This window comes from Pseudoalteromonas lipolytica, from assembly GCF_001306915.1.
Lineage (GTDB): Bacteria > Pseudomonadota > Gammaproteobacteria > Enterobacterales > Alteromonadaceae > Pseudoalteromonas > Pseudoalteromonas simplex.
Window position 1 is genome coordinate 230,310 of record NZ_LJTC01000004.1, and the last position, 57,671, is coordinate 287,980.

Sequence of the window (57,671 nt, forward strand, 5' to 3'; positions counted from 1 at the left end):
AGAGTGGGCAACCTGTGTTGCTATTGGCCCAGGGCTTGGTCAAGACACTTGGTCGGAAACAACCTTTGAAGCAGTAATGCAGTATTGCTTTACTAATAACAAGCCACTGGTTATTGATGCAGATGCACTTAATCTAATGGCTCAGCATGCTTCGTCATTCCCATTAGCTAATACAGTTATCACACCACACCCTGGTGAGGCTGCAAGGTTACTTAATTGTCGCGCTCGCGATATTGAAGAAAATCGCTTTCATGCGGTAAAGCAGCTCGCACGTAGCTATACCACTACTTGTGTACTCAAAGGTGCTGGTAGTTTAATTGCTGATAATAACCAAACATGGGTTTGTACCGACGGTAACCCTGCACTTGCGGTTGGCGGCAGTGGCGATGTATTAACAGGTATCATAGCGGCATTGATCGCACAGGGGCTTACTCCTCAGCAAGCCGCTTGCTTAGGCGTAACCTTACATGCAAAAGCCGGTGACATTGCCGCAGAACGTGAAGGCGAAAGAGGCATGTTACCGAGTGACTTGTTTGCGATAGTGAGGGAGTTGGTTAACTGAGCCGTCAGCCGTCAGCCGTCAGCCGTCAGCCGTCAGCCGTCAGTTTCTGTGATAGCTGACAGCTTAAAACTGATAGCTAAAAGAAAACCCAGCCGAAGCTGGGTTTTTTAAGCGAGGTGCTTGGGGATGATTACATCATGCCGCCCATACCACCCATGCCGCCCATGCCGCCCATATCTGGAGCAGCTGGCTCATCTTTCGGGATTTCAGCAACCATTGCTTCAGTTGTGATCATAAGACCCGCGATTGAAGCTGCGTACTGTAGTGCAGAACGCGTTACTTTAGTTGGGTCTAAGATACCCATTTCGATCATGTCGTTGTACTCGCCTGATGCTGCGTTGTAACCGTAGTTACCTTCACCGCCTTTTACTGAGTTAACAACAACAGATGCTTCGTCACCTGCGTTAGTTACGATTTGACGAAGTGGTGCTTCCATCGCACGTAGTGCAACTTTGATACCGTGGCTTTGGTCTTCGTTGTCGCCAGCAAGTTCAACAAGTTTGCTTGCTACGCGAACTAGTGCAACACCACCACCTGGTACAACACCTTCTTCAACCGCTGCGCGAGTTGCGTGTAGAGCATCTTCAACGCGGTCTTTTTTCTCTTTCATTTCGATTTCAGTTGCTGCGCCAACTTTGATTACTGCAACACCGCCAGCTAGTTTAGCCATACGCTCTTGTAGTTTCTCTTTATCGTAGTCAGACGTCGCTTCTTCGATTTGTGCTTTGATTTGTGCAACACGACCATTGATGCCGTCTTCTTCGCCTGCACCGTCGATGATTGTTGTATCATCTTTAGTGATCACAACGCGCTTCGCTGTACCTAGGTCTTCGATTGTCGCTTTCTCTAGCTCTAAACCGATTTCTTCAGAAATAACAGTACCACCTGTTAATACTGCGATGTCTTGTAGCATTGCTTTACGACGGTCGCCAAAACCAGGTGCTTTAACAGCAGATACTTTAACGATACCGCGCATGTTGTTTACAACAAGTGTTGCAAGTGCTTCACCTTCAAGGTCTTCAGCAATGATAAGTAGTGGCTTGCTAGCTTTAGCAACAGCTTCTAATGTAGGTAGTAGCTCACGGATGTTAGATACTTTTTTGTCTACAAGTAGAATGAATGGGTTGTCTAGCTCTACAGCGCCTTTTTCAGCGTTGTTGATGAAATATGGAGAAAGGTAACCGCGGTCAAACTGCATACCTTCAACTACGTCTAGTTCGTTTTCTAACGACTGACCTTCTTCAACAGTGATAACGCCTGAATCACGGCCTACTTTTTCCATTGCTTCTGCAATAATGTCACCGATTTCTTTATCAGAGTTAGCAGAAATAGTACCTACTTGTGCAATTGCTTTAGTGTCTGCACATGGAACAGACAGTGCTTTAAGCTCTTCAACTGCTGCAGTAACTGCTTTGTCGATACCACGCTTAAGGTCCATTGGGTTCATACCCGCTGCAACTGCTTTTAAGCCTTCGTTTACGATAGCTTGCGCTAATACTGTTGCAGTTGTTGTACCGTCACCTGCAGCGTCATTCGCTTTAGACGCTACTTCTTTAACCATTTGAGCGCCCATGTTTTCGAACTTGTCTTCAAGCTCGATTTCTTTTGCAACAGATACACCATCTTTAGTGATCACTGGAGCGCCGAATGATTTGTCTAATACAACGTTACGGCCTTTAGGACCTAAAGTTACTTTTACTGCGTTTGCTAAAATGTTTACGCCAGTTAGCATTTTGCCACGTGCGTCACCTGCAAAAAGTACTTCTTTTGCTGCCATGATTAAATTCCTCTTAAATTCTGTAAACGGGTTGCTAAACGAAAAGTAGGATTAGCCTACAATGCCTAGAATGTTATCTTCACGCATGATCAGGTACTCTTGACCTTCGATCTTTTCAGCTTTTTCAACATAAGAGCCGAACAGCACAGTGTCACCGGCTTTAACTTCTAATGCTCTTACTTCACCGTTGTCTAAAACACGGCCATTACCAACAGCGATAACTTCTCCGCGAGTTGATTTTTCAGCTGCAGAGCCAGTTAATACAATACCGCCAGCAGACTTAGTTTCTTCTTCTAGACGCTTAACGATGACGCGATCATGTAAAGGACGAATGTTCATTTATTTAGTTCTCCTAACAGTTTCTGAACAGTACAGAAAAAATCTTGTGTTATTGCAGGGGAGTGCTAAGCCACCCGTTGCGTTTCATTGCATTCATTAATGGGGGTGGCTTAAAAAAATCCAAGTAAAAAAATTAAAAAATTTTAATCTTTTCGCTCAAATTCACCATCAATAGTTGTAGGTTGATGGTTTGGTTCTTCATGAGTGGTTGTTTTACTATGATATTGGAAGTGTGCAGAGCCTTGATTTGCCTGCGAACTCATGCGCACGGTCGCTTGACTAGCAAGGCCTGCAGCTAGTTTGTTGCGGATTGCTGGCGTAAGTAGTAAAAAGCCAAAAAAGTCAGTCATGATGCCTGGTGTCATTAATAAAACACCGGCGATAATCACACATAATCCAGTAAATAATTCTTTTGCAGGCATTTGCCCTTGTGCCATTTGTAATTGCACGTTTTGAATCGCGCCCATACCTTGCTGCTTCACTAATTTCGCACCGACAATCGCGGTCACAATTACAAGCGCTATGGTGGCAAAGCCGCCGATCACTTCACTCACTTGGATGAGTAACGCGATCTCCACAATCGGCACTAAAATAAATAACAAAAACAAAAATCTAAACATAACGCTCTCTAAAAAATGTCATTCTCTTTCGAGTCAGTGAAATATAAATTGGGGTGAGCAGGTCATTTTTCAAGACGGAACCTAGGATCACCTTGCTCGCTACACATTATAGTTACTATCGGCTACTATGGTGCGACTCACGTAATCAAATAAAGGTTCCTTATGACTACGCATTTTCGACTTATTTTTACGACTTGTGCAAATGAGGCTGAAGCCCGTCAGTTGGCACAACATCTAGTTAAAGAAAAGCTGGCTGCTTGTGTGAACATTTTGCCTACTATTGAATCTATTTACATGTGGGAAGGCGAGGTAACTCAAGCTATTGAGAGTAAGTTACTGATCAAAACTAAGTCAGAAAAAATGAATGAGGTGATCCAAACTATCAAGAAATTGCATAGTTATGAGGTGCCTGAAATTCAGGTCGTTGATGTGGCTACGGGCAATTTAGCCTATTTTAATTGGATGGATGAGGTACTTAATTAATGCGATCGTTCCTTTTATTACTTTGTGCATTGTGGCTTATGCCAGCAAGTGCAAGTAATAACAATTTACTTGGAAATCTACTACAACCTGCGGAGCAAACATTTCTCCCGGTTGATCAGGCGTTTGTTTTCGATTTTGACCAGCAAGGCAAAACCTTATTTATTGGCTGGGATATTGCGCCTGATTATTACCTTTACAAAAAGAAAGTCGAAATTATTGCCAAAGGCGCTGATATTGAAGTTCCTGATCTTGGCAAGGGCGTGATTATTGAAGATGAGTTTTTTGGTAAGACTGAGGTATTCTTTGATTCGTTAAGTGTGGTTTCTAAGCTCAGTAACGTCACAGAAGATGCGGTTGTTAAAGTGCGTTTTCAAGGCTGTGCCGAGGCGGGGTTATGTTATCCGCCAGAAGTTAGAACCATTCCTTTATCTGTGATTGCAGGTGAGCAAGTATCACAGGCTGCAGATGCGGGGAACGCATTAGCGGCATTAACACAAGCAGCCGATACTAATGAAGCGTCATCAGCCCCTTCTCAAGAAGTTTCAAAACCAGCTGGTGAGCAGTCATATACCGATAAGCTGGCATCGCAAGGTTTACTAACGAACCTAGTAATCTTCTTTTTAGTGGGTGTTGGTCTTGCCTTTACACCATGCGTATTCCCAATGTTTCCGATTTTGTCGAGCCTTATTGCGGGTCAGCAGAATTTGTCGACTAAAAAAGCGTTCTCGCTGTCTTTTGTGTATGTACAAGGTATGGCCGTTACTTACGCAGCACTGGGCTTAGTGGTTGCATCATTAGGTGGGCAAGTACAAGGGTATTTACAGCATCCTACTGTACTAATTAGCTTTAGTATCTTATTTGTATTGCTGGCAATGTCGATGTTTGGCTGGTACGAAATCAAGTTACCTAGCGGCATGATGAATAAACTCACTCAGGTTAGTAACCAGCAAAAAGGCGGCAACTATGTTGGCGTATTTATGATGGGTGTACTGTCTGGTTTGATTGCTTCACCGTGTACAACAGCACCTTTATCTGCTGCTTTACTTTATGTGGCGCAAAGTGGTGACTATCTAGTTGGTGGTTTAACACTTTATGTGCTCAGTTTAGGCATGGGCTTACCATTATTATTGCTGGGGACTTCTGGTGGTAAATTACTACCAAAAGCCGGTGGTTGGATGGAGCAAGTGAAAACCCTATTTGGTTTCATTATGCTAGTTGTACCACTCATTCTGCTTGAGCGTATTGTTGATATTGAAATCATTTGGTTAATGGCGGGTTTATTAGCACTTGCTACAGCGCTTTATTTACACCATTGGCAAAGTGGCCAATCACAGGGCAAGCTAAAAACAGCATTGTGGTTTACTGCTACCTTATTGGTTGTAACTGGGGCGAGTTTAACGAAAAGTTATTTCTGGCCAAGTAAAGCGGTGGTTGGAGAAGCTGCTGTACAAACACATGGTTTTAGACAAGTTGCTAATCTAAGTGAATTAAAAGAAGAAATTGCACAGGCAAGTAGCGAAGGGCGCTTAGTAATGGTCGACTTATATGCCGACTGGTGCGTTGCCTGTAAAGAGTTTGAGCACTACACGTTTCCTGACGCTAAAGTACAAGAGCAATTTGCTCACTTTGAATTAATTCAAATCGATTTAACCGAAAGTGATGCAAAAACAATTGAGCTAATGGAAGAATACACGGTATTTGGGTTGCCGAGCATTTTGTTCTTTGATAGCCAAGGTAATGAGCTTTTAGAGCAACGTGTAACAGGCTTTTTAAATGCCAAAGACTTTGCAGAACATTTAGCAACAGTACGAAATAGCGCTAAATAAACGCAAACGTGCAAGAAAATAGCAAAACGCCACTCATCTGAGTGGCGTTTTTGTATCTGCATCGTAAAAAATACTTATTTTAAGTGAAAAATAGCAAATTCACTGATTGAAGTTCAATTAATCAGCAGGAAAACAGCTGGAATGACACTGTTGTGTGCCTTGCTATGCTTGACTTTACCACGAATGGGGAGTGATTAGACCAGTATTTTGCTGCTATTTACGTCGAAATATCTATAATAGGTGGTTAACGTGAGAAATAGTTGCTATTTTACATCAGCACGCTTAGGTTAAGCGTGGGTTTATGATGAATATGGTTAAACTGCTTACTTATAGGATATATCGCGTATTATGGCTGCAAAATTCAAACTTTTAGTTCTAAATGGGCCAAATTTAAACATGCTTGGCAAGCGTGAACCAGAAAAGTACGGTACTCAATCTCTTGATGAGATTATAGCTGAACTTAGCCTGGTTGCTGCCGGTCTCAATGTTGATTTAACGCATTTCCAAAGTAACAGTGAAGCTGCATTAATAGAACGCATTCACGATGCATGGCAAGCGGTTGATGCAATAATTATCAATCCTGCTGCATTTACGCACACAAGCGTAGCCTTACGGGATGCATTACTCAGTGTAAACATTCCCTTTTACGAGGTGCATTTAAGTAATGTGCATGCTCGAGAAGCATTCCGTCATCATTCGTATTTTTCGGATGTTGCACAAGGCGTCATTATTGGATTAGGAGCAATGGGTTATAAGGTGGCACTTGAAGCTGCTGTTAGCCGGTTGCAAAACACACATTAATTTTTAAATAACTAACAGGCGGGTCGTTCAATGGATATTCGCAAGATCAAAAAACTTATCGAACTAGTAGAAGAATCTGGTATTGCTGAATTAGAAATCACTGAAGGTGAAGAGTCAGTACGCATCAATCGTAACAATATGTCTGCAGCACCTGCAATGCAGTATGCACCACAACAGTTTGCAGCACCTGCGCCAGCAGCGGCACCAGCTCCAGTAGCAGAGGCTCCAGCAGCAGAAGCGGCTGCTCCAGCTGCACCGACTGGCCATCAAGTTAAATCTCCTATGGTTGGTTCATTCTACTCAGCGGCTTCTCCAGAAGCAGCACCATACGTAGAAGTAGGTTCTAAAGTAAATGTTGGCGATACGTTATGTATCGTTGAAGCAATGAAGATGATGAACCAAATCGAATCTGATAAAGCAGGCACAGTAAAAGCTATCTTAGTTGAAAATGGCGAGCCAGTAGAATTCGATCAACCTTTATTCATCATTGAATAATAGCGCAACAAAAGGCCAACTCTATGTTAGATAAAGTAGTCATTGCAAACCGAGGTGAAATTGCACTTCGCGTACTGCGCGCCTGCAAAGAGCTTGGGATCAAAACTGTTGCTGTGCATTCAACGGCAGACCGTGATCTTAAGCACGTGTTACTGGCAGACGAAACAATTTGTATTGGTAAACCAGCAGCCACTGAAAGTTACTTAGATATTCCGCGCATTATTGCAGCGGCAGAAGTAACAGATGCAGTTGCTATCCACCCAGGTTATGGTTTCCTTTCTGAAAATGCAGACTTTGCTGATCAAGTTGAGCAAAGCGGCTTTGTATTTATCGGTCCTAAAGGCGACACAATTCGTTTAATGGGTGACAAAGTTTCTGCAATCGAAGCGATGCGTAAAGCCGGTGTACCTTGTGTACCAGGTTCTGATGGCCCATTAACGGCAGACAGTGAGCGCAACATTCAAATTGCTAAGCGTATTGGTTACCCTGTAATCATTAAAGCAGCAGGCGGCGGCGGTGGTCGTGGTATGCGTGTTGTTCGCAGCGAAAAAGAACTGATTGATTCAATCGCTCTTACTCAGCAAGAAGCTAAGCAGTTCTTTGGTAATGGCATGGTTTACATGGAAAAATTCCTTGAAAACCCACGTCACATCGAAGTTCAAGTACTTGCAGACGGTCAAGGCAATGCAGTTCACTTAGGTGAGCGTGATTGTTCAATGCAACGTCGTCACCAAAAAGTTGTTGAAGAAGCGCCAGCGCCAGGTATCACAGCTGAAATGCGTAAGTTCATCGGTGACCGTTGTACTCGTGCATGTATCGAAATCGGTTATCGCGGTGCAGGTACGTTCGAATTCTTATACGAAAACGGCGAGTTCTATTTCATCGAAATGAATACCCGTATTCAGGTTGAGCACCCAGTAACAGAAATGGTCACTGGCGTTGACTTAATCAAAGAACAGCTAAAAATTGCAGCGGGTCAGCCATTATCATTCACACAAGAAGATGTGGTTATTCGTGGTCATGCAATTGAGTGCCGTATTAATGCGGAAGACCCAGACACCTTTATTCCATCACCAGGTAAAATCACGCGATTCCACCCTGCTGGCGGTCTAGGTATTCGTTGGGACAGCCACATCTACGCAGATTACACAGTACCACCTCATTACGATTCAATGATTGGTAAGCTGATCTGTTACGGAGAAAACCGTGATGTAGCTATTGCTCGTTCACGCAATGCGTTAAACGAATTAGTGATCGATGGCATCAAGACCAACACACCACTGCACAAGAAAATCTTGGCAGATGAGAACTTCCAAAACGGTGGTACAAACATCCACTACCTTGAGAAGAAACTAGGTCTGTAAACAAAATTCTGTTTAAGCTAAAAAGCCGGCAACTTTGCCGGCTTTTTTTTGTCAAACTAGGCATAAGAGCGGCTCTCGCCTTACAAAATTATTCTGGTATGATTAACAAAGTAATGTGTTTTTAGTTTTTCATGAGGTAATAATGACCGACAGTGTTGGTTTTCCACTCGCTGATGAAGCAGCAACGGTTAATATGGGTAAGCAACTTGCAACCTTAATGGAGCAAGGAGCAGTCATCTACTTACATGGTGATTTAGGTGCCGGTAAAACGACATTAACCCGTGGTATCGTGCAAGGTTTCGGTCATCAAGGTAAGGTTAAGAGTCCAACTTATACACTGGTTGAGCCTTACCAATTAGCTAAAGCTGATGTCTATCACTTTGATTTATATCGCTTAGGTGATCCTGAAGAACTTGAATATATGGGAATTCGTGACTATTTTTCACCACAGGCCATTTGTGTTGTGGAATGGCCTGAAAAAGGCGGCGAATTTATTCCAACACCAGATCTTGATATCACCCTACGCTATGAAGGCGAGGCGCGTGCTATTACAATTAATAGCTTAACCGAGCGTGGTAAGGCTATTGTTCAGCAACTTACGAGCGCGCAAGAATAAACATATAAAAATAAAGGTGTATTAGTAAAAATGGGTCGTTGTACGTTTAAACTATTAACTACTTTGATGTTATTGGTTGTTAGCCAGATTGCGCTTGCACAAAATACCATTAATAGCGTACGAGTGTGGCCCTCACCTGACAGCACTCGAGTGGTCTTTGATTTAAACGATAAGCCTGATTTCAGCTATTTCATGCTGAAAAACCCAGCTCGTTTAGTCATTGATTTAAAAAATACCGACAAACTAGATAGCTTGCCTGCTATTCCTAAAAAGCATCAGATTGTTTCCAAACTGCGTTACTCAAAACCAAAAGACAGCAAAAGTGTGCGTTTTGTCTTTGAGCTAGCCCGTGCCAGTAAACCTGTTGTATTTGCTTTACTACCAACCGATCCCTACAAGCATCGTTTAGTGGTTGACCTTGTTGATAAAACACCGAAGGCAGAACCTGTTGCTTCGACCAATACCAGTGTGAAAAAACGCGAACTTAATCAAGAGCGCGATATTGTTATTGCCATTGATGCAGGTCATGGTGGTGAAGACCCCGGTTCAATTGGTCCATCAGGCACTTATGAAAAAGATATTACGCTACAAATAGCGAAGCGCTTAGAGCGAATGATAGATGCTGAAAAAGGCATGATTTCGCGTATGGTGCGCCGCAGTGATTACTTTGTAAATCTAAACACCCGTACCAGCATAGCTCGTAAGAAAAAAGCTGACTTCTTTGTGTCGATTCATGCGGATGCCTTTACTAGTCCACAACCAAACGGTGCCTCAGTGTGGGTGCTATCACTACGCCGCGCTAATTCAGAAATTGGTAAATGGATTGAGGATAAAGAAAAGCACTCAGAGCTTTTAGGTGGTGCAGCTGGGGTATTAAAAGATACTGCAAGCGAAAAATATTTAGCACAAGCACTGCTAGATATGTCGATGGATCACTCGATGAAAACAGGTTTTAGTGTCGCAGAAGAAGTGGTTAGCGAATTACGAAAAGTGGCTAAAATGCATAAAAAACGCCCGCAAGCGGCGAGCCTTGCGGTATTGAAATCACCCGATATTCCGTCTATTTTGGTCGAAACAGGGTTTATTTCGAATCCGCGTGAAGAGCGAATGCTAAAAACGGCGCAGCATCAGGAGCGCTTAGCTAAAGCAATTTTCACCTCGATTAAAAATTACTACATGAAGAATCCACCAGATGACTCACTATTTGCTAAGTTAAAGTCGCAGTTTCCGACTAAACACAAAGTTCGCCCTGGTGAATCGTTAAGTATTTTAGCAAGCAGATACAACACCTCTGTGAGTAAGCTAAAAACGGCCAACAACTTAAAATCGAATACCTTATTTATTGGTCAAGAGCTTGATATTCCTCAAAGCTAGTCAATTTTCGTGTTAGGAACACTATGAGTATAGAAATACTACCCGCGCGATTGGCTAACCAAATTGCTGCGGGTGAAGTGGTTGAACGCCCAGCATCCGTTGTTAAAGAGCTGGTAGAAAACAGTTTAGATGCTGGCGCAACGCGCATTCAAATAGATATTGAGCGTGGTGGGCATAAGCTAATTCGTATCCGCGATAATGGCTCTGGCATTAATAAAGATGAGCTAACATTAGCCTTGTCGCGCCATGCTACGAGTAAGCTTAAGTCACTCGATGATCTTGAGAACATTTGCTCACTGGGTTTTCGTGGTGAAGCGTTAGCATCAATTAGTTCTGTTTCTCGCTTAACCTTAAGCTCAAAGCCAAAGCAGCAAGAGGCTGCATGGCAAGCGTTTGCTGAAGGTCGCGATATGGCGGTGCAGATTAAGCCAACCGCACACCCTGATGGTACCACCATTGAGGTGAAAGACTTATTCTTTAATACCCCTGCGCGCCGTAAATTTCTTCGCACCGAGAAAACCGAGTTTTCACATATTGATGAGCTCATAAAGCGTATTGCGCTGAGTCGTTTTGATGTCTCTATCACCCTGACTCATAATGGCAAGGTCGTGCGTCAATACCGTGCTAAACCAAACCCTGAGCAAGCGATAAGCCGTGTTGCACAAGTGGCGGGTAAGGCATTTAGTGAACAGGGGCTGCATATTCAGTCAGGTGAAGCAGGTTTGATGTTACGAGGTTGGGTATTGCCCGTGGGCTCAACGAATAGCACGCAATATACCTATGTGAATAATCGCATGATGCGCGATAAACTCATTTTGCATGCAATCCGCCAAGCCTTTGAAGAAGTCGCAGGCTCTGAAGAGCTGCCAGGTTTTGTCATTTATATTGATATTGACCCACGTCAGGTCGATGTAAATGTGCACCCAGCTAAACATGAAGTGCGTTTTCATCAAGGCCGTTTAGTGCATGACTTTATTCTACAGGCAATAAAACAAGTGGTGGTACCGCTTCAGCATGAAGCTGGTTTTACAGAGCATAATGACACTGCTTTTCAGCATGCTTCGTTTGATGAGGCGCACTCAAGCAGCATGCAGCCAAGTTTTACTCAATCAGCGCCAACAGAGCAATATGATTACCCTAAATCTGAATTACAGCCGACACGTTCAGCGAGTTATTCAGGGGCAACAGGAGCAGGGCGCTCTGGTGGTGGCTTTAGTAGCGACAGCCAAGGCCGCAGTAAAACATCGCATCAAGATGTCAATGCATTTTATCAAGGGATCAGTGAGCAACATGCTGCGCATTTTGACCAAGTACGCCCAGAGCCAAGCTTTACAGCACCGGTTGTTGAGCAAGCTAAGCTTGCCAAACTCATCCACGTACGCGAGGGCGAATGCGTATTTAGTGAAGACAACCAACTCTTTGCTGCGCACTTTAAGCATGCTTTAGCACTCGACTGGCAAGCGCACGTAGAGCAAGCAGGTAGCCTTGATGGCAAAGCCTTGTTGTTACCTGTGCGAGTAAATGTAAGTGCTGATGATATTAGTGCGTTAAATGCTCAGCAGTCGTGGTTTACCTTACTTGGTTTTGATTTAGTAATAGAAAAACAGTTTGTGATGGTTAAAAAGCTTCCGCCTTGCGTGTATTTACTTGATGTAAGTGATGCTATTGAGCGGCTTATTGCTGGCTGTAAAGCCTCACCAAGTTCACTCGATGAATGGTTAGCTTGGTTAACTCAACAAATACCAACACGTTATTACGCAAGCCAAGCCTTTATGGAGCAAGTGGCTCGGTTAGAAAATAATCCACAAACTATGCAACTTTTACGTCAAAAAGCAGTTAAAATAGAACTATCTCAGTTTTTAAACTAAGCAAGGTATTTAGGCTTGAATAACTTACCCGTCATTTTTTTAATGGGACCAACCGCTGCAGGGAAAACAGATTTAGCAATTTCGCTGTGTGAGCATTTAAACACAGAAATAATCAGTGTTGATTCAGCATTAGTCTATAAAGATATGGACATCGGCACGGCAAAGCCAAATGCCGAAGAGCTTGCTCGTGCGCCGCATCACTTAATTGATATTATTGACCCAGCAGATAGTTATTCAGTGGCAGATTTTCGCCGTGATGCAATTGAAAAGATTGATCTATTTCATCAGCAAGGTAAAGTACCTGTATTGGTTGGCGGTACAATGATGTATTTTAAGTCGCTTATTGATGGCTTATCACCGCTACCAGAGGCATCACCTGAAGTACGTGCTGAACTCGAAAAAGAAGCAGCGCAGTTTGGTTGGCCACATTTGCATAAAGAACTTGTGAAAATCGATCCTGATGCAGCGAAAAAAATGAGCGAAAATGATTCGCAAAGAATTAATCGTGCATTAGAAGTGTATCGTATAACAGGTAAAACAATGACTGAGCTGCAAAAACAAAAGCAGCCTGAGCTTCCTTATACTTTCTATCAATTTGCCATTGCACCTGATGATCGCAGTGAATTACATCAGCGAATTGAGAAAAGGTTTAAAATAATGCTCGATCAGGGGTTTGAAAATGAAGTTTCATCCCTATATAAACGTAAGGATTTACACCCAGACCTACCTTCGATTCGTTGTGTGGGTTATAGACAAATGTGGGATTACATTGCTGGCGAAATTGACTATGATGAAATGGTCTTTCGTGGTATTGCAGCCACACGGCAGTTAGCCAAGCGACAACTGACTTGGTTAAGAGGTTGGCCTGAAGTAATTTGGTTGACTACGGGTGATGAAGAAAACTTGCAACGTGTAGTAAGTTCGCTAAGCTAGTAGTAGCTGAAAGTTTTTTAGCTTTGTTAAATTAGTTCAGCTACTTAATTATAATAACACCTAGAACGAAGGAAAATAACATGGCAAAAGGCCAGTCGTTACAAGACCCATTTTTAAATGCGTTACGTCGTGAGCGCATTCCAGTATCAATCTTTTTGGTTAATGGCATTAAATTGCAGGGTAAAATCCAGTCATTTGACCAATTTGTTATTTTACTTGAAAACACCGTAAATCAAATGGTGTATAAACACGCTATTTCAACTGTTGTTCCAGCGCGTTCTGTTAACTTCCAAGGCGTTCAAGGAAGTGATGATTCAGAAGAGCAAGAATCTGGAAATTTTTAAACTTAGGAGCGTAATGCTTGTTTGACCGTTATGAAGCCGGCGAACAGGCAGTTTTAGTTCATATCGACTTACCTAAAGAGGGAGATCGCGAAGATCTTCACGAATTAGAGTTGTTGGTATCTTCTGCTGGTGTTAGTAGTTTGGCGATTGTGCAAGGCAGTCGTCAAGCACCGCATCCGAAACTTTTCGTCGGGACCGGAAAAGCAGAAGAAATCGCTGAAACTGTCAAAATCCACAATGCAGATGTCATTATTTTCAACCATCAACTTAGCCCGTCACAGGAACGCAATTTAGAGCGCGTTTGCCAGTGCCGCGTTCTTGATCGTACGAGTTTGATCTTAGATATTTTTGCGCAGCGAGCGCGAACTCACGAAGGTAAACTTCAGGTTGAGTTAGCTCAGTTACGCCATATTTCTACTCGCTTGATCCGTGGTTGGACCCACCTTGAAAGACAAAAAGGCGGGATAGGGTTACGTGGTCCGGGTGAAACCCAGCTCGAAACCGATAGACGATTACTGCGCGCAAGAATTAAAAATATTCGTGCCCGTTTAGATAAAGTTGCTGTTCAACGTGAGCAGGGGCGACGTGCGCGTACGCGAAATGAAATTCCAACTGTGTCACTAGTAGGTTATACCAATGCGGGTAAATCAACGTTATTTAACCGTATTACTGACTCAGATGTGTATGCTGCTGATCAGCTATTCGCAACCCTAGATCCAACCTTACGTAAGTTAGATATCGGCGATATAGGTCCAATTATTTTAGCGGATACGGTAGGTTTCATTCGTCACTTACCTCATGACCTTGTTGCAGCATTTAAAGCGACCTTAACAGAAACCCGTGAAGCTGATTTACAGTTGCATGTTATCGATGTGGCAGACCCTCGTCGAAAAGAAAATATTGAGCAAGTACAGTCTGTTTTAAAAGAAATCGAAGCAGATGAAGTGCCGCAATTATTGGTTTATAACAAAATTGATGCGCTAGATGACGTTGCGCCACGTATAGATAGAAACGACGAAGGTCAACCGGTACGAGTCTGGTTGTCGGCGCGCACTGGTGTTGGCTGTGAACTGCTAAGTGAGGCAATTAATGAGTTACTTGCCAAGAAGATGTTTGCTGATGAGCTAAAATTACCACCACAACATGGTCGTATTCGTGCAGCATTATTCAACTTAAACGCAGTTCATCAAGAACGTTTTGATGAGCAAGGAAACTGGTTATTATCGGTACGCTTGCCAATGGCAGAATGGAATCGCTTAAAAAAAGAGATGGGACAAGACCTCGACTCTTTTGTAGTGACTGATTAAAAATCGCCAGCATTTGTCTTTTTTAGTATGAGAAATGCTGTAGATTTGATAGATTTAACCTAATTCATTTAGATAACAATGGAGTATAGCTATGGCCTGGAATGAACCGGGTAATAATGGCAATGATAAAGATCCGTGGAATAATAAAGGCGGAAAAGATCAAGGCCCACCTGATTTAGACGAGGTAATGCGTAAATTCGGCAACAAGTTTGGCGGTTTATTTGGTGGTAATAAGCCAGGTAAAAACGGCGGCGGACTTGGTGGCGCAGGCATTTCTTTCATCCTTATTATTGCCGTCATTGTATGGGCATTAAGTGGTATTTACACGGTAAAAGAAGCCGAGCGCGGTATTGTTTTACAATTTGGACAATACAATCGCATTGCAGAACCTGGCTTACGTTGGAAAATGACCTTCATTGAACGCGTGATCCCTGTAGATATTGAAGCGGTTCGCTCGTTATCTGCAAAAGGTTTCATGCTGACAGAAGACGAGAACGTGGTAAATGTAGAGTTTGAAGTACAATACCGTGTTATCGATCCACACCTATACAAGTTTAGCGTAACCGACGCAGATGGCAGCTTGAAACAAGCGCTTGATAGTGCTCTTCGTTATGTGATTGGTCATGTAAAAATGGACCAAGTGCTAACAACTGGTCGTGAGTTAGTGCGCCAACAAACGTGGGATGAACTAAACAAAATCATTGAGCCTTACAACTTGGGTATTATCGTAAGCGATGTGAACTTTAAAGATTCACGTCCGCCGGGTGAAGTAAAAGACGCGTTTGATGATGCTATTGCTGCACAAGAAGATGAAGAACGCTTTATCCGTGAAGCTGAAGCTTACGCTCGTGAAATTGAGCCTCGTGCCCGTGGTCAAGTTACGCGTATGACACAAGAAGCAGAAGCGTACCGTGAGCGTATTACTTTAGAAGCGCAAGGTGAAGTAGCACGTTTTGAAAAACTGTTACCTGAGTACCAAGCTGCGAAAGAAGTAACCCGTAAGCGCTTATATATCGATGCGATGGAAGAAGTGCTAGGTAACAGCTCTAAAGTGTTAGTTGATGTAGAGGGCGGTAATAATATGATGTATCTACCGCTTGATAAAATCATGGAAAAGCAAGGTACAGCAACGCGTGTTGCGCTACCAAGCTCAAGTGATATTCAAGATCTTCGCAATAAGTTAAATCCATCACGTAACAGCACGGTTAATTCAAGTAATGATCGTTTCGCAACTGACCGTTTTAATGAGGGGAGATAAGTAAGATGAAAAATTTTAGTTTAGTAATACTTGCCCTTGCAGTTGTGCTGTCTTTTTCTGCGATTTTTGTTGTACAAGAAGGCGAAAAAGCAATTGTCTTATTATTCAGCAAAGTTGAAAAAGACAGTGACGATAACGCTGTAGTATATGGTCCAGGTTTACACTTAAAAGTGCCTTTCTTTAGCCAAGTACGTCGCTTAGATGCACGAATTCAAACGCTAGATGGTGAAGCTGACCGCTTTGTTACTAGTGAGAAAAAAGACTTAATCGTTGATTCTTATGTGAAGTGGCGCATTAATGACTTTAGTGCATTTTACCTACGTGCCCGTGGTGATAAGCAATATGCTGAAACACTGCTTAAGCAAAAGGTGAACAATGGACTTCGTACTAATTTCGGTTCTCGTACAATCAAAGAGATTGTCTCTGGCGAGCGTAGTGAATTGATGGAAGAAGCGTTAGTTCAAGCGTCTGAAAGTGCGCAAGAGCTAGGTATTGAAGTACTTGACGTACGTGTTAAGCAAATTAACTTACCACAAGAAGTGAGTAGCTCAATCTTCCAGCGTATGCGTGCTGAGCGTACTGCAGTAGCTAAAGAGCACCGTTCAGAAGGTCAAGAAAAAGCTGAGACAATTCGCGCAGAAGTAGACCGCCGTGTAACCGTAATGCTTGCAGATGCTGAACGTAATGCTCGTACAGTACGTGGTCAAGGTGATGCTGATGCTGCTGCTATCTATGCTAATGCATATAACAAAGACGCTGAATTCTTTGGTTTTATGCGCAGCCTAGAAGCATACAAAAATACCTTTAAAGATAAACAAGACGTGATGGTAATTTCACCTGATAGCGACTTCTTTAATTATATGAAAGGTACAAAAGTACAGTAAGTAATACTCGTATGATCAAAAGCCCCGCAATTTGTGGGGCTTTTTTGTCTCTGTAAGTGATTAATTTTTATTCTTAACAATTTTATAAACCTCTGTTCTGCATGTAGTTGTTTAAGTAATTGAGAAGATAAAAATTCAGGCGCAGAAAAAATAAGCTAAACGGGGTGATCTTTCACCTCGTTTTCTGATAAAATCTCGTCCTAATTTTTTCTAAGTGAATTTGCAATGGGTAAAAACGTTGTTGTACTAGGCACCCAATGGGGTGACGAAGGTAAGGGTAAGGTAGTTGACCTCCTTACAGACAAAGCATCTTTAGTAGTTCGTTATCAAGGTGGTCATAACGCAGGCCATACTCTGGTAATCAACGGTGAAAAGACGGTTTTACACCTTATTCCATCGGGTGTATTACGTGACAATGTTAAGTGTGTGATCGGTAATGGTGTTGTTTTATCACCAGAAGCATTAATGAAAGAAATTGGCATGCTAGAAGAGCGTGGCGTACCAGTACGTGAGCGCTTATTAATCAGCGAAGCATGTCCATTAATTTTACCTTTCCACATTGCATTAGATTTAGCCCGTGAAAAAGCACGTGGCGATAAGCCAATTGGCACTACAGGTCGTGGTATCGGTCCAGCTTATGAAGATAAAGTAGCACGTCGTGGTTTACGTGTAGGTGACTTATTCAATCCTGAACAGTTTGCTAGCAAGCTTAAAGAAGTATTGGAATACCATAACTTCACTTTAGAGCATTACTACAAAGCTGAACCAGTTGACTTCCAAAAGACATTTGACGATGCAATGGCTATCGCAGATATCTTAAAAGCAATGGTTGTTGATGTTACTGAGCTTCTTGACCAAACGCGTTTAGCGGGCGACAACATCTTATTTGAAGGTGCGCAAGGTACATTACTTGATATCGACCACGGTACTTACCCGTACGTAACATCATCAAACACAACAGCTGGTGGTGTAGCGACTGGTGCTGGTTTTGGTCCATTACACCTTGATTACGTATTAGGTATTATCAAAGCTTACACTACACGTGTAGGTTCTGGTCCATTCCCTACAGAGCTTTACGACGGTCTTGATAAGCAAGATCCAGTTGGTAAGCACCTAGGTGATAAAGGTCATGAGTTCGGTGCGACGACAGGTCGTTTACGCCGTACAGGTTGGTTAGATGCAGTGGCAATGCGCCGTGCAGTGCAAATCAACAGCATCTCAGGTTTCTGTTTAACTAAACTAGACGTTTTAGACGGTTTAGAAACATTAAAAATCTGTACTGGTTACCAGTTAGAAGATGGCACAGTAACGAACGTTACACCATTAGCAGCTGAAGGTTACGAGAAAGTAACACCAGTATACGAAGAGATGCCAGGCTGGTCAGAAAACACAGTAGGTGCTACGTCAGTTGATCAATTACCGCAAGCGGCACTTGATTACATCAAACGTATTGAAGAAATCACTGGTGTTCCAGTTGATATCATCTCTACTGGCCCAGACCGTGTAGAAACTATGGTATTACGCAGTCCATTTGCATAATCGTCATAGTGACTGAAAAAGCTGCTTCGGCAGCTTTTTTTGTGCCTAAAATTCACTTGGTATAATATTTGTATATTATTTGCTAAGACTGACTTTATTTAAGTGATTTTGATGCGTGTTTTTTTGCCTTTAACATTACTCTTCTCAAGCCTGAGTATGGCTGAAGAGCCTATCACAGCTGTGCCTCTTTACACAGAGAGCGAGTTAATAGGCTTGATCAATAAAAATACACACCTAGCACGCGTAAAGGCAGATGATTGCCAGTTAGTGCAAGATATCGAAGCGCGAGCCAATAAAATGGCACTGCCATCATATCAGTTCCTGTATGGCGATATGCTAGCTTATGCGGTGTGTGTAGACCGTAATGTAGAGTTAGGGGTTTATTACATGCGTCAAGCTGCCCAGCAAGGGCTTGGTGCGGCATTAGAGCAACTAGGTCGCTACTATGATGTAGGTCAGTTAGTGCAGCAAGATAAAGCAATGGCGGTGACCTATTTACGAGAAGCATCAGCTCAAGGTAACCTAAAGGCACAAATGCGTTTGGTTAATCTATTTAATCAAGGTTATGGCAGCCCACGAGATTATGAAGACGCCTACCGTTGGTTATTTCATTCAATGGTTGCCGATAAAGCAACTCACAAGAAAGTCGAAAATTTACTCGCTAAGCTTGCCGAAAAAATGCCAGACAGCGTCGTTGCACGCGCCCGTTTACCTATGTAGGCAAATACATATAAAAAAGGCCAGCTAATGCTGGCCTTACTGTTATTTCTCTTCTTTACTTTCTTTTAGTTTGCCGTTATTCGGGTCTTTTAGCACCGATAGTTTAGGCGGTTGAAGTGCCACAATACGTTCACCTACTTGTGGAGGTTTTTCCATATTTGTAGTGAACGGGCGAATTTTAATAGGCGTATCGTCATCATCGCTTTTTTCACCATTTAAAATAAATAATGGGATTGCTTCGCTATTAACTTCTTTATATTGATCCCAACTAAACTCTTCAGAAATACGCGTCGCACTAACTTTACCGCCTTTGGCAATTAAGCTGCTTAAACGGGCATAAGCGCCATTGTCGCCAAACAGAATTTGTCGTGACAAGAAGGTCGCACTGTCTTTATTCGCTTTTGCATGGTTAGTCGAAGAGCGCAAAGAAAATACATTCTTTTCGTCGAACAAATGCGAGAAGTATTGTACGCCTAATGCATTGTGATGGCGGTTAGGTGAAAGCGCGAGTACGCTACGAATTGTTGTTAATGGTAAATAACGCTCCGCATGCTCTGACTGCGGATTACCATAGTAACAAGGTAAGCCATCCATGCGTGCCATTTTACAGTTTTCCCATGCAGGATCAGATAAGTGCACCGGAATATTTTGATCTTTTAAGCCGCAAGCAATAGCACGGGCTACATGGTTTGCGCCAATAATTAAAATAGTATTTGGCGCAGGCTGGCGTACTTTTAATAACTTTGCCAACGGTGTTGCTGTAAGGCTTTGCAGTACTACAGTAATAATAATTACAGTAAATATAAGTGGCACTATTTTTTCAGCATCGGCAATGCCAGCTTCGACCATACTTAGAGCAAATACAGAGCCCACCGCAGCGGCAACGATACCCCGTGGTGCAATCCACGACAGAACTAAACGAGACTTAAGTGGTAAATCAGTTTTAAAGGTCGATATTGCAATACAGGCTGGGCGAGCCACAAAAAGCACGATGGCTAAGAAAATAAACACATCGCTATGTAACATCATTAAATCTGATAGCTGTAGTCGGGCTGCAAGTAAGATGAACAGTGATGAAATTAAGATCATCGAAAGGTCTTCTTTAAATTCAAGCACAGAGTCAATTTCGAGATCATCTTGGTTAGCAAGCCAAATACCAAACACGGTAACAGCGAGGAGGCCAGATTCATGGCTTAGGTGGTTCGAAACCGTAAAGCTAATCAGTACTAAGGCTAAAATGCCAAACTTGTGTAACTCAAATGGTAGCCATTCTCGGCGTATCAGCAATGTGGTAAGCCAACCGGCAACGACACCAATGGTTAAACCAACTCCCAGGGTTTTAAAGAGCGCGATAATGGTATGACTCAGTACTTCGCCTTGACCTACAAGCATGACAGCTTCAAATACTAGTACTGCGAATAATGCACCTATAGGGTCTATAACAATACCTTCCCAACGCAAGATGCGGTCAATATCTTGAGTAGGTCTCATAGAGTTTAACAGCGGCGCAATAACTGTAGGTCCAGTTACAACAAGCACCGCCCCAAGTACTGCAGCAACTCGCCAGTTCAGCTCTAAAATCCAATAAGCGCTGAAGCTGATTACTAAGCAAGTCGTGAGCATTCCAATAGAGCAGAGGTTACGAACTACCTTACCAATCCCTTTTAACTCTCTGAAGTGTAAGGTTAGTGAACCCTCAAATAAGATCACCGCCACACTTAAAGAAACTACAGGGAAGAGTAAATCACCCAGTAGAGCGTCAGGTTCTAGTACGCCACTAAATGGCCCTAAAACTAAACCTGTTAGTAGTAAAAATAAAATAGCGGGTACGCGAAACGCCCATGCGACCCACTGTGCTAATACTGAGCACAATGCGATCCCTGCTATATAAATTGCTGACATAGAATAAATTATCCTTTTGTTACTACTGTTCAAAAAAGGTCGAATCACATTATTTATGATGTAATGCAATCCTCAATTAGACCTTTGAAATAAAATTGCCTGCTTATTAAAGCTTACTCATCACTATAGACACAAGCAAACTTGATGCTTCAAATACGATTTTAGTCGTTATTACTACTTTTTGGGGTTATATCTAAAACAAAAGTCAGGTTTGCAGAGAAAAAATCATTAGGGCTAACATATGGTGATCTAACTTATTGTTAAAAAGTATTTATTTTTCCTATTTATGGCAAGTATAAAAGCTGTGATTACTTTTCGCCCTTGATCTTTACCCCTAATTTCCCGTATTATATTTCGTGTTCAAACAATTTGATATCTAAATGTTTATCGGTGTTGCTACAGTTTTCTAGAGCTTTACCTCTAAATAATCAATTGTTTGTAACAATTTTAGTGTTTTATACACTTTGTTTTCTAATTAAATAGAAATGAGCTTACCCGTGTTCAGTGTGTATTTATTACGTGTTGAATAGAATATAAGTTCATTATCTGGTCAATGTTTAGTTCCCATCGTGGCAGCTAAATCTCGGTCATACAATCTACACCCTATCTGTCGGTGTACCAGATTGTATAGGCTCTATGTATGTTGTTATTAATAAAAGCCTCACACAGCTTTTTACAGCGATACATAAACAACACTTATCTCTTTTTATCAACTTATGGTTTATAACCGTTTGGTCTACTGACTGAATAAAAGTTGTGCTATATCTAATCGCAGTACTTGCGTGGCGTAGTCGTGTGCATAGATAAGTTGTTTGGCAAAGTGATAATAGTCAGTGCGTTTAGTAAAGCTAAACGCGAGTCTTTTAATCAGTGGCAAATTGGCACTGAATAGATAGTAAAATGGAAAGTTGAACAGTTATGCAAAAGTTAAATTGGCGACGTATAGTACTAAAAGTAGGTAGCGCATTAATCGCACCCGAACAAGACGGGTGTCGCTCACGTTATTTACTGACCATTGCACAGTTCATCGTTCGCTGTCGAGCGCAAGGTATCGAAGTTATTTTAGTATCATCGGGTTCGGTAGCTGCTGGTTCGCATTTATTCCCTGAACAAGAAAAGCGTTCAGTGACGATGAAAAAAGCAATGGCTGCTGCCGGTCAGACAGAAATGATGGCGATGTGGGATCGTTTCTTTGATTTCCCATCGGCACAGATTTTATTAACTCATGGTGACTTACGTGACCGTGAGCGTTATACCAGTATTCGTGAAACAGTTTTCACCTTACTGGAACATGGTGTATTACCTATCATTAATGAGAATGACACGGTAACAACTGATGATTTAAAAGTTGGCGACAATGATAACTTGTCGGCAATGGTAGCCGCAGCGGCGGACGCAGACGCATTGATGATTTTTTCGGATGTTGATGGTCTATATGACAAAAATCCGAATTTACATGAAGATGCAGTGCTATTACCAGAAATTGATAGCATCGATGAATCAATTTACGCAATGGCCGGTTGTGCAACCAGTGCCGTTGGTACAGGTGGTATGAAAACGAAAATCGAAGCGGCTGAAAAAGCCACTTCACATGGTATTACAACCTTTATTTTAAATGGTTTTAAAGAAGAGACATTTAACCGACTGCTTGCGGGTGACAACCCAGGTACTATCTTCACACCATATGAAAAACCAATGCAAGAAGCAGTGCATTGGATGACTCACACAGCTAACGAGCAGGGTGAGGTTGTCGTTGAAGGTTCATTCGATGAATCATTAAAAGATGAAGACGGTTGTATTCGTAGCGATGAAATCGTTGCAGTACACGGAGAATTTGGCGTAGGCGATACCATTTTAGTTCGTAGTGATGATGGTACGCGTCTAGCAAAAGCAACAGCGAACTACAGTAGCTGTTTATTGAATTTTATTGCTGACAACGAGCAAAGTGAATTTAGCGAAAAAATGCAAGATTCAATCGGCCCAGTTGTTTCAGAGAAAGATATCGCATTATTGGAGAAGTCATGAGTTTAATTACGGATATTTCGAGTCAAGCTGCAAAAGCTGCAACCCAGTTAGCTTTACTTGATGCTGCTACTAAGAATCAAGTGTTAACTGAGATGGCAGAGGCGTTACGCGAAAGCAAAGCGTTTATCATCAAAGAGAACGAAAGCGATTTAGCGGCAGCACGTGATAATAACCTTGCTGCGTCTATGATTGACCGTTTAACGCTTAACGATGAACGCATTGAAGCAATGGCTGAAGGCATTGAAGTAATTGTTAGCCTTGATGATCCTGTTGGTCAATTACGTGAAATTTCAGAGCGTCCAAACGGTATTAAGATTAGCAAGATGCGCGTACCACTGGGTGTTGTGTGTATGATTTATGAAGCACGTCCAAATGTGACGGCTGATGCCGGTGCGTTATGCTTTAAATCGGGTAATGGTGTTATTTTACGTGGTGGTAAAGAAGCACTTCGCAGCTCGCAAGCAATCGCAAGTGTAATGCACAAAGTACTTGAAAAGCATGGTTTACCTGCTGCGTTGATTTCAGTGATCCCAGATCCAGACCGTGGTCTGCTCATGGAGCTGATGCAACAGCGTGACACTATTGATTTAATCATTCCGCGTGGTGGTGAAGGTTTAATTAATTTTGTAACAGAAAACAGTACTATTCCAGTGATCCAACACTTTAAAGGTGTATGTCACCTTTATGTAGATAAAGACGCTGATCTGAACGTAGCAATCAATTTACTATTAAATGGTAAAACCCAGCGTACAGGTGTGTGTAATGCCCTAGAAGGTTTAGTGGTTCATCAAGATATCGCTGATGAGTTTTTAAACCTATGTGCAGTTGTTCTTCGTCAAGAAGGCGTTAAAGTAAATGCAGATGCGAAAGCTGCCGAGTACTTTGATAATGCAACAGTACTTGCTGACGACGAGTTTGGTGAAGAGTACTTAGATTTAGAAATCGCAATTAAAGTTGTACCTGACTTTGCCGGTGCCATTGATCATATTGCTAAGTTTGGTTCAAACCACACTGAAGTGATTTGTACTAAAGACCAAGCTGCGGCGCAGTTATTCCAACGCAGTGTGGATGCATCTGTGGTAATGGTTAATGCATCATCGCGTTTTTCTGATGGTTCACAGTTAGGTTTAGGTGCCGAGATTGGCATTGCGACAACTAAGCTACATGCTTACGGTCCAATGGGTCTTGAGTCACTTACAACTGAAAAATACTTAGTGAATGGCGAAGGCCAAATTCGTGAGTAATCACTAAAAAGCAATTGCTTTAAAAAGCCGGGCTTTGCTCGGTTTTTTTGTGTCTAAAACAAATAAAATGAATCGAAATATGAATATGAGTTTGTTTAGATATTTAATTTGGCAGATTGCCTAAAGAGAGGTAGGAAAGTGGTGGAGCTAAGCAGGATCGAACTGCTGACCTCCTGCGTGCAAGGCAGGCGCTCTCCCAGCTGAGCTATAGCCCCACATTCCTAAATACAGGATGCTTAAGTCTTGCGTCTCAAGCGGGGTGAACTTTAAATATTTTTGCATTTGTGGTCAAGTATTTTTTTTAAAATGTTCGAATTTTTACTCTGTAGTTTTATTTTTGGTAGACTAAAGCGCATTCACTGTTTAAGGCTTATCCAATAATGAAAAAAATAGCATGGCTTTTGGTTGTTTTACTTGCCGGTTGCGCAAGCCAAGAAGAAGCGCCTCCTTTTGAAATCAATAATAAACAGTTTTACGAAAAGAATGACGAGCAAGGCAATAAAATCTTTGCCTATGTGGTGTCAGTTAAAGCACAGGGCAGACGCCCGATTAATCTCGATAAGCCAATGACACGCCGGCAGTTTAAAGATTTTGCCGAGCAAGAAGTATTTGAAGAGTCGAGCAACTTAAAACTTATGCTCGAAGACCAAGCGGTTGAATTATTAAATGAAGAGCTTAAAGAGCGACAATACTGCGACGATAAACACGTTATTGACGAAGTATTATGGCGTGATTTAAGTGTGCAATTACGAGGACGTTGTTTGTAAATGTATGCAGATAAAAGCAAGTTAGCTGCTACGCTAGCTCAATTAGATATTAATTATGATGTGATTGAGCATCCACCATTACACGGCAGCTTAGATGCCGATAAGTTTATGCTCGATAGACCGGGCACTCGATTAAAAAACCTGTTTTTACGAGATAACGAAGGTAAGCGCCACTTTTTAGTGATCACTGCTCACGATAAGCAGCTCGACTTAAAAGCCATTGCTCAGCAGCAGGGGTTATCTCGCTTAGGGTTTGCATCTGATGAGCGGTTAGCGCGTTATCTTAAAGTGCCACCGGGCTGTGTTTCTATGTTGGCACTGTTAAACGATAAGCAAAATAATGTCACTTTTTGGCTAGACCAAGAAATTTGGTTTAACGAGCTTTTTCATTGTCACCCTTTTGAAAATACTGCCACTTGGCTAATGAAAAAAGAGGACTTAGAGCTGTTTTTTGAAAGTACTGGGCATCAACCACGTATTGTATTTCTACCTGCCAAATAAACTAAGCTTAAACCTACTAAGCAGACTAAAAGTAGCACGGTCATAAAGGCAACTTGGCCGTGTTGCTGATATACCAGCCCTGGCAATAATGAACCTAATGCGCCACCGCTATAATAAAACGATACATAACCGCCATTGGTGACACTTGCAGGTGCACTGCTGATTTTATTTACCAATGGAGCGGCACTTGAGTGGATCACAAACATTGCACCGCAAAAGCCAGTAAAAGCAACCACAAATAATAGTATCTGTTGGCTCATCAATAACACCATCGTCAGGCTATAGAATACAAAAACCCAGGTTAGTAAACGCCAAGGTGTTGATGACTTTCGTAACAGCCAAGGTGTGGCTATGGAAGCCAGCGCGCCCAGCAAGTAGCCGCTGTAAACCAGTCCGATGTCTCGGGTGTTAGTGATAGCAAAACTGTCTTGCAGAATGAAAGGTAAATAATTTAACAGTGCCGCAAAACAAAAGAACATACAAAACACTGCTCCGTAGAGCTTTAATACCAACGGATCTTTTAATTGCTTTAGATACAACAGCGGCGACTTTGCAGCATGAATACTCGCGCCTTTACCTGATTTAGGAATGGCGAGTGCAAATAGTACTAACCCAAGCGCAATCACATAATAAAAACTTTGCCAGCTTAAAAAGTCAGTAAACAAGGCGGCGAGCATACGTCCGAAGTAGCCACCAACAATGGTACTGCCAATGTAAAGTGTCATATTACGTTGTAATTGGTCGGCCTGAAAAGTCACACCAATATAACTGGTCATAGCGGTGAGCGCCGCGGGTAGGGTGATCCCTTGTATAAAACGAACCAGCAATAGCAGCTCAAAGCTTGGTGCTAAAGTAAAAGCGATACAGCTGATTGCTAACACAAACATGGCAATCTTTAAAATTGTGAGTGGGTTTCGTTTAGCTAAAAATAAGCCATACACTAAAGGAGCAATGGCTAGTGGCAACATAGTTGCGGTCATTAAGCTACCAGCAGTGGCTGGCGATACAGAAAAATGACTGGCAAATAATCCAAGTAAGGGTTGTGGGGCGTATAAAACAAAGAAAATAAACACAGAGCAAAGTAACAAATGTCGCAGCTGCATTTTTAGCTCCCAAGAGGAAAAGCCCTAGCTTATCGGGTACAGGTTTTTTTACAAGTTCAAAGGCGACTAAAATGATAAATCTTGCGTTAAATCAATATGTCATGATTTCATCGCGTGTTAATCTCACATCAATATACTCGATTGCTGTGAATCAAGTGGGCTCAGTACTGTTATTTGTTGGCAGAGCTGATTAAAATAACCCTAATACGCATTAATAAATTGGAATTTCGTCATGGGTTCATTACAAGATCAATTACTTAAGGCTGGTCTTACTACGGCACATAAAGCTAAAGTAGCCAAAACAGAAAAGCGCAAACAGCAAAAGAAGAAAAAGAAAGGCGCCACGAGTAATCCTAGCGATCTGCAAAAACATATTGAACAAACTAAGCTTGAGCAGCAGAAAAAAGCCGACGAGCTTAATAAAGCGCGTTTAGAAGAGCAAAAGCAACGTGAGCAAGTAGCGCGCATTAAACAGATTTTAGAGCATCACAACCAAGATGAAATCCGTGGTGATCGCACATTTAACTTCACTTATCAAAATAAAGTGAAAGAGCTCGAAGTAAATGAAAAAACACAAAAGGCCCTAGCTGGTGGCCGATTAGCAATTTGTGTTTTAGAAGGCCAATTTTTTGTACTGGAAGACGAACCAGCACGAAAAGTCGCTGAAGTCAGCGAAGACTACATAGTGTTCCATGTTGAGCCTGAAGATAAGCAAAAGGATGAAGATGATCCGTATGCTGATTTTGAAGTACCTGATGATTTAATTTGGTAGTGACTGTTTCTATTGCCGTTACAATTTTCGGGTGCAATATTGTTAAATCATGGTCTACACTAAAGAAAATGTTTAATAACCCGTCAAAAAAGAGAAAATAGATATGAGCAAGATCACGAAAATTTTATGTGGGGCTGGCATTGCAATGGCTGCAAGCCTATCTTTCAACACTATGGCTGCGGATGGTGCAACACTATACACAGCTAAGCTTTGCCAAACTTGCCACGGTGCAGAAGGTAAAGCGCCTATCATGCCTCAGTACCCTAAATTAAATGGTCAAAATAAAGAGTACTTACTAGCACAAATGAAAGACATTAAGTCAGGTGCGCGTAGCAACGGTATGGCTGCTGCGATGAAAGCAATGGTTGCAAACGTATCTGAAGAAGAAATGGCTGCAATTGCTGATTACTTATCACAAGTAAAATAAACACCATTTTAGCGTGAAAAGGCCACATCAATTGATGTGGCCTTTTTGTATCACCTATTGATCATCTACTAATAGTAATTTAGACTTCTATACATCTATTTGTGCAGTGTCACATATACAAGGTTTTCCATGTTTGACTTACCAAAACTCGATTTAAAAAATAAAGTATCTGAACAAGAATGGCAGCTTCGTGTTGATTTAGCAGCATGTTACCGTTTAGTTGAGCACTTTAGATGGGGGGATTTAATTTATACCCACCTATCGGCACGTTTACCGGGCACAGATCACTATTTAGTTAATGCATTTGGTCTTAGTTTTGATGAAGTGACGGCATCAAACCTTGTAAAGGTGGATTTAGCTGGCAATATTCTTGATGACACGCCATTTAAAATTAATCCGGCTGGTTTCACTATTCACAGCGCTATTCATGAAGTTCGTGATGACGCTCACTGTGTTATTCATTTACACACAAAAGAAACCATTGCCGTTGCAACGCAAGAAAAAGGCCTATTGCCACTTAGCCAATACTCAATGTTCTCATTGCCATCATTGTCTTATCATGGCTACGAAGGGTTAGCGGTAAACAGTGATGAGAAAAAGCGTCTACAAGATGATTTAGGCACCACTAATCACATGTTATTGGTTAATCACGGTGGCTTAACTGTTGGCCCAACGGTGGGGGATGCCTTTATGCGCTTTTATGATTTGCAGCGCGCCTGTGAAATTCAATTGGCTATTCAAGCCAGTGGTCAAACGGCAATCCCGGTACCACAACCTATTATCGATAATATTTATAATCAAGCGAATGTCGTGCATAGCGGCAGCACCGGTGGTCAGTTAGCTTGGCCAGCCATGTTGCGTAAAGCTTATCGTCTTGATCCTAGTTTTGCTCAGTAAGGAGTAACCATGAAAGTTAATCGCGTCGAAGTGTTCGATATTCATTGTCCAGACAGACCTGCTTGGACACCTGTTTTTGTGCGTATTCACACCGATGAAGGTATTAGCGGTGTGGGTGAAGCGGGTCTGGCTTATGATTTAGGTCATAGTGCAGCTGCGGCAATGATCAAAGAAATGGCTGATGCCTTTTTAATTGGTCATGACCCATTTCAAACAGAAAAACTGTGGTCACGAATGCTGCGCGAAAGCTTTTGGGGTTTAGGTGGCGGTCCTGTTGTGTATGCAGCAATGAGCGCCATTGATACTGCACTTTGGGATATTAAAGGTAAAGCATTAGGCTTGCCTGTTTACCAACTATTAGGTGGTAAAGTTAACGATAAGCTACGTACTTATGCATCACAATTACAGTTTGACTGGGACAGCGAATTTAAAGCGCTTGTTCACCCAGAAGAATACGCAGAAGCAGCGCTTAAGGCGATGGCTGAAGGGTATGATGCGGTAAAAGTTGACCCAATCCAGTACGATAAAAACGGCAATACTTATTACGATCGCACTAACATTATTTCTCGTGCAGAAATGAAATTATATCGTGCGCGTATGCAGGCTATTCGTGAAGCAGTCGGTGACGAAGTTGACATTATTTTTGAGTGTCACAGTTTACCAGGCGCAACATCAGCAATTCAAATTGGTGAAATTGCTGAAGAGTTCGATTGTATGTATTACGAAGAGCCTGTGAATTACTTAAATCATTCATTACACGCAAAAGTTGCTGACAAAGTAGCGGTGCCAATTGCAGGTGGTGAACGTTTGTATAACCGCTGGGGGGTGCGTCCATACTTAGAAGATCAAAGTATTGATGTGCTACAGCCAGACTTAGGCTTGTGTGGTGGTTTCACTGAAACTAAGAAAGTGTGTGATTATGCTGATATCTTTGATGTGCGTATTCAAGCTCACGTGTGTGGCGGCCCTGTAGCAACTGCAGCTTCGTTACACTTAGAAACTGCGATTCCTAACTTCTTAATTCACGAACATCACACCTACGCGATTAAGAAATGGAACCGTGAATTGTGTATTCAAGATCCACAACCTAAAAATGGTTTCTTCCAAGTATCAGAAGAGCCAGGTATCGGTATTGAATTAAATGATGAAGTCGTTATGCGCTCACAACGTGTTGAGATTAAGTAATATTCACCAACATATTATAAAAAAAAGCCCGCAAGGGCTTTTTTTATATCTACTTTTTAGCTTTGAATTAATCAACTGGTTTGCATTTCACCAAAGGAAGAGGCTCGGTCGCTTTACTATCTAAATGGCGCACAAAGCATATTTGGTTTTTAATAAGTAGCTCAAAGCGTTCTGGCATTGACAGTTGCTTGCCCATTATAAGGTTACCTTGCCCATCCATTACATTCATACTGTCAGTGACAAGCACACTGGTATTCATAAAAGCATCATCAGCAACAGCAATTGGCTTGCTGTGCATCAACCTTGCGATGCCTTGCGCTATTAGTTCACTTTGCGGCTCAGTAAGCCGTGCATGTTGCAATTTAGGTGTAGGCTCTTGGCTTTGAGCACTACAGCCTAGTAAGGTCAAAAGCATTAATAAGCTAGCTAATTGAACTCTCATGATTCGCTCCTATTGCTTCAATATTTTACTTTGTTGAAGCAAGGTTGAAGTTCGTATATCACGTACTTGCGGCGTATCGTTATAAGTAGCAGGTGCAAAGCCTTGCTCACTGACTGTTGAAGTAGCTACTGGACAGCGTCCATTCTCTCGATAGCTAAGTGCAGCACTGAGCATTGCTTCATTTTCATCGCCTAGTTGGTGAGTGAAATCATCAGCAATTGCACAGCCTGGGATTTTTACAGGTTGAAATTCACTATCGTTGCTGTTTTGTGGTGAGAAACCATCAGCATACTCACCAAACCCTTTATTATTGACGCCAGTAAATTGAATACTGAAGTATGTGGTATCGCAATTATCAGTTGGATAAAAACCATAGGGTTTACCGCAAGTTGTTTCGCCTATTTGAATTACTTCTATATTAGCGCCCCTAAGGCCATTGATCACAGCTTCACTTGCTGAGCAGGTACTGTCTGTTGTCAGCACAAAGACTCGCTCTAAATTTAGAGAAGGTAACGAAGTACCAGGCGTAATCGCAGGATTGTCTGCAAAACCTAAAAACTCATTAGTAAACTGAACAGGCTCTAAGCGCTCCCCAGTAATAGGGTTAAAAGTTGGGTGTTGATCATTAAAAATAGTCTGTTCAAATATTTTGCCACTGGTATTACTCTCGCCTGCCACCATATAAGCAACCTGACTTGCCATTTGAAGGAATCCGCCTGGGTTGTAACGCATATCAATAATTAAATCTTTAACATTACTTGCTGCTAAGCTGTTAAATGCGTCGTACAGAGGTTTTTCTGCAACTGCATTATGGCGATTAAACTGGAAATAACCCACTTCACCATCCGCAAATGTTTTAACGTTACTAACCGCTTGGCCAGTAATAGTTTGTGCAGTCATGCTCACTTCACGAATTTCACTGGTATTTATATCTCGAAATACAAATGAAGTAACTTTGCCGGACTCAGATGGAAATAGGCCTGCATTCAATATATCAACCTCTGCTTGGGTCGTTGCATTTACAAAGTCGACACCATCCACTTCGATTACTTCTAATCCTCTGCCAAGATTCAAGTTTGATGCAGGAGAGTTTGGCTCAGTATAGGAAATAATGCCTTGGCGGGGGGCGCCCGCACTTATCAATCTAAGTTTGAAACCATAACCAAAAGATTGCCCTGATTGGCTTTGAGCTTGCCATTCAGCTGTGGGTAAACTACTGTGGAAATTATCTTTTTTAGCACCTGAATCTGTAGTGTTTTCAGTTTTTAATAAAGCGAAATAATTTAATACCCCTTCAGTTAGCGCAGGGTCTCGATCAACTATTTCGTCATACCACAGATAAGTTTCATGACTCCAAGCTCGTAACCAATGCTTCTCATTGAGTGCTTGGCATTGTTGATCAAATTTGCTTGATGGCTCAAATACACCTTGAGTCCAAGTGATGTCTTCACTAGCAATTACGTCTGAATCTGAACTGCCGGAACCACCGCAACCAACTAAAATCAGCGAGCAAATAAAGGTACTACTTGCCATAGGTTTTTTTAAAGCATTAAACATAAAACAGAGTTCCAGATAAATTAACTTATTTGAATATAGCTAGTTTTTAAGCAATTAGATAGATTTCGCAGGCGTTTTTATAGCTAAGTTGATGCCATAAACTCGGCAGCGAGCACAGTGAGTGATAGTGTTGCCAGCAGTTTTCGTAACTGGTATTTATTTGGCATACAGGAAAGTTACTGGCAAACATAACGCGATGCTCACCAAAGTACTTAACTAAATTATTAACCAGCCATAGGTGTTTGTTTGTGGCAATTTGTGTGAACTCCAACCCTGAGAACTTTATCGCGATATTATCGCAGCGGCTGAGTTTAATGATTGCTTCAAGCCATCTTTGCTCATCACTAATAAAGCCTAAATGATTAATCACCACTCGTAGTGATGGTAGTGCTGTGCAATACTTAATAAGCTGCTCAGTTATCTGTATGTTTTCAATTTCAAACTGTGCTTCAAAGTGTAAGTTTTCGGCTGCGAGAAAGGCTAGATTATCTAGGCAGTGGGGAGTTAATAAGCGCCTAGCTTCATCACCTTCTGTTATATCGCGAATACCAACTAAAGATGGATGTTCTAACTTATTGAGTGACGCTTCAAATTGCTTGGGAGATACGTCAATCGGGCTGTAGCTGATTGCGCGATACGGAATGTCGTCTAAATGCGTTGCAAGCCAATTGAGCTCATTAATTGGTGCTTGATTATCAAAGCCAGCTTCAATATGCACCAAGGCTTCTAGTTGAAATGGACAAGCAGCTTTAAGTTCAGAAGCGACAATTTGCTTTTTAATTTTATCTAGATTTGGCCAAGCGGGGGGATTACTACCTTGTAGCCAAGTGTATTGACCCTCAGTGAGGTTAAAAAAGTGCACATGAGGGTCAATAATTTTGTCGCTCATTGCGTGGTGTATCCACCATCAATACTTTGTAAGCTGCCAGTGATAAAGCTCGCTTCTGGGCTTATTAAAAAATTAACCAAAGCAGCAATTTCTTCGGGTTGCCCTAAACGGCCTAACGGCTGCAGCGCGGCTTCTTCAGCAACAATCTCTGCTTTATCTGCACCACTGCGCTGACAGTAGGCATCAATCGCATTATGAAACAGTGGTGTTTCTATCGTACCCGGACAAACCGCATTAGCACGAATGTTAAACGCGGCATAATCCAGTGCAGTCGTTTTTGCCATTGAAGCCAGTGCATGCTTGGTCAGGTTATAAGCAAACGAGTTTGGTTTGCCGATAATTGCCTGATCAGAGGCAACCACTACAATACTGCCTCCTTGCTGACTTTTCATGCTAGGTAATACAGCTTGAATTGCGGCATAGGCACCTTTCACATTGAGCGCAAATAGGGCATCAAACGTTGCTTCGTCGGTATTTTCAATGTTGGCACTTAAATGACGACCCGCATTAGAAATTAAAGCATCGACACGACCCTCTTCTGCAACAATATCGGCGATAGTCGACTTCACTTGCTGAGTATTACTGACATCACAGTGGCGATAATTGCCCTCTGATGGGGTAATATCTAAGTTATAAACTGTGTAGGCTTCACGTTCTAAACGCTCGACTATCGCTTTGCCAATACCTTTACTGCCACCGGTGACAATTGCAACGTTTGTCATTATTTACCCTTAGTGGCTGTGGCCACAACCGCCTTCACCGTGCACGTGGCCGTGAGATAATTCTTCAGCTGTCGCTTGGCGAACATTAATTACTTCAACGTCAAATGTCAGCGTTTTACCTGCAAATGGATGGTTTAAGTCACAATCTGCATTGAAACGACCTACTTTAACGATAGTTACTTGGTGACGACCTTGATTTGAATGAACGATAGCAGTCATACCTGGCTTCCACACTTTTGTGTTGCCTTGTAAGTGCTTAAGTGGAATACGTTGAATTAGGTTATCAACGCGTTCGCCGTAAGATTCGCTAGGCTCAAGTGTTACGCTAAAATTATCGCCAGCCGCTTTACCTTCAAGGGCTTTCTCAAGACCAGGAAGCATGCCTTCAGTACCATGGATATATGAAAGTGGCTCGCCATCTTTACTTGATTCGATTTGCTCGCCTGCTTCACTAAGTGTGTAGTGAAACTCAACTGCTGCGTCTTTACTGATCTGCATGTTATTTCTCTTTAGAATTTAAATATAGGCACTGATTTTACGCTAACCACAAGTGCTGAGCAATCAAGGCTTTTTCAATGAGCTTTCAATCCCTGACAGCATGGTTTCACTTGCTGGCACTTGTGGTTCAGTTGGCTTAGCTTGAGGTAAGTGCAATGTTAAAATAGTACCGGGTTTTAAAATGCTGGTAGCGCTGAGCTTATTCCACGTTGCGACGTCTTTATGAGGCACGTCGTATAGCTGACTAATACTCCAAATTGAGTCTCCAGGTTTAACCTGATAGTCGATAGCGATTGTAGAAATGACTTCTTCATGTTGCTCAAGGTAGGGACTGATATTGTAATCAACCAATAATGATTCCGGCATGGTTTGTGGTTGTGATAAGCGCAATTGTTCACCTACCTTAATCAAATTTGTTGTTTTATCGTTGAGAGTTTTTAGATCTTTTACAGACATTTTAAAACGCCTTGAAATACTGTAAAGGGTATCGTCTTTTTGTACTGTGTATTCTCCAGCAAAATTGTTGCGAAACAGTTTGCTTTGTAACAGCGTACGGCGCTCTATTGGCAGAAGTAAAGTATGTGGGCCATTCGGGGAACTTTGGTTTTTTAAATACCCTGGATTTAATTTATGGAGCTGATTATGGCCGATGCCAGATAAATTAGCGATCACTGAAAAATCAAATTGTTGGCCTACATCAAACTCTGTGGTGAGTGCTTTATTCGCTAATTTCGGGCGTTTTAAACCTTTTTCTGGGTGCTTTAGTAAATAGCTAAGCGCCAAAAGTTTAGGAATATATTCAGCGGTTTCTTTTGGTAACGATAACGACCAATAATCAGTTTTCTTGCCAAGCTTTTTATTTTTTTCGATCGCTTTTTTAACGCGTCCTTCACCACTGTTATAGGCGGCAAGGGCATGCAGCCAATCACCATCAAAGCGTTTATGTAAGTAACTTAAATAAGCTAATGCGGCATCGGTTGAAGCAAGTATGTCTTGGCGGCCGTCATACCATTGGTCGCTTTGCACACCAAAATGATAGGCTGTCGCGCCGACTAGCTGCCAAACACCTACCGCTTGCTCTGATGATCGTATTGTTGGTCTAAAATCACTTTCAACAAAGGGTAATAAGGCCAATTCCATCGGTAGCTTTTGTTGTTCGATACGTGTGACGATATGATACAAATAAGGTGCCGCACGTTTATTTACTTTAATTAGGTAATTGGGTTGTTTTAAATACCATTTTACTCGTGCAGATGTATGTTTATTGGTTTGAAATACCAGCGTTAAATTGTTGGCGATATGCTGCCACAGATCTTTCGCGCGAGGCTTTGCTAGTGGAATATTATTGACTGCTATGGGCGCAGCAATAGGGCGAGGTTCGACAGCCGTTGAATCGACAAACTCACTAGGTGCTTGTCGGGTTGTTAAATCGGGCTCGTAATGGCTAAAAATCTCCGGCCTTGCCCGTTGCTGTTCTGTTTCTTGCTGAGTTAGTTGGCATCCTTGTAAGCCAATAAACAAGCTCAGCAAAAGTAAATATTTCAAACTTACTTGAGCCATATAATAAAATCCTTTTACTATTTTAGCCCTATTTTGACAACTTGCCCTGTTTAAGTCCAGCTTCTAAAAACATAGAAAACGCTCTTTCACCCACTTCATCTAGCTGGTATTGCTGTTTTATCTCAGTAGGAAAAAGCGGAATTAATTCACTAACGGGCTTATCTGGTGAGGAGTTTGTCATCTCTTGAATGGTTTTTAAAAACCTTAAAGGGAGTGCAAGTCCAGCAGGTGTCAGTGGCTTACCGTGACCCGGTAAAATAGTTGTCAGTGTGGTATTTTTTTGAATATCTTGCAGCGCACTTATCCAGCTAGAAAACGAGCCATGTCCTGGGTAGGGTAAGCTGTCGACTATATCGCCACCCAATAGCACGCGACCTTGATCGGCACTAAGGGTCAGATCACCCTTAGTATGCGCTTGGTAGGGTGTAATAACGATGGGGTAGTTACCAAGGTCTAGCTGTGTTGATTCAGTTATGTTAATAGCTGGTGGGTTCAGGGTGAGCTCTCGCCAGCGAAATAAGCGTTTTTTAGCAAGTTCTAGTTTGTCGCGCCAAACTGCTTGCTGATCTTCAGGTTGATTGGCAAGGCGTTGATAGCTCAGTTCTATGCTTTTTTCATAACCATCTAATTTATCAGTCAATGCTTGCTGCATTGCAACAAACTCAGTCGCTACTTGCTGATGTACGATGAGCTTAGCTTCAGGGAACTCAGCCTGTAAAACGGCCAAGCCTAGTAGATGATCATCATGATAATGACTCGCCACCAAATAACATAATGGTGTTTTTAAGCGTTTTTTTAGCTGCTCTGCGAGCTTTTCTACTTCAGCAAAGTTACCACTGGCATCAAACATTAAGGCACATTCTTTACCCTCTATCAGCACTTGATTCGAATCGTAAAAACGCAGCTTATTTTGTTGTTGTAGAAATTGGATTTCGGGAGTGATGCTATGCCAGCTAACGCTTGCTTTGGCGCTATAGCTTACGAAAAGACAGATTAAAAAAGCACAAAATCGCATGGTGTTTCGCTCGAATAGGTGTCAGTGCTGTTGATTGTAAACAAAAAAAGCGCCAGATGCGCTTTTTTCTAAATACTAAGGTGTTGGCTGAGCTTATCTATTAAGCTGTCATGTTGTTGCTCTTGTTCAGCTTGTTGCGATTTTACTTCAAGCAATTCATGACTTAGATGCAATGCTGCCATCAGCAACGCTTTTTGGTCATTGCGAACCGATGAGCGTTGTTTCATTTGCTCCACTAAGTCATTCAAATTTTGTGCAGCAGCAACTAGGGCATGCTCTTGCCCAGGAGGGCAAGAAAACTCATGTTCTTTACCTAGTAGCTCTACGGTGACCCGCTGACTTTGTGGGCTGCTCATTAGCTAGCCTGTTGAACGCTTTGTAATTTCTCAAGCAGTCCAGTCAATGTGCTGCTTGTATCTTTTTGTTTCTCTTCGTTTTCGAGTACTTCTAGTTGCAGAGTTTCGTTCTCATCTAAAAGCTTAGCGGTTTGTTCTTGTAAGCTTTTAACTTCACTTTCAAGTTCGCTGTTGCGAAGGATTAATTTGTCGATCAGTTGTTCGAGTTGGGAAAGAGTTTCGTTATTCATAAATGCGCTCATAAAACTGTGATTATTGTCATGCAAATGTAAAGGAAAGTGTCTAGATATGCCAGCATTTACGGCCGTTTTAGGGGATTTTTATTTATTATTAAGGTGTAATTCAGCGTAGCGGCTTTTTTATTCATTTATGATTCACCAAAGCGCCAGATGCTAGGATCATTTTCTGTTTATCATGTACAATATGGCTATTCATTTTTAATGCAGTTTTGCATTTGGCGATTTATAAATATGCTTAGTTATCGACACTCCTTTCATGCAGGTAACCCTGCTGATGTGCTAAAACATCTTGTTCTAGCTGAAGTTCTTAAGTACCAAACAATTAAAGACAAACCACTTGATTATGTGGACACCCACTCAGGTGCTGGCTTTTTTGAACTTGCAGGCAGTGATGCACAAAAAACACAAGAGTATTTAGATGGGATTGCTAAGCTTTGGCAGCACAACAGTGAGCATGATGCACTTAATGAGTATATTGAGCTGATTAAATCATTTAATTCAAATGGTAATTTAGATTTTTACCCAGGTTCGCCAAAAATTGCAGAGCACTTTTTACGTCGCCAAGATAACGGTTGGTTCTTTGAGTTGCATCCACGTGACTTACAGTTACTGCAAGACAACATGAAAGGTAAGCGTTCTATTCGCGTACGTGGTGAAAACGGCTTTCAAGGCTTAATTGGTTTATTACCACCAGCATCACGTCGAGCTTGCGTGCTTATTGACCCTCCTTACGAAATAAAAAACGATTACGATACGGTCGTTAATACTCTTGTTAAGGCGCATAAACGCTTTGCTACGGGGACGTACATGATTTGGTATCCGGTTGTAGACCGTGAACGAATTGACAGAATGGAGGCGGGTTTAATCGCATCGGGTATGCGTAACATTCAGCTTTTCGAGCTTGCAACAGAGGCCGATACCGACGTTCATGGTATGACTGCATCGGGTATGATAGTGATCAACCCGCCATGGAAATTAAAGCAAACGATGGATGCTGTATTACCAGAACTTGTTTCCATACTAAGCGATAGCAGTGGTTTTTATCGCAGTGAACAATTAGTTGAAGAGTAATATCTTCAATACAAAAACGCCCAGCAATTGCTGGGCGTTGTTAATTTAACTGTTGTTAATTCATATAAGTCGCTGCGAAGGTCGCAAGTGGCTCATCACTATCATCTAACAAGGTTAACTGCTCACCATTGATTGAGTACTTAGCCGTGGCTGCAAGTGCTGCCGACATGGCCGCTTCAATATCCATTTGTGATACACACATTTTTTTGGTGCTTGCTAATGGCTTGAATGTGAGCGCCTGCTCATTAACCTCGTAACTGCCTGAGAAGTTATTACAACCTAAGTGACCATTGGTTGAACCATCGTCTTTAAACTGTACGAAAGGTTCTTTATTTTCAACGGTGATAGCCTCACCGCTGATGGTAACTGCTTTCCAATAGGTATTGGTCAAAGTCACGTCTGGCTTTTTCGCTGATACTTTAGTCACCGTTACCTTGTACAGATCGCCAGCGGCATCTTCGGCAAATGGATTATTGTGAGTGGTGCTGATGTAAAGTAATTTACCTTGATTCTCAATGCGTGCACTTACACTGTAGCGGTGACGGTCAGCAATTTTGCTTTCGTCATATTCAAGTGCTACATCATATGGTGGTGCACCATCTAATTGAATTTCTTGTTCGCTAATTACTTCAGCCTTGACATCCATTTTAGAAACATCAGCGAGCTGTACTTTTAATACTGAACCCGGAGGTAGCATACTACGATCTAAATAGGTGATTTGAGTATTCAGGGTTTTCATTGATGATTGCTCAGCTTGTGGTGCACTAGAGTCTTCACCACAGGCTGTTAAAACCAAGCTGCTCCCTAAAATCATTAAACTGCATAGAGAAGCGCGTTTGAAAGATGAAAAGGTATCCGAAGCCATGATTATTTTCCTTGCGTTTAGGGTTATGCATCATATTTAATTGCCTAGCATAAAGTTCGCTGTCTTAATCATAGCTTAATTAACAAAAAATGGGCACTAAGCCCATTTTCGTAATAACGAATCGCTTTAAGAACATAAAGCGCATAAGAATAAACGTTATTTTTTCACGTATTTGGTAAGAATAACAATACGTTGACCATCAACACGGCCTTCAATGTGTTCTGGGTTGCTCGTTAAGCCAATGTTTCTTACTGCTGTGCCACGCTTAGCAACAAGGCTGCTGCCTTTCACATCAAGATCTTTAATAAGTGTCACTGTATCACCCGCCTGCAGCACAACACCATTACTGTCGATGTGTTTAATGTCGTCATCTTCAGCTAGCGCTGTTTGCGCCCATTTTAATGTGTCTTCTTCAAGATAAATCATATCGAGTGCATCTTGTGCCCAGCCGTTATCAGTAGCTAAGCGTTTCAGCATGCGGTAAGCGACAACTTGTACCGCTGGAGTTTGACTCCACATACTGTCATTCAAACAGTGCCAATGGTTTGCAGTTAAATCAGCATTGTTTTCGATTTGATCTTTACAAGTTTGGCAGACATAAATGCATTTATCAGAATGAGCCTCTGTAACAGGCGGCACTTCGTATACAGATAGGTTATCTGTAGCGGCACAAAGTTCACATTGGTTATTACTGCGTTCGATTAGGGCTTGTTCAATGCTCATAGGAGGCTCTTTTAAGTTTACAAGGTAAGAAAAACAGCGCGCATTATAGCAAAAGAGGGACTGAAGCGGAATATCCCTAGTTATTATAGGGGTATAGTTTTTGTGTATTTATTGATTATGGCATCTAAGCTGCCAGAATTTTTAAGTTCTTTGATTGCTGCATTTATTTTTGGTAACAATGATTGATGTTCACTGCGCAGGCGAATTTTTAGGTTGCCTAGCGAGTGTAATGCGCCAAAACTGATATCAGCATCAAATTGCTCAGCCCAATATAATGCTGGCAGTTTATCTATTATGACGACCTCAATTCGGTGTATTTTTAGTGCCTGAATGAGTTGTTGTTCAGAGTGAAAATCAACCCGTTTAAAGCGGTTATCGTCATAATAGTAATAGCCTAAAACAGTCCCTACGGGTTGATTACGAATACTGTTGAGTTGCTGCCATTGAGCCACCGAGCTTTTTAAACTCACGAGATACTCCTCAACTGCAAACAGGGTGTCTGAGTAACTAAATTGTCGGTTTTGTTTTTCTGTCTGGCTCAGCCACTCGGGGCTTATGACATCAAAATCAATATTCCCTTGGTGAAGGTATTTAACGGTTCGTTTTGCAGGAAGCTCGACATGCTTTACTTGAACATCAGCAAGCTGCATAACTTGCTTGATCAGTTCGGGGAGGATCCCTGGATTGCTTTTGTCATCAATATAATAAGGATAGTAGTTCCCAGAGCCGGTTACATTATATTTCAGTACAGGCTGCTGCTCAGCCAAAACTGCTTGAGTAAGAAAAAGTAACAGTAAGAAAATCGAGTTAGAGAAGCGCAATGGTCTGATTGAATTCGTTTTCATGTACCTAGTTTGGTTGGGTTTTTGTTTTTTAGCAAGGCAAACATCTTTCACTATACTTATAACAATAGTAATGTGGAGTTAGCCACATTTAAGTGAGAAGTTGAATGTCAGAATTAAGTATGGAAGGTAATAAAAGTCAGAGCATGACTCAGTATATAGCCCGGCAGCCAATATTTAATGCTGATAGAAGTTTATATGCTTACGAATTATTGTATAGAGAATCGAGCGATAATGTATTTCCGGTAGGAACGAGTGATGGCCAAGCAACGGGGCGGCTGTTTTTTAACGCGTTAATGTTGATGGGACTCGAGAAGCTAACAGGTTTTCAACCTGCGTTTATCAATCTATCGACTGACGCTATTTTGGATGACTTTCCTAAGCTGTTGCAGCCACGCAGTGCGGTTATCGAAATAGTGGAGCGGGCTACTAGCATTCCAAAAGTAGTGAACCGCGTTAAACAATTAAAACAAGAAGGCTATTTGTTCGCGCTTGATGATTATGATGGCACAGAGAAATGGCAAGATATTTTGCCTTTGATGGATTTTATTAAGCTTGAAGTTACGCAGCCGATTATCAAAACCAACATGATGATCAAAAAGCTTAAACGTAGCTTTCCAAAAACCAATATCATAGTGGAGCGCATTGAAAATTATGAGGACTTTCAACAACTAAAATCAGCAGGTTGCGACCTGTTTCAGGGCTACTTTTTTGCCAAGCCGGAGCTTTTGAGTTTTGGTAATGTTGAACCATCAAAAATTGCTGTGCTTGAATTACTTAACTGTACTGCGCAAACAGATTTAAATTTTGATGCAATTCAACAGCGTGTTGCTAAAGATATTGGCCTTACTGCACGCATTTTAAAATTAGTTAATGCGCGTATAAGTAATAGCCGGCAAACAATTCGTTCGATTTCACAAGCGGTTATTTACCTTGGTGAAGATGCGATTAGACAATTTGTGCGGGTATTAGCGCTAAGCGAATTAGGCAATGACAAACCGCAAGAGCTGACCAAACTTGGTTTAACAAGAGCTAAATTTATTGCTTTGATGCTTGAACCCGGAGGTAAAGACCTAGCTGAACAAGGTTATTTAGTCGGCTTACTCTCTGTTTTAGACGCTATTTTAGATATGGAGCTTAATATCATTGCCAAAGAGTTTTCATTGGGTAGTGAGCTTTCGAGTGCACTGTTAAACTTTAATGGAATGCAAGGTGCGAGCTTACAACTTGTTAAGGCGATGGAAGAAGAAGAGTGGCAAACTGCTCATGAGCTACTAATGATGATCCGCCCTGCGTCAAAGATGGATGTGGTTTTTCAAGCTATGTATGATGCCCGCGCATACGCAGATGAAGTATTCGCAAGCTTATCATCGGTTACAGACTAAGAGCGCAGAGTTCGTTATGATGCAGACTCTGAGTATTAAAAAGGTTTGTAACTAATGCGTGTTGTTTTTCCTATACTGGCTATTTTAATTGCCTTAGTGTTACTTATTCCCGGTGTAACCCAGCCAGTGCTCACCCTTGAAGGAAAAATTGATAAATCTAAGCTTGCCAAAACAGGTATTGAAATGATTGCCGATGAAGGCGATCGCAATACCCGTAGCGTGTTAATGATGGCATCAAGCATGCTGGGGCTTGATAAGCTTGAAGGAGAAATCGATGCCTACAAAAAAACACGCAGCATTTGGGGCACCGTGAATGAGCTTGCTAATAACAAAAACTACCTTGTTGCCGCGCTTGTAGCAGTGTTCTCAATTGTCATTCCCACCTTAAAACTCCTGATGCAATTGCTTTATTGTTTCTTACCAGTGAATAGGTTTAAGTATTTGCTCGGTCAACTCATACAAGGCCTAAGTAAATGGAGCATGGTCGATGTGTTTGTGATTGCATTGATCGTGTCTTATTTAGCAGGTAATGCCGATGGGCAAATGGGCGAGTTGATAAAAATGCATGCTGAATTGGGTGATGGATTTTGGTATTTTACAGGTTATTGCTTGTTTGCTATTGCTGCCAGCTGTAGCATAAAAATAGATAAACCCTTGTCGAGTTCGTAAATTTCGGGCTACAATTTGGGCACTTAATTTTTAAGGTATGATGATGACGCGACTTTCAAGCTACTTATTGATAGCTATGATGCTGCTCACTTTTGTGGGTCAGTCAGTTGCGTCTGTTGCTATGGTATGTGATATGCCACATGCCAGCATGCAAATGGATCATCATGCTAATATGAATGCTGACAGCGACATGAGTGATATGGATTGTTGCCATGAAGACGTAATGGATAACAGCGATTGTGCGTGTCCGTTCAATGCCTGTACAGCTCACTCACTCCTGCCGTTAAATGATTTAGTTGTTAAATCAATTAAGCAATCAGAAAAAGTCACCATGTTAGGCGCCAGCCAGCTTAGTTTTCACGTCAGTTCTTTATATCGTCCACCTATTACTGCTTAAGCAGGATAGGTCTGTCTAAAATTCAGTAAAACGCTGAAATACACCTCATTCTGCACCCAAAATCTATTGTTTTTTAACCATTTTTAAGATTTTTGGAGCATGTGATGATTCACAGCAAATTGATTAAGGCGCTTTCTCTAGGCGCAGTATTGATAACCTCAAGTTTAGTGAAAGCAGAGCCATTGGCGCTCAATCAGGTGATTGATTATGCATTGACTCACGAGCCTTGGTTACAGGCAAATAAATACCAGCAACAGGCGATAGAAGCGCAAAGCATTGCGGCCGGTACCTTGCCGGATCCAGTGTTAACCGTTGGACTCATGAACTTACCAACCGATGGCTTTGCCTTTGATCAAGAAGGTATGACGCAATTCAAAGTGGGCTTGTCACAACAATTTAGCCGAGGTGATAGCCTTGCCCTACAGCAGCAAGCATTAAAACAATCGGCTGAGCAATATCCTTGGCTTAGAGCAGACCGCCAAGCACAGGTTAAAGCCATTGTTAGTGAAGCATGGCTAAATGCCTATCGCGCGCAAAAAAGCATTCAACTGATCAACCAAGATAAAGCCTTATTTAATCAACTTATTGATATTACAGAAGCTAGCTATGCCAATACACTTGGCGCGACTCGCCAGCAGGATATTATTCGCGCTCAGCTAGAGCTGACTCGGCTTGAAGATAAGCTGGTGATGTTAGAGCAACAGTTTGATAGTGCCAAAAAGCGACTAGCACAATGGCTACCTATTGAAATGCTAAACGGTGCAGTGAGCGATGAAAACACCAAGGTGACCGCAGTTATGGCTTATCAAGAGCTTGCACCATCTGGGGTGACTGAAGTGCTGATGAGCCACCCGGCTATTATCGCTATTGATCATGCTATGCGTGCTAAAAATACTCAAGTGCAAGTGGCGAAAGAAGCGTATAAGCCGCAATTTGGTATGAACCTTGGTTATGGCTATCGTGATGATACCCCGATGGGTGACTCTCGCGCTGACTTATTCTCTATTGGGGTGAGTGTTGATTTACCGCTGTTTACTGATAACCGTCAAGATCAACAAGTCAATGCGGCAATAGCTAATGCCGAGGCGGTAAAAACCAACAAGCTTATTACCCTGCAAAAACTGCAAGGTCAGTATTTTAAAGAGCTTAGCCAATTAAGCCGACTTGCTCAACGCAAAGCGCTGTATCAACAGCAGCTATTACCGCAAATGGCAGAGCAAGCGGAGGCGACGTTAAATGCTTACACCAATGATGATGGTGACTTTTCAGAAGTGATGCGTGCTCGCATTAGCGAACTTAACGCGAAAATTGATGCATTAAACATCGAAATTGATAAACAAATAACCCTCGCTCGCCTTAATTATTACGCAGCAGCAAAAGATAACCAAATAAATGCAGCACAAAGCCAAGGAGCTAGCAATGAATAACACAGTGAAATTAGTTATCGCTTTGGCGGTAGGTGCAGCATTGGCAACGGCTGTAAATAAATTGGCTGAGCCAGATCATGGAGCTATGCCAAGCGCTGAGAAAAAGCCGCTATATTGGGTGGCGCCTATGGACAGCAATTACCGCCGTGATGAACCGGGGTTATCACCAATGGGTATGGAATTAGTGCCCGTTTATGAAGAGCAAAGTAGCGCTGAAGACAGCCCGGGTACTGTGAGGATCTCACCTGCAGTCGTTAATAACTTAGGGGTAAGAACAGCGCCTGTAAGGTTTAAATCATTACAAACGACCGTTGATACGGTTGGTTATGTGCAATACGACCAAGACCAACTCGTGCATATTCACCCTCGTGTCGAAGGTTGGATAGAAACCTTATATGTAAAAGCCGCTGGTGACCAAGTGAAGCAAGGCGAGCCACTTTATACCTTGTATTCTCCACAGCTAGTGAATGCGCAAGAAGAGCTACTGCTTGCCCTAAAACGTAACAATGCAGTGCTTATACGTGCGGCAAAAGCACGCTTGGCCTCACTGAATGTTTCTGACGATTTTATTGCGCGATTAGAGCAAAGCCAAAAGGTCAGACAAAACATTACCTTTTATGCCAAGCAAAGTGGCGTATTGGATGAGCTAAATATCCGCGAAGGCTTCTTTGTGAAACCGGGCACAACCATGATGAGTATTGCTCACCTAGAAGAAGTGTGGGTTGAGGCTGAAGTTTTTGAGCGTCAAGCAGGGCTTATTCATAAAGGCTTGCCTGTTACCATGAACTTAGATTACTTACCGGGTAAACGCTGGCAAGGCAAGGTCGATTATATTTATCCAACCCTTGATGAGAAAAACCGCACCCTTCGCGTGCGTTTACGCTTTGCTAACCAAGATGGCTTATTAAAACCGAATATGTTTGCTGAAGTGAGCATTACTACTAAGCCAACTGAGCCGCAATTAGTGATAGCCAAAGAAGCGGTGATCCGCACAGGTAGCCAAGACCGTGTCGTGATTGATTTAGGTGAAGGGCGCTTTAAGTCAGTGGCTGTGACGCTAGGCCGTAGTGATAATCATGATGTCGAAATTTTATCAGGCTTACTGAAAGACGATAACGTTGTGGTTTCAGCGCAGTTCTTAATAGATTCAGAATCAAGTAAGAGTTCTGACTTTATGCGTATGCAAGAACCGGATAGTGACAGCGCAATGGTGAATGGCGTGATCAACAGCATTGATCGCGAAGCCCGTACTGCCGTGATCAGTCGTGAGGCCATCCCTAAGTGGGGGCGCGGGGCTGCAACTATGGAGTTTCACTTTTCGCCGCGCATCGATATGTCTAGTTTACAAAGCGATGATGAAGTGCATTTTACCTTTAAATTGGTGGAAGGTGAGTTTGTGATTTTTGACATCATGACCATGAGCCACCCTATGCAAGGAGAAATGCAATGATAGCTGCCGTGATCCGTTGGTCAGTCGGTAATCGCTTCTTTGTATTACTGCTGTCTTTAATGTTGGCAGGTTTTGGGATGTTTTCTTTAAAGAATACCCCAGTTGATGCCTTGCCTGACTTATCTGATATACAGGTTATTGTAAAAACATCTTACCCAGGACAAGCGCCACAAGTGGTGCAAGACCAAGTAACGTTTCCTATCACTACAGCCATGTTGTCGGTGCCGGGTGCTGAAACGGTAAGGGGCTTTTCGTTTTTTGGTGACTCTTATGTATACGTTATTTTTAATGAAGACACCGACCTTTACTGGGCCCGTAGTCGAGTACAAGAGTATTTGAGTCAAGTAAGTGCTCGCTTACCGGATTCAGCGAGGCCTGAACTTGGCCCTGATGCAACAGGGGTAGGCTGGATTTACTTGTATGCGCTGGTGGATAAAACTGGTAAGCACGATATTAGCCAGCTACGAAGCTTGCAAGATTGGTTTTTAAAGTTTGAGCTGCAAACGGTGCCGGGCGTATCAGAAGTAGCGTCTGTTGGCGGTATGGTTAAGCAGTATCAGGTGAATGTCGACCCAGATAAATTGCGTGCTTATGGTATTCCGCTAAGTTTAATTCAAACAGCAATTAAGCAAGGTAACCAAGAGCGTGGTGCCTCAGTGGTAGAAATGGCTGAAGCTGAATACATGGTATCAAGCACAGGTTACATCAAAAGTGTCGCAGATTTAGAAGCCATTCCGTTGGGTACGAATGCCAATGGCACGCCACTGCAATTACGTGATGTGGCTGATATAAAACTTGGGCCGCAAATGCGCCGTGGTATTGCCGAACTAAACGGCGAGGGTGAAGTAACCGGTGGGGTGGTAGTGATGCGCTTTGGAGAAAATGCCGAAGCAACCATCAAACTAGTAAAAGAAAAACTAGAGTCGCTCAAAAAAGGCCTGCCTGAGGGAGTTGAAATCATCCCTGTGTACGACCGCTCAAACCTTATTACCCAAGCGCTTGATAACTTAAGCTCAAAGTTAATTGAAGAATTAATCGTGGTGGCCTTAGTATGTGTGGTGTTTTTATTCCATATACGTTCATCGATCGTAGCCATTATCACGTTGCCAATGGGCATTTTAACGGCTTTTGTGGTGATGTATTGGCAAGGTATAAACGCCAATATCATGTCGCTTGGCGGGATAGCGATTGCTATTGGTGCAATGACCGATGGTGCTATCGTGATGATAGAAAATATGCATAAGCATATGGAGAAAACCCCACTGACCGACGAGAATCGCTGGCAAGTGGTGATGGACTCAGCCGCAGAAGTCGGGCCCGCGTTATTCTTTAGTTTATTGATTATCACTGTCAGCTTTATGCCGGTGTTTATTCTTGAAGCACAAGAAGGACGCATGTTCTCGCCACTGGCTTACACAAAGACTTATGCGATGGCAGCTTCGGCTGGTTTAGCGATTACACTGGTGCCAGTATTAATGGGCTACTTTATTCGCGGTAAGGTTATTTCGGAGCAGAAAAACCCTGTAAACCGCTTATTGGTGGCAGCCTATAAACCCTTGTTAAATGCTGTATTAAAAGCGCCGAAAACAACACTGGTACTGGCATTAGTGTTGGCTGCTATCGGCTTTTACCCGGTTAATAAAATTGGTAGTGAGTTTATTCCTCCCCTTGATGAGGGCGACTTAATGTACATGCCAACGACTTACCCGGGTATTTCAATAGGTAAGGCCCGTGAAATCTTACAGCGGACCGATAAGCTAATTGCCAGTGTGCCAGAGGTTGCGTCGGTATTTGGTAAGGTAGGTCGTGCAGACACTGCCACAGATCCTGCGCCGCTTACCATGATCGAAACCTTTATTCAGTTAAAGCCAAAGTCACAGTGGCGCGAGGGTATGACAACCGAGAAACTGAAAAAAGAGCTCGATAATCTGGTTAAGTTCCCGGGGCTTACTAATGCGTGGGTTATGCCAATTAAAACGCGAATCGACATGCTTGCCACTGGTATTAAAACGCCTGTGGGGATCAAAGTAGCAGGGCCAAAGCTGAGTGAAATTCAAAAAATCGGTGAGCAAATTGAAGTCATCCTAAAAGATTTACCGGGCACAGCGTCGGTTTACTCAGAGCGTGTTGCCGGTGGTCGCTACATCAAAGTTGATATCAACCGTGAAAAAGCAGCACGGTACGGTTTGAACATTGCTGATGTGCAACAGGTAGTTGCCACCGCTATCGGTGGTATGAATGTGACCGAAACGGTTGAAGGGCAAGAGCGTTACCCAGTTAACTTGCGCTACCCGCAAGATTATCGCGACTCGCCAGAAGAGCTTAAGTTGTTACCGATAGTGACACCAAACGGACAGCGTATCGCATTGGCTGATGTTGCCCATGTCTTTATCGAAGATGGCCCGCCGGGTATTAAAAGTGAAAATGCACGTATTAATGGCTGGAGCTTAATCGACATTGAAGGCAGTGATATCGGCAGTTATGTTGAGCGTGCGCAACAAGCGCTGCATGAGCAACTCGAGCTACCTGCTGGTTACTCAATTACGTGGGCGGGGCAATATGAATACATGGAGCGCGCAAAAGCTAAACTCAGTTATGTATTGCCACTTACCTTGGCAATTATTGTGGTGCTGTTATACCTCAATTTTAGAAGCTTTATTGAGGTGGCAATGATCATGCTGACCTTACCGCTTGCGATGATAGGCGGTATTTGGCTGATGTACCTTGAAGGCTTTAACTTCTCGGTTGCTGTTGGGGTTGGTTTTATTGCCCTAGCTGGGGTTGCTGTGGAAATTGGCGTGATCATGCTGGTTTATCTCAACCAAGCGTATCAAGATACCAAAGCGCAATCAGCACAGTTCACGGTTACAGAGCTGCGCCAAGCAATCATCAATGGTGCGGGCCTTCGGGTTAGGCCAGTGATGATGACAGTTGCCACTATTATCATAGGGTTACTGCCGGTGCTTTATGGCACTGGAACGGGCAGTGAGGTGATGAGCAGAATAGCCGCCCCTATGGTCGGTGGGATGCTCAGTGCCATAGTTTTAACACTACTTGTGCTACCTGCGCTTTACTTTATATGGCGTAAACGCCACCTATAAATTTTACAGCCAGTGTGTAACTTGTACGCTTTTACTGGCTGCAAGTTACACATTTTATTTTTAACTTATTGATAATTGGTTTGTTTATTGCTGGTGTGATTTATGCAAAGTCATATTAAATTGATTTTAATAAGGAATGCACATGCAAGTTAAAACAATACAACAAGTTTATGATTGGACCGTGTTATTTCATACTCAAATGGCAGCCAATTTCCACAGTGTTAAAGACTTACTGGACGAGCATAATCAAATGCTGGTGGATTATTACCTGCAATATGAGAAGAAACTGGCAGAAGATCTCGTTGGCTTTAAAGCCATTACAGAAATAAACACGCTTGATACCTATTGCTATGAGTATTTTTCTGAAAACCCAGAGCTAATTACTTTTAACGATATCAGCACAAATCAGCAAATTGATGAAAAGGCGATTCAGGTTTACTTAACCACGCAACACCAAAAAGTCATCGACTTATACGAGTACTTGGTGTCGCGAGCAGATACAAAGCAAAGCAAAGAAAAGCTCGAACGTTTACTTGAGCTTGAACATCAAGGCCTTAAGCAAATGATGCAAAGCTCTAACCGTCATATGGATATGTAATCGATTAATCTATTAATCAGCTTAATGAAAATCGAGTAAGAAGCCGACTTTTTTAAGGTATTTTTGCTCTTGCTGTAAGTCAGCTAAAAGCAAGGTATGTTCTTTAAGCCACTTATTGTGAAACTTTAAGAACATACTATTTTGCTTGGCTGTTACCTCAAGTTTAAAACCTTGATCGGTAATACGCTTTTGATTTAGCAGTACTGCTAAGCGCAAAATCACAATAAGTTGCAATATTTCATAATGCTGCATGGTATGCAGTGTAGGAAACTCTTCTAAGCGGATCTTTTTCCGATAAAAACGGATCATGCAACTAAGCAAGGTTTGTTGTTGCTGCGTAAAGCCAGGTAATTGGCTATTCGCCACGATATACGCGCTGTGCTTATGTATCCCTGATGAATTAACCCCTAAGCCAATTTCATGCAGCTGCGCAGCCCAATCCAATAAATTTATGTGATCTGAGTCGGTCAAATGCCATGTCTCTCTTACTTGTTCAAACAGCCACTTTGCAGTTGTCGAGACACGATTAGCATGCTCTTTATCTATGGCGTTACGTTCAGATAAATTCTCTATGGTATTTGTGCGAATATCCTTATGGGCGAGCTTTTGCTGCATTTCATGAAGCAGGCCTTCACGCAGTGAAAAATCGCTGTACTGCATCGCTTCGATTTTAAACAGCCTAAATACCGCAATTAAAATAGCTAAACCGCCACAAATACTCACTTGCCGCTCAGGCGTAAGACCTTCAATTTGCAGCGCTTGTATTTGTTTAGCTGCAATAAACTGGGTTTTTAGTTCTAATAGCCGCTCTAAAGTAATTAGCTCTTGCTCTGCATCATTGGCATTGATCATGGCAAGGATAGATTTAATTGTGCCTGATGTTCCCACCACAGATTGCCAGCCAGCCGATAAGTAATTGGCAAAAATTACTTCGAGTTCTTGTTCTGCGCGAACTTCTGCTTTAGCGAAGCGCTTAGCAGTGATTTGTCCATCTGCAAAATACTGCTTGGTATAGCTAACACAGCCCATGTTGCGACTAGCAAGTAACTTGTGCTTAAAGTGTTTACCAATGATGAGTTCAGTACTGCCGCCACCGATATCAATAACTAAGCGGTTTTCATCGTGATGAATATAATGGGCAACACCTTGGTAAATTAAACGTGCTTCTTCTTGCCCTGATATAACTTCAATCGGGTAAGGAAACACCTTACTTGCTTGCGTTAAGAACGAATGAATATTTTTCGCGCGGCGTAATGTGTAAGTTGCCGCCACTTTGACATTCTCTAAGGGGAAGTCCTGCAAGGTAGTAGCAAACTGCTTAAGAATCGCCAGCGCGCGCTCTATAGCTTCTTGGCTTAAGTGATTTTTATCATCTAAACCATCAGCTAAATAAACGCGCTGCTTTTCTTTGTGTAAGATTTGCAAAGAGCCATCGACCTCTCTTGCCACCACTAAATGAAAACTGTTTGAGCCTAAATCAACGGCAGCAATTGAGGGATAATCATTCATTATTATAGTTACTTTCCCATTTCTTAAGGTGGTCATAAATGGCAATTTGCGAGCGAATTTTTTTACGATTGCCACGGCGCACATAGCTGTTTTTTTGTTCGCTATCGATTATGCGCGCTTTTGATCTATCTTTAAACTGTAGCTCAAGAATATCAATAATAAGCTGTTTTAATTTTTCATCATAAATCGGTGCGGCTACTTCAACGCGGTGATCAAGATTTCGGGTCATCCAATCCGCTGATGAAATATACACTTTTTCTTCGCCATTATTATGAAACACCATCACCCGAGGGTGCTCTAAAAAGCGGTCAACAATACTAATAATACGAATGTTATCGTTCACGGCAGAGGGCACTAATGAACACATGCCACGCACAATAATGCGAATTTTCACGCCGCGTCTTGCGGCAAAATAGAGGTGATCAACCAGCTCTTTATCAACAAGATTGTTTATTTTTAGCGTAATTTTGCCAGCCTTACCATGCTCTATATTGGTTATTTCAGCATCAATTAGCGACATAATAGTTTGTCGTGCGTTGACTGGTGATAGCATCAAGTGATCAAACTGAAATGGTTTATAGCTACTTTCGATGAATCTAAAAACGCTATCGCACTCTTCGCTAATACCTTCATGTCTGGTAAATAAACTAAAGTCAGTATAAATTTTGGCAGTTTTCTCATGGAAGTTACCCGTGCCTATATGGGCATATTTCACTATGTTGTTCTTTTCTTTACGGTGAATAACGCATAACTTACTGTGCACTTTCAATGCAGGAATACCAAAAATTACTTTAACACCAGCATTACTCAGAGTTTTTGCCCATTCAATATTGTTTTGTTCATCAAAGCGGGCTTTCAGCTCAACCATAACGGTGACGTGTTTGCCATTTTTTGCCGCATTAATTAGCGTAGAAACAAGGCGAGATTGACTCGCAACGCGATAAATATTGACCTTAATCTGAGTTACATCTGGGTCAAAAGCAGCTTGGCGCACAAACTCAAGTAAATGATTAAAGGTGTGATAAGGGTAATACAGTAAAACATCTTGCTCAGAGATGGCATCAAACACACTTGAGTGATTGTTAAAAGCCGTGCTTTGTAATGCAGGCAGTGGTTTGTTTTCTAAATACTGACGACCAACATTCGGAAACGCAATAAAATCGCGGAAATTACGGTAACGACCGCCGGGGATCAATGCATCATGTTGACTAATATTAAGGCGCTTTTTCATCACTTTAAGCATTTCAGCTGGCATGCTCTCGTCATAAACAAGGCGTACAGGCTCAGCAGAAATACGTTGTTTTAGGCCTTTTGACATTTTATCAAGCAAGCCTTCTTCTAGCTCATCATCCAAATTGTACTCGGCATCACGGGTGAGTTTGATGGCGTAGCATTGAATATCATCAAAGCTAAAAAAGCTGCTAAACACATCGCGAATAAAGTAGGCGATGATGTCATCTAGCATCACTATGGTTTTGTGACGGCGTGTTTTCTCTGGTGGCAAAATAACAAAGCGAGATACGCGGTCAGTGGGCACTTCCATCATGGCATAATGACTTTTTTGATTGGTCATCTCGACGAACAAATAGGTCATGGTGTCGTTGATTTGATCTGAGTAGTCTTTCTTTTCAGAGAGTAAAATCGGCAATATGTGTTGTAGCACATTGTCGTGGAAGAATTTTTTCAGCCAACTCAAATGAAATTCAGACAACTCTTCTGGTTGTTCAACATGAATATTATGCTCGTTTAAGTCATTTAAAATATCTTTATGAATTTGGTTAAACTTTTTACCAAGCTGGAGCACTTTACTTTGGATCTGATGAAGTAATATTTCGTCTTCTTCAAAGTTCGCATCAGGAATTTTATTAAGTAATATGCGGCGCTTTACATCGGCAACACGGACACGGAAAAACTCATCCATGTTGTTTGAGTAAATACCTAAAAAGCGCATGCGCTCAATAATTGGGTTCGATTTATCTTTGGCTTCTTGCAGCACGCGTTCATTAAAAGACAGCCAACTTAGCTCTTTGGCAAAGTAATTAACGGCTTGAGAAGAAGAATGTGATGCGTTCATCTGGTTTTCCAACGTTTATAGCTAGTTAGAATGTAGAGGATGCAGATGACACAAGTATGACAAGCGTGTCAGTTTTGTGACACGCTTAATCTAACTTTAGTTGTAGAAGTGGTACTTGGTTTAAGCATCCTCAATATCAACAATTAGGTCTGTGGTAATAGACTCAAGTGCGTTGATCACTTCGTCTTTGTTCATGCCTATTGGCAAAGCAACGGTGGCAACAGCACTAAAAATTGGCACGCCCCAGTTAGGTGCACTTTGTTGTTTTGAATTTAGGTGAGTGATATTCGCCCCTTTGTGACGAATAACGCTGGCTAGCTCTTGTACAATGCCTGGTCTGTCGTTACCAGTAATCACGAAGTTAATTTCCTCAGACGGAACATCAGGCAAGGTATCAGTTCCACGTTCAATTCGAACTTCAAGATAAGGTAAGCTGTGAAGAGCATCTTGTAATTCTTGCAAATGTTCTTCGGGTACTGCGGCTTCGATAATTCCGGCAAAATGACCTGCAAGGTGGCTCAAATTACTTGTCAGCCAGTTACCATGATGGTTTAAAATTGTGGCAGAAATATCTTCAACTAGGCCGGGTTTGTCTGGCCCTAAAATAGTAATTACTAACTGCTTCATACTTAAATCTCTATAAAAAAGCCTCAGAAAAATGCAATAAAAGGGAGGAGGCGTTGGTTAAAAATGATTCTTATTGTTGAAAAAATAAGTCTCATTGAGTATTGATGCTGTTTTAATGTTTGTCCAATTTTTTCACTGTAGTTATAAAAAATTAGTTATAACAATTTGTTAGCTTGATTGTGGTACTGTAATAAAAGTGCTCCACAATGACTTATTTTGGTCATTCTTTAACTTTAAAATACGTCCCTGAAATACTCGCTTTATTACACTGAATTATGACGTTTGTAACATTACTGTCATCTTGGTGAAATATAATTCGCGCAACGTTAAGTTTTAAGGGTGTTTTGATGACTTCCAATCCGAATAAACCTACCTTTCATACGGATAGAAGCCGTCTATTTAAAGACAGGTTTGCCAAGTGGGGTATTTCCGCGGGTGGCGTAATGGTGCTTGTAGCACTGCTACTCATATTCTTTTACCTTCTTTATGTTGTTCAACCTATTTTTGAATCAGCAAAAGTAGAAACACGTAATAGTGTAAAACTACAAAATGCGTCAGAAGTTGTTGGCCTTGGCATTGAAGAGCAAACAGAAGTTGCCTTTTTACTCGGTGAAAAAGGTAATGTGGACTTTTACAATGTTGAAAAAGAGCAATTTGGTAAAAAGATCACCACTCTTAATACAGAATTACCAAGCGATGTAAGCAGCTTTGCAAGCTCTGCACCGTTTCAGGGGCAATACGCATACGGCCTAGAGAATGGCTCTGTTGTTGTGGTTGCGCCAAAATTCTTAGTGACATTCCCGAACAACCAACGCCAATTAACACCGCGTTTAGATTACCCGTTGGGTGATATGGCGCTTGAGGTTGACGATCAAGGTGCGGCAATCACTAAATTTGCATTTAGCCACTACGAAGATAAAACAGCTGTTGTTGCTTTAACCGCTGACAAGCGCGTTTTATTTAGCAGCTTTGTGGGTGAAGAAAACATGTTCACCGGCGAAGTAGAGTGGGTTGTTGAGCGTACTGAGCTTGATATCGAAGGTCGTGTTGATGAGCTATTAATTTCACCTGATACAACACGTACATTCGTGCGTTCAGCAAATCAAATTTACGTATATGATACCCGTTACCCTTCTGAAGTTGAGCAAATCCAACTGCTTGCAGCGAATGAAGAAAACGCGAACCTAGTTTCAACTCAGCTATTAGCGGGTGCCAACTCACTGATGCTTGCTAACGATAATGGCGAAGTATCACAGTGGTTTGAAGTAAACACTGAAAATGGCCGTGAGTTCCAAAAGATTCGTGCATTTGAAACCAGCAAGCAATCGAAACTAAATATTTTTACTGAGTTCTATCGTCGTACCTTCTTCACAGCGGGTGCTAACGGTGAGCTTGGTATTTATTACACAACCAGTGATGCAAAACTATGGCAAGGTAAAGTAAACGAAGGTCCAATTCAAAACTTTGCTATTTCACCACGTTCAAATGCGGCACTGATTCTTGCTGATGACGCGTTAAAAGTGATTGAAATCCATAACGAGCACCCAGAAGTAACCTGGTCTGCGTTGTGGCAAGAAGTGTGGTACGAAGGCTATCCAGAGCCGGGTTATATCTGGCAGTCAACGTCTGCGAGTGATGACTTTGAATCTAAGTTCTCGTTAGTGCCAATTTCATTCGGTACGATTAAAGCTGCAATGTACGCAATGTTATTTGCGGTACCCATTGCGCTTTCAGCGGCAATTTACACGGCGTACTTTATGTCGAGTGAATTACGTAAAGTGGTTAAGCCGACTGTAGAAATTATGGAAGCATTACCAACGGTAATCTTAGGTTTCTTAGCAGGTCTTTGGTTAGCACCATTAATTGAAGAACATTTACCAGCGATTGTCGGATTATTGGTGTTGCTGCCAATTGGTATCTTATTAACTGCATTCGGCTGGAACAAACTACCGGCGTCAATTCGTCACCGTATTCCTGAAGGTTCGCATTCAATTTTACTTGTCCCAGTGGTTATCTTTATTGGCTGGTTATCGTTTGCGATGAGTAACTCAATTGAGCTTTGGATGTTTGACGGTAATGTGCGTCAGTACCTAACCAATGAATTAGGTATGACATTCGACCAACGTAACTCACTAGTTGTTGGTATTGCGATGGGCTTTGCTGTTATCCCAACTATCTTCTCAATTGCGGAAGATGCGGTATTCAGTGTTCCTAAGCACTTATCAAACGGTTCATTAGCACTTGGTGCAACGCAATGGCAAACATTGGTTCGCGTAGTACTACTAACAGCAAGCCCGGGTATCTTCTCAGCAGTAATGATGGGCCTAGGTCGTGCGGTAGGTGAAACAATGATTGTACTAATGGCAACAGGTAATACACCTATTATGGACTGGAGTATCTTCCAGGGTATGAGAACACTTGCAGCGAATATCGCGGTAGAAATGCCAGAGTCTGAGGTAGGTAGCTCGCATTATCGCATCCTATTCTTAGCAGCATTTGTATTATTCATATTCACATTCGTTTTCAACACAGTGGCTGAGTTTGTTCGTCAGCAACTGCGTGAAAAATACAGTTCAATGTAGGTGGAGAGACACGACATGGTAAAGCAGTGGTTTAAGTCTGGTTCTCCTTGGATTTGGATGACCGGCGGTGCGGTAAGCATCAGTTTAATCTCGGTTCTTGGCTTACTAGCCATGATTGCTTGGAAAGGTTTAAGCTTTTTCTGGCCATCAGAAGTAGTGCAATTTGAGCTGCAAGGCTCTGTTGCAAAACAAACAGTGATCGGTGAAATTTATGACCGTGAACTAGTTGCAAAATCACGTATTGAGGCGACGGGCGTTGATTTATCTCATTACGACAAAGAGCAGCTAGAGCGCTTACTGATTAAAACCGGTAACCGTGAGTATGTTGATCTCGATTTCCGTTGGGTACTAGAGACAGACATTACATCGCGTACTGCGCCAGCAGAGCTTGCAGTATTCGAACGTAGCAAAAACGGTAACTTTTACGGTTATGTTGAGCAGGTTATTAAAGACGGTGAAGTTATCACAGATAACAAAATCGATGTGCTTTATGATCTTGTAGAGCGTGCTGTTGACCTAAATGACCAAGCGTTAGACTTACAAAATGGTGATATTGGTCATATTAACTATGAACTTGAGCGTTTACGCTTAAAAGAAAAAGCATACCAGCTTGATAACGAACTAACCGATGAGCGTGTTGCTGAGCTTGCACAAACTCGTGCTGAGTTACGTGCTGAATACACAGTGTTAGAAAAGCAGTTATTTGCACTTCGTAAAGAAGCAAAGCGTGACCAAGTAACTGTGAGAGACATGCGCGGTGAAGTGGTTACTTTACCTCTGTATCAAGTTCTTGATGTGTGGTTCCCTAATGACATGGGCTTCTTTGCTAAGCTTGGTCACTATTTTGTACAACTTGGTAAGTTTGTAGCGGATGACCCACGTGAAGCAAACACTGAAGGTGGTGTATTCCCGGCAATTTTCGGTACTGTATTCATGGTATTACTAATGGCAGTGATTGTGACGCCATTTGGTGTGGTTGCAGCGATTTACTTGCATGAATACGCAGCAAAAAATGCCGTGACTAAGATGATCCGTATCGCGGTAATCAACCTTGCGGGTGTACCTTCGATTGTATACGGTGTATTTGGTCTAGGTTTCTTTGTATACATGCTCGGTGGCAGCATTGACCAATTATTCTAC

The 57,671-nt window shown here is 42.0% G+C and carries 55 protein-coding genes and 1 tRNA gene (2 of these 56 cut by a window edge); 35 read left to right on the forward strand and 21 right to left on the reverse strand.

All coding sequences use genetic code 11. The features are described 5' to 3' along the window. Positions 1-562: the 3' end of a bifunctional ADP-dependent NAD(P)H-hydrate dehydratase/NAD(P)H-hydrate epimerase gene (locus AOG27_RS07645; RefSeq protein ID WP_054552423.1), read on the forward strand. Its footprint begins 917 nt before the window's first position; 562 of the gene's 1,479 nt are visible here — the last part of the coding sequence; its start codon lies off the left edge, out of view; the stop codon is at positions 560-562. A gap of 130 nt (positions 563-692) precedes the next feature. On the opposite strand, the gene groL is transcribed toward AOG27_RS07645, so the two are convergent. From groL to AOG27_RS07660, 3 genes are all read right to left on the reverse strand, one after another. Beyond that, positions 693-2,339: a chaperonin GroEL gene (groL, locus tag AOG27_RS07650; protein WP_054552424.1), complete on the reverse strand. Its 1,647-nt coding sequence runs from the start codon at positions 2,337-2,339 to the stop codon at positions 693-695. A 51-nt stretch (positions 2,340-2,390) separates the two neighbouring features. Then, complete coding sequence (locus AOG27_RS07655) at positions 2,391-2,678, reverse strand: co-chaperone GroES (RefSeq protein ID WP_036973362.1); 288 nt, start codon at positions 2,676-2,678, stop codon at positions 2,391-2,393. Positions 2,679-2,821: 143 nt separating this feature from the next. Next, positions 2,822-3,298, reverse strand: coding sequence for an FxsA family protein (locus AOG27_RS07660; RefSeq protein WP_054552425.1), 477 nt, complete (start codon positions 3,296-3,298; stop codon positions 2,822-2,824). Between the two features lie 162 nt (positions 3,299-3,460). Between AOG27_RS07660 and cutA the strand changes: the two genes are divergently transcribed. The 15 genes from cutA to AOG27_RS07735 all read left to right on the forward strand — a co-directional run bounded on the left by cutA (position 3,461) and on the right by AOG27_RS07735 (position 19,110). Beyond that, on the forward strand, positions 3,461-3,781 hold the full coding sequence (gene cutA / locus AOG27_RS07665) for a divalent-cation tolerance protein CutA (RefSeq protein ID WP_054552426.1): 321 nt from the start codon (positions 3,461-3,463) through the stop codon (positions 3,779-3,781). Next, positions 3,781-5,607 carry a protein-disulfide reductase DsbD gene (locus tag AOG27_RS07670; protein ID WP_054552427.1) on the forward strand — a complete coding sequence of 609 codons (1,827 nt, stop codon included), beginning with the start codon at positions 3,781-3,783 and terminating at the stop codon, positions 5,605-5,607. The genes cutA and AOG27_RS07670 overlap by 1 nt, the downstream gene beginning before the upstream one ends. Before the next feature lie 348 nt (positions 5,608-5,955). Then, positions 5,956-6,408, forward strand: coding sequence for a type II 3-dehydroquinate dehydratase (aroQ, locus tag AOG27_RS07675; RefSeq protein ID WP_054552428.1), 453 nt, complete (start codon positions 5,956-5,958; stop codon positions 6,406-6,408). 30 nt (positions 6,409-6,438) lie between these two features. After that, positions 6,439-6,903, forward strand: a complete 465-nt coding sequence (gene accB / locus AOG27_RS07680) for an acetyl-CoA carboxylase biotin carboxyl carrier protein (RefSeq protein WP_054552429.1) — start codon at positions 6,439-6,441, stop codon at positions 6,901-6,903. 23 nt (positions 6,904-6,926) lie between these two features. After that, positions 6,927-8,267, forward strand: a complete 1,341-nt coding sequence (gene accC / locus AOG27_RS07685; protein ID WP_054552430.1) for an acetyl-CoA carboxylase biotin carboxylase subunit — start codon at positions 6,927-6,929, stop codon at positions 8,265-8,267. Positions 8,268-8,409: 142 nt separating this feature from the next. Then, positions 8,410-8,883: a tRNA (adenosine(37)-N6)-threonylcarbamoyltransferase complex ATPase subunit type 1 TsaE gene (gene tsaE / locus AOG27_RS07690; RefSeq protein WP_054552431.1), complete on the forward strand. Its 474-nt coding sequence runs from the start codon at positions 8,410-8,412 to the stop codon at positions 8,881-8,883. A gap of 66 nt (positions 8,884-8,949) precedes the next feature. Next, positions 8,950-10,257: an N-acetylmuramoyl-L-alanine amidase gene (locus AOG27_RS07695; protein WP_235523684.1), complete on the forward strand. Its 1,308-nt coding sequence runs from the start codon at positions 8,950-8,952 to the stop codon at positions 10,255-10,257. 23 nt (positions 10,258-10,280) lie between these two features. Next, a complete protein-coding gene (mutL, locus tag AOG27_RS07700; RefSeq protein ID WP_054552433.1) occupies positions 10,281-12,125 on the forward strand; it encodes a DNA mismatch repair endonuclease MutL in 1,845 nt (614 codons plus the stop codon). Between the two features lie 15 nt (positions 12,126-12,140). After that, positions 12,141-13,058, forward strand: a complete 918-nt coding sequence (miaA, locus tag AOG27_RS07705; protein WP_082389227.1) for a tRNA (adenosine(37)-N6)-dimethylallyltransferase MiaA — start codon at positions 12,141-12,143, stop codon at positions 13,056-13,058. Between the two features lie 80 nt (positions 13,059-13,138). Further along, on the forward strand, positions 13,139-13,402 hold the full coding sequence (gene hfq, locus AOG27_RS07710; RefSeq protein ID WP_054552435.1) for an RNA chaperone Hfq: 264 nt from the start codon (positions 13,139-13,141) through the stop codon (positions 13,400-13,402). Positions 13,403-13,419: 17 nt separating this feature from the next. Then, entirely contained in the window at positions 13,420-14,709 is a 1,290-nt protein-coding gene (gene hflX / locus AOG27_RS07715; protein WP_054552436.1) for a ribosome rescue GTPase HflX, read from the forward strand. A gap of 91 nt (positions 14,710-14,800) precedes the next feature. Next, positions 14,801-15,967, forward strand: coding sequence for an FtsH protease activity modulator HflK (gene hflK / locus AOG27_RS07720; protein WP_054552437.1), 1,167 nt, complete (start codon positions 14,801-14,803; stop codon positions 15,965-15,967). Between the two features lie 5 nt (positions 15,968-15,972). Then, positions 15,973-16,851: a protease modulator HflC gene (gene hflC, locus AOG27_RS07725; protein WP_054552438.1), complete on the forward strand. Its 879-nt coding sequence runs from the start codon at positions 15,973-15,975 to the stop codon at positions 16,849-16,851. A 225-nt stretch (positions 16,852-17,076) separates the two neighbouring features. After that, positions 17,077-18,390 (forward strand): adenylosuccinate synthase, encoded by a 1,314-nt coding sequence (locus tag AOG27_RS07730; protein WP_054552439.1) that lies wholly within the window; start codon positions 17,077-17,079, stop codon positions 18,388-18,390. A gap of 111 nt (positions 18,391-18,501) precedes the next feature. Beyond that, positions 18,502-19,110 (forward strand): tetratricopeptide repeat protein, encoded by a 609-nt coding sequence (locus tag AOG27_RS07735; RefSeq protein ID WP_054552440.1) that lies wholly within the window; start codon positions 18,502-18,504, stop codon positions 19,108-19,110. Positions 19,111-19,152: 42 nt separating this feature from the next. Here AOG27_RS07735 and AOG27_RS07740 read toward each other — a convergent pair whose 3' ends face one another. Continuing rightward, positions 19,153-21,012, reverse strand: coding sequence for a cation:proton antiporter (locus AOG27_RS07740; protein WP_054552441.1), 1,860 nt, complete (start codon positions 21,010-21,012; stop codon positions 19,153-19,155). Positions 21,013-21,930: 918 nt separating this feature from the next. Between AOG27_RS07740 and proB the strand changes: the two genes are divergently transcribed. Together proB and AOG27_RS07750 are read left to right on the forward strand one after the other, a co-directional pair. After that, positions 21,931-23,037 (forward strand): glutamate 5-kinase, encoded by a 1,107-nt coding sequence (proB, locus tag AOG27_RS07745; RefSeq protein WP_054552442.1) that lies wholly within the window; start codon positions 21,931-21,933, stop codon positions 23,035-23,037. After that, complete coding sequence (locus AOG27_RS07750; RefSeq protein WP_054552443.1) at positions 23,034-24,281, forward strand: glutamate-5-semialdehyde dehydrogenase; 1,248 nt, start codon at positions 23,034-23,036, stop codon at positions 24,279-24,281. The genes proB and AOG27_RS07750 overlap by 4 nt, the downstream gene beginning before the upstream one ends. A 139-nt stretch (positions 24,282-24,420) precedes the next feature. Here AOG27_RS07750 and AOG27_RS07755 read toward each other — a convergent pair. Further along, positions 24,421-24,496: transfer RNA gene (locus AOG27_RS07755), tRNA-Ala, on the reverse strand. Between the two features lie 165 nt (positions 24,497-24,661). Here AOG27_RS07755 and AOG27_RS07760 point away from each other — a divergent pair. Together AOG27_RS07760 and AOG27_RS07765 are read left to right on the forward strand one after the other, a co-directional pair. Next, a complete protein-coding gene (locus tag AOG27_RS07760; RefSeq protein ID WP_054552444.1) occupies positions 24,662-25,048 on the forward strand; it encodes a hypothetical protein in 387 nt (128 codons plus the stop codon). Beyond that, positions 25,049-25,549 (forward strand): prolyl-tRNA synthetase associated domain-containing protein, encoded by a 501-nt coding sequence (locus AOG27_RS07765; protein ID WP_054552445.1) that lies wholly within the window; start codon positions 25,049-25,051, stop codon positions 25,547-25,549. It begins immediately after the preceding gene. Here the strand turns inward: AOG27_RS07765 and AOG27_RS07770 are convergent. Then, positions 25,516-26,652 (reverse strand): MFS transporter, encoded by a 1,137-nt coding sequence (locus AOG27_RS07770; RefSeq protein WP_054552446.1) that lies wholly within the window; start codon positions 26,650-26,652, stop codon positions 25,516-25,518. The two genes, AOG27_RS07765 and AOG27_RS07770, sit on opposite strands and share 34 nt — an antisense overlap. 71 nt (positions 26,653-26,723) lie before the next feature. On the opposite strand from AOG27_RS07770, the gene AOG27_RS21860 reads away from it, so the two are divergent. From AOG27_RS21860 to AOG27_RS07790, 5 genes are all read left to right on the forward strand, one after another. Beyond that, the gene (locus AOG27_RS21860; protein WP_267237900.1) at positions 26,724-26,846 is read left to right on the forward strand and encodes a hypothetical protein; all 123 of its coding nucleotides are present in this window, start codon (positions 26,724-26,726) and stop codon (positions 26,844-26,846) included. Positions 26,847-26,884: 38 nt separating this feature from the next. Next, positions 26,885-27,424, forward strand: coding sequence for a DUF2058 domain-containing protein (locus tag AOG27_RS07775; RefSeq protein WP_054552447.1), 540 nt, complete (start codon positions 26,885-26,887; stop codon positions 27,422-27,424). A 103-nt stretch (positions 27,425-27,527) separates the two neighbouring features. After that, positions 27,528-27,851 (forward strand): c-type cytochrome, encoded by a 324-nt coding sequence (locus AOG27_RS07780; RefSeq protein WP_054552448.1) that lies wholly within the window; start codon positions 27,528-27,530, stop codon positions 27,849-27,851. A gap of 129 nt (positions 27,852-27,980) precedes the next feature. After that, complete coding sequence (locus tag AOG27_RS07785) at positions 27,981-28,748, forward strand: class II aldolase/adducin family protein (RefSeq protein ID WP_054552449.1); 768 nt, start codon at positions 27,981-27,983, stop codon at positions 28,746-28,748. A 9-nt stretch (positions 28,749-28,757) separates the two neighbouring features. Next, positions 28,758-29,933 (forward strand): mandelate racemase/muconate lactonizing enzyme family protein, encoded by a 1,176-nt coding sequence (locus tag AOG27_RS07790; protein ID WP_054552450.1) that lies wholly within the window; start codon positions 28,758-28,760, stop codon positions 29,931-29,933. A 67-nt stretch (positions 29,934-30,000) separates the two neighbouring features. On the opposite strand, the gene AOG27_RS07795 is transcribed toward AOG27_RS07790, so the two are convergent. From AOG27_RS07795 to AOG27_RS07835, 9 genes are all read right to left on the reverse strand, one after another. Next, complete coding sequence (locus tag AOG27_RS07795; protein WP_054552451.1) at positions 30,001-30,375, reverse strand: hypothetical protein; 375 nt, start codon at positions 30,373-30,375, stop codon at positions 30,001-30,003. A 9-nt stretch (positions 30,376-30,384) separates the two neighbouring features. After that, positions 30,385-31,932 carry a S41 family peptidase gene (locus tag AOG27_RS07800; protein ID WP_054552452.1) on the reverse strand — a complete coding sequence of 516 codons (1,548 nt, stop codon included), beginning with the start codon at positions 31,930-31,932 and terminating at the stop codon, positions 30,385-30,387. Between the two features lie 46 nt (positions 31,933-31,978). Beyond that, positions 31,979-32,821, reverse strand: coding sequence for an amidohydrolase family protein (locus tag AOG27_RS07805; protein ID WP_054552453.1), 843 nt, complete (start codon positions 32,819-32,821; stop codon positions 31,979-31,981). Further along, on the reverse strand, positions 32,818-33,543 hold the full coding sequence (locus AOG27_RS07810; protein ID WP_054552454.1) for an SDR family NAD(P)-dependent oxidoreductase: 726 nt from the start codon (positions 33,541-33,543) through the stop codon (positions 32,818-32,820). Before AOG27_RS07810 ends, AOG27_RS07805 begins: the two co-directional genes overlap by 4 nt. A 9-nt stretch (positions 33,544-33,552) precedes the next feature. Next, complete coding sequence (locus tag AOG27_RS07815; RefSeq protein ID WP_054552455.1) at positions 33,553-34,041, reverse strand: FKBP-type peptidyl-prolyl cis-trans isomerase; 489 nt, start codon at positions 34,039-34,041, stop codon at positions 33,553-33,555. Positions 34,042-34,104: 63 nt separating this feature from the next. Beyond that, positions 34,105-35,601 carry a transglycosylase SLT domain-containing protein gene (locus tag AOG27_RS07820; RefSeq protein WP_152967124.1) on the reverse strand — a complete coding sequence of 499 codons (1,497 nt, stop codon included), beginning with the start codon at positions 35,599-35,601 and terminating at the stop codon, positions 34,105-34,107. Between the two features lie 28 nt (positions 35,602-35,629). Further along, positions 35,630-36,616 (reverse strand): MBL fold metallo-hydrolase, encoded by a 987-nt coding sequence (locus AOG27_RS07825; RefSeq protein WP_054552456.1) that lies wholly within the window; start codon positions 36,614-36,616, stop codon positions 35,630-35,632. Between the two features lie 68 nt (positions 36,617-36,684). Further along, positions 36,685-36,972 (reverse strand): cell division protein ZapA, encoded by a 288-nt coding sequence (locus AOG27_RS07830; protein ID WP_054552457.1) that lies wholly within the window; start codon positions 36,970-36,972, stop codon positions 36,685-36,687. Beyond that, positions 36,972-37,202 (reverse strand): hypothetical protein, encoded by a 231-nt coding sequence (locus AOG27_RS07835; protein WP_054552458.1) that lies wholly within the window; start codon positions 37,200-37,202, stop codon positions 36,972-36,974. Before AOG27_RS07835 ends, AOG27_RS07830 begins: the two co-directional genes overlap by 1 nt. A 240-nt stretch (positions 37,203-37,442) precedes the next feature. On the opposite strand from AOG27_RS07835, the gene AOG27_RS07840 reads away from it, so the two are divergent. Then, the gene (locus AOG27_RS07840) at positions 37,443-38,282 is read left to right on the forward strand and encodes a 23S rRNA (adenine(2030)-N(6))-methyltransferase RlmJ (protein WP_054552459.1); all 840 of its coding nucleotides are present in this window, start codon (positions 37,443-37,445) and stop codon (positions 38,280-38,282) included. Between the two features lie 55 nt (positions 38,283-38,337). On the opposite strand, the gene AOG27_RS07845 is transcribed toward AOG27_RS07840, so the two are convergent. The 3 genes from AOG27_RS07845 to AOG27_RS07855 all read right to left on the reverse strand — a co-directional run bounded on the left by AOG27_RS07845 (position 38,338) and on the right by AOG27_RS07855 (position 40,715). Further along, positions 38,338-39,147, reverse strand: a complete 810-nt coding sequence (locus AOG27_RS07845) for an META domain-containing protein (protein ID WP_054552460.1) — start codon at positions 39,145-39,147, stop codon at positions 38,338-38,340. 156 nt (positions 39,148-39,303) lie between these two features. After that, a complete protein-coding gene (locus tag AOG27_RS07850) occupies positions 39,304-39,870 on the reverse strand; it encodes a PhnA domain-containing protein (RefSeq protein ID WP_054552461.1) in 567 nt (188 codons plus the stop codon). 83 nt (positions 39,871-39,953) lie between these two features. After that, on the reverse strand, positions 39,954-40,715 hold the full coding sequence (locus tag AOG27_RS07855) for a substrate-binding periplasmic protein (RefSeq protein WP_054552462.1): 762 nt from the start codon (positions 40,713-40,715) through the stop codon (positions 39,954-39,956). Between the two features lie 104 nt (positions 40,716-40,819). Between AOG27_RS07855 and AOG27_RS07860 the strand changes: the two genes are divergently transcribed. The 7 genes from AOG27_RS07860 (at position 40,820) to AOG27_RS07890 (ending at position 49,739) form a co-directional block, all read left to right on the forward strand. After that, on the forward strand, positions 40,820-42,097 hold the full coding sequence (locus tag AOG27_RS07860) for an EAL and HDOD domain-containing protein (RefSeq protein ID WP_054552463.1): 1,278 nt from the start codon (positions 40,820-40,822) through the stop codon (positions 42,095-42,097). 54 nt (positions 42,098-42,151) lie between these two features. Beyond that, complete coding sequence (locus tag AOG27_RS07865; protein WP_054552464.1) at positions 42,152-42,766, forward strand: paraquat-inducible protein A; 615 nt, start codon at positions 42,152-42,154, stop codon at positions 42,764-42,766. A gap of 43 nt (positions 42,767-42,809) precedes the next feature. Further along, the gene (locus tag AOG27_RS07870) at positions 42,810-43,163 is read left to right on the forward strand and encodes a hypothetical protein (RefSeq protein ID WP_054552465.1); all 354 of its coding nucleotides are present in this window, start codon (positions 42,810-42,812) and stop codon (positions 43,161-43,163) included. 104 nt (positions 43,164-43,267) lie between these two features. Continuing rightward, the gene (locus AOG27_RS07875) at positions 43,268-44,590 is read left to right on the forward strand and encodes a TolC family protein (protein WP_054552466.1); all 1,323 of its coding nucleotides are present in this window, start codon (positions 43,268-43,270) and stop codon (positions 44,588-44,590) included. Beyond that, positions 44,583-46,040 carry an efflux RND transporter periplasmic adaptor subunit gene (locus AOG27_RS07880; protein ID WP_054552467.1) on the forward strand — a complete coding sequence of 486 codons (1,458 nt, stop codon included), beginning with the start codon at positions 44,583-44,585 and terminating at the stop codon, positions 46,038-46,040. Before AOG27_RS07875 ends, AOG27_RS07880 begins: the two co-directional genes overlap by 8 nt. Continuing rightward, positions 46,037-49,141 carry an efflux RND transporter permease subunit gene (locus AOG27_RS07885; RefSeq protein WP_054552468.1) on the forward strand — a complete coding sequence of 1,035 codons (3,105 nt, stop codon included), beginning with the start codon at positions 46,037-46,039 and terminating at the stop codon, positions 49,139-49,141. The genes AOG27_RS07880 and AOG27_RS07885 overlap by 4 nt, the downstream gene beginning before the upstream one ends. A 142-nt stretch (positions 49,142-49,283) precedes the next feature. Beyond that, positions 49,284-49,739 (forward strand): hypothetical protein, encoded by a 456-nt coding sequence (locus AOG27_RS07890; RefSeq protein ID WP_054552469.1) that lies wholly within the window; start codon positions 49,284-49,286, stop codon positions 49,737-49,739. 21 nt (positions 49,740-49,760) lie between these two features. Here the strand turns inward: AOG27_RS07890 and ppx are convergent, their stop codons facing one another. The 3 genes from ppx to AOG27_RS07905 all read right to left on the reverse strand — a co-directional run bounded on the left by ppx (position 49,761) and on the right by AOG27_RS07905 (position 53,949). After that, positions 49,761-51,248 (reverse strand): exopolyphosphatase, encoded by a 1,488-nt coding sequence (ppx, locus tag AOG27_RS07895; protein WP_054552470.1) that lies wholly within the window; start codon positions 51,246-51,248, stop codon positions 49,761-49,763. Further along, positions 51,241-53,322, reverse strand: a complete 2,082-nt coding sequence (ppk1, locus tag AOG27_RS07900; protein ID WP_054552471.1) for a polyphosphate kinase 1 — start codon at positions 53,320-53,322, stop codon at positions 51,241-51,243. Before ppk1 ends, ppx begins: the two co-directional genes overlap by 8 nt. Before the next feature lie 120 nt (positions 53,323-53,442). Beyond that, complete coding sequence (locus AOG27_RS07905) at positions 53,443-53,949, reverse strand: glycine cleavage system protein R (protein ID WP_054552472.1); 507 nt, start codon at positions 53,947-53,949, stop codon at positions 53,443-53,445. A 347-nt stretch (positions 53,950-54,296) separates the two neighbouring features. Between AOG27_RS07905 and AOG27_RS07910 the strand changes: the two genes are divergently transcribed. Both AOG27_RS07910 and pstA read left to right on the forward strand, forming a co-directional pair. Then, positions 54,297-56,531: an ABC transporter permease subunit gene (locus AOG27_RS07910; RefSeq protein WP_054552473.1), complete on the forward strand. Its 2,235-nt coding sequence runs from the start codon at positions 54,297-54,299 to the stop codon at positions 56,529-56,531. 15 nt (positions 56,532-56,546) lie between these two features. Beyond that, positions 56,547-57,671 carry the 5' portion of a phosphate ABC transporter permease PstA gene (gene pstA, locus AOG27_RS07915; RefSeq protein ID WP_054552474.1) on the forward strand. It continues 525 nt past the right edge of the window, so the window shows 1,125 of its 1,650 coding nt (coding positions 1-1,125); the start codon lies at positions 56,547-56,549; its stop codon lies beyond the right edge, outside the window.

Excerpts from the sequence above, each read along its gene's own strand:
- AOG27_RS07880 (WP_054552467.1), top strand. The coding sequence starts at position 44,583 with ATGAATAACACAGTGAAATTAGTTATCGCTTTGGCGGTAGGTGCAGCA.
- mutL (WP_054552433.1), top strand. The coding sequence starts at position 10,281 with ATGAGTATAGAAATACTACCCGCGCGATTGGCTAACCAAATTGCTGCG.
- AOG27_RS07760 (WP_054552444.1), top strand. The coding sequence starts at position 24,662 with ATGAAAAAAATAGCATGGCTTTTGGTTGTTTTACTTGCCGGTTGCGCA.
- ppk1 (WP_054552471.1), bottom strand. The coding sequence starts at position 53,322 with ATGAACGCATCACATTCTTCTTCTCAAGCCGTTAATTACTTTGCCAAA.
- AOG27_RS07860 (WP_054552463.1), top strand. The coding sequence starts at position 40,820 with ATGTCAGAATTAAGTATGGAAGGTAATAAAAGTCAGAGCATGACTCAG.
- ppx (WP_054552470.1), bottom strand. The coding sequence starts at position 51,248 with ATGAATGATTATCCCTCAATTGCTGCCGTTGATTTAGGCTCAAACAGT.
- AOG27_RS07850 (WP_054552461.1), bottom strand. The coding sequence starts at position 39,870 with ATGAGCATTGAACAAGCCCTAATCGAACGCAGTAATAACCAATGTGAA.
- AOG27_RS21860 (WP_267237900.1), top strand. The coding sequence starts at position 26,724 with ATGATAAATCTTGCGTTAAATCAATATGTCATGATTTCATCGCGTGTT.
- AOG27_RS07815 (WP_054552455.1), bottom strand. The coding sequence starts at position 34,041 with ATGCAGATCAGTAAAGACGCAGCAGTTGAGTTTCACTACACACTTAGT.
- hflK (WP_054552437.1), top strand. The coding sequence starts at position 14,801 with ATGGCCTGGAATGAACCGGGTAATAATGGCAATGATAAAGATCCGTGG.
- AOG27_RS07790 (WP_054552450.1), top strand. The coding sequence starts at position 28,758 with ATGAAAGTTAATCGCGTCGAAGTGTTCGATATTCATTGTCCAGACAGA.
- tsaE (WP_054552431.1), top strand. The coding sequence starts at position 8,410 with ATGACCGACAGTGTTGGTTTTCCACTCGCTGATGAAGCAGCAACGGTT.
- AOG27_RS07785 (WP_054552449.1), top strand. The coding sequence starts at position 27,981 with ATGTTTGACTTACCAAAACTCGATTTAAAAAATAAAGTATCTGAACAA.
- AOG27_RS07810 (WP_054552454.1), bottom strand. The coding sequence starts at position 33,543 with ATGACAAACGTTGCAATTGTCACCGGTGGCAGTAAAGGTATTGGCAAA.
- AOG27_RS07795 (WP_054552451.1), bottom strand. The coding sequence starts at position 30,375 with ATGAGAGTTCAATTAGCTAGCTTATTAATGCTTTTGACCTTACTAGGC.
- AOG27_RS07770 (WP_054552446.1), bottom strand. The coding sequence starts at position 26,652 with ATGCAGCTGCGACATTTGTTACTTTGCTCTGTGTTTATTTTCTTTGTT.
- hflC (WP_054552438.1), top strand. The coding sequence starts at position 15,973 with ATGAAAAATTTTAGTTTAGTAATACTTGCCCTTGCAGTTGTGCTGTCT.
- AOG27_RS07780 (WP_054552448.1), top strand. The coding sequence starts at position 27,528 with ATGAGCAAGATCACGAAAATTTTATGTGGGGCTGGCATTGCAATGGCT.
- AOG27_RS07825 (WP_054552456.1), bottom strand. The coding sequence starts at position 36,616 with ATGCGATTTTGTGCTTTTTTAATCTGTCTTTTCGTAAGCTATAGCGCC.
- AOG27_RS07830 (WP_054552457.1), bottom strand. The coding sequence starts at position 36,972 with ATGAGCAGCCCACAAAGTCAGCGGGTCACCGTAGAGCTACTAGGTAAA.
- AOG27_RS07695 (WP_235523684.1), top strand. The coding sequence starts at position 8,950 with ATGTTATTGGTTGTTAGCCAGATTGCGCTTGCACAAAATACCATTAAT.
- groL (WP_054552424.1), bottom strand. The coding sequence starts at position 2,339 with ATGGCAGCAAAAGAAGTACTTTTTGCAGGTGACGCACGTGGCAAAATG.
- AOG27_RS07735 (WP_054552440.1), top strand. The coding sequence starts at position 18,502 with ATGCGTGTTTTTTTGCCTTTAACATTACTCTTCTCAAGCCTGAGTATG.
- AOG27_RS07855 (WP_054552462.1), bottom strand. The coding sequence starts at position 40,715 with ATGAAAACGAATTCAATCAGACCATTGCGCTTCTCTAACTCGATTTTC.
- proB (WP_054552442.1), top strand. The coding sequence starts at position 21,931 with ATGCAAAAGTTAAATTGGCGACGTATAGTACTAAAAGTAGGTAGCGCA.
- AOG27_RS07835 (WP_054552458.1), bottom strand. The coding sequence starts at position 37,202 with ATGAATAACGAAACTCTTTCCCAACTCGAACAACTGATCGACAAATTA.
- AOG27_RS07840 (WP_054552459.1), top strand. The coding sequence starts at position 37,443 with ATGCTTAGTTATCGACACTCCTTTCATGCAGGTAACCCTGCTGATGTG.
- AOG27_RS07885 (WP_054552468.1), top strand. The coding sequence starts at position 46,037 with ATGATAGCTGCCGTGATCCGTTGGTCAGTCGGTAATCGCTTCTTTGTA.
- AOG27_RS07660 (WP_054552425.1), bottom strand. The coding sequence starts at position 3,298 with ATGTTTAGATTTTTGTTTTTGTTATTTATTTTAGTGCCGATTGTGGAG.
- hfq (WP_054552435.1), top strand. The coding sequence starts at position 13,139 with ATGGCAAAAGGCCAGTCGTTACAAGACCCATTTTTAAATGCGTTACGT.
- AOG27_RS07865 (WP_054552464.1), top strand. The coding sequence starts at position 42,152 with ATGCGTGTTGTTTTTCCTATACTGGCTATTTTAATTGCCTTAGTGTTA.
- AOG27_RS07655 (WP_036973362.1), bottom strand. The coding sequence starts at position 2,678 with ATGAACATTCGTCCTTTACATGATCGCGTCATCGTTAAGCGTCTAGAA.
- AOG27_RS07750 (WP_054552443.1), top strand. The coding sequence starts at position 23,034 with ATGAGTTTAATTACGGATATTTCGAGTCAAGCTGCAAAAGCTGCAACC.
- AOG27_RS07730 (WP_054552439.1), top strand. The coding sequence starts at position 17,077 with ATGGGTAAAAACGTTGTTGTACTAGGCACCCAATGGGGTGACGAAGGT.
- AOG27_RS07800 (WP_054552452.1), bottom strand. The coding sequence starts at position 31,932 with ATGTTTAATGCTTTAAAAAAACCTATGGCAAGTAGTACCTTTATTTGC.
- AOG27_RS07870 (WP_054552465.1), top strand. The coding sequence starts at position 42,810 with ATGACGCGACTTTCAAGCTACTTATTGATAGCTATGATGCTGCTCACT.
- AOG27_RS07910 (WP_054552473.1), top strand. The coding sequence starts at position 54,297 with ATGACTTCCAATCCGAATAAACCTACCTTTCATACGGATAGAAGCCGT.
- AOG27_RS07765 (WP_054552445.1), top strand. The coding sequence starts at position 25,049 with ATGTATGCAGATAAAAGCAAGTTAGCTGCTACGCTAGCTCAATTAGAT.
- cutA (WP_054552426.1), top strand. The coding sequence starts at position 3,461 with ATGACTACGCATTTTCGACTTATTTTTACGACTTGTGCAAATGAGGCT.
- AOG27_RS07820 (WP_152967124.1), bottom strand. The coding sequence starts at position 35,601 with ATGGCTCAAGTAAGTTTGAAATATTTACTTTTGCTGAGCTTGTTTATT.
- accC (WP_054552430.1), top strand. The coding sequence starts at position 6,927 with ATGTTAGATAAAGTAGTCATTGCAAACCGAGGTGAAATTGCACTTCGC.
- AOG27_RS07905 (WP_054552472.1), bottom strand. The coding sequence starts at position 53,949 with ATGAAGCAGTTAGTAATTACTATTTTAGGGCCAGACAAACCCGGCCTA.
- AOG27_RS07775 (WP_054552447.1), top strand. The coding sequence starts at position 26,885 with ATGGGTTCATTACAAGATCAATTACTTAAGGCTGGTCTTACTACGGCA.
- AOG27_RS07670 (WP_054552427.1), top strand. The coding sequence starts at position 3,781 with ATGCGATCGTTCCTTTTATTACTTTGTGCATTGTGGCTTATGCCAGCA.
- accB (WP_054552429.1), top strand. The coding sequence starts at position 6,439 with ATGGATATTCGCAAGATCAAAAAACTTATCGAACTAGTAGAAGAATCT.
- AOG27_RS07845 (WP_054552460.1), bottom strand. The coding sequence starts at position 39,147 with ATGGCTTCGGATACCTTTTCATCTTTCAAACGCGCTTCTCTATGCAGT.
- AOG27_RS07875 (WP_054552466.1), top strand. The coding sequence starts at position 43,268 with ATGATTCACAGCAAATTGATTAAGGCGCTTTCTCTAGGCGCAGTATTG.
- aroQ (WP_054552428.1), top strand. The coding sequence starts at position 5,956 with ATGGCTGCAAAATTCAAACTTTTAGTTCTAAATGGGCCAAATTTAAAC.
- AOG27_RS07890 (WP_054552469.1), top strand. The coding sequence starts at position 49,284 with ATGCAAGTTAAAACAATACAACAAGTTTATGATTGGACCGTGTTATTT.
- AOG27_RS07740 (WP_054552441.1), bottom strand. The coding sequence starts at position 21,012 with ATGTCAGCAATTTATATAGCAGGGATCGCATTGTGCTCAGTATTAGCA.
- AOG27_RS07805 (WP_054552453.1), bottom strand. The coding sequence starts at position 32,821 with ATGAGCGACAAAATTATTGACCCTCATGTGCACTTTTTTAACCTCACT.